Annotated in this window: 39 protein-coding genes, 1 tRNA gene and 1 pseudogene; 17 read left to right on the forward strand and 24 right to left on the reverse strand. The window is 43.4% G+C overall.

The window, feature by feature from the left end:
• Window positions 1-50: 50 nt before the first annotated feature.
• Window positions 51-407, forward strand: a complete 357-nt coding sequence (locus QWZ17_RS25145; protein ID WP_290308094.1) for a TM2 domain-containing protein — start codon at window positions 51-53, stop codon at window positions 405-407.
• A 213-nt stretch (window positions 408-620) separates the two neighbouring features.
• On the opposite strand, the gene QWZ17_RS25150 is transcribed toward QWZ17_RS25145, so the two are convergent.
• The 5 genes from QWZ17_RS25150 to rsmI all read right to left on the reverse strand — a co-directional run bounded on the left by QWZ17_RS25150 (window position 621) and on the right by rsmI (window position 7,234).
• Window positions 621-2,273: a M28 family metallopeptidase gene (locus tag QWZ17_RS25150; protein ID WP_290308095.1), complete on the reverse strand. Its 1,653-nt coding sequence runs from the start codon at window positions 2,271-2,273 to the stop codon at window positions 621-623.
• 143 nt (window positions 2,274-2,416) lie between these two features.
• Entirely contained in the window at window positions 2,417-3,739 is a 1,323-nt protein-coding gene (locus tag QWZ17_RS25155; RefSeq protein ID WP_290308096.1) for an APC family permease, read from the reverse strand.
• Window positions 3,740-4,303: 564 nt separating this feature from the next.
• Window positions 4,304-5,929 carry an apolipoprotein N-acyltransferase gene (gene lnt / locus QWZ17_RS25160; protein WP_290308097.1) on the reverse strand — a complete coding sequence of 542 codons (1,626 nt, stop codon included), beginning with the start codon at window positions 5,927-5,929 and terminating at the stop codon, window positions 4,304-4,306.
• Window positions 5,930-5,947: 18 nt separating this feature from the next.
• Window positions 5,948-6,496 (reverse strand): DUF1572 family protein, encoded by a 549-nt coding sequence (locus QWZ17_RS25165; protein ID WP_290308098.1) that lies wholly within the window; start codon window positions 6,494-6,496, stop codon window positions 5,948-5,950.
• Between the two features lie 6 nt (window positions 6,497-6,502).
• Window positions 6,503-7,234, reverse strand: coding sequence for a 16S rRNA (cytidine(1402)-2'-O)-methyltransferase (rsmI, locus tag QWZ17_RS25170; protein WP_290308099.1), 732 nt, complete (start codon window positions 7,232-7,234; stop codon window positions 6,503-6,505).
• Window positions 7,235-7,401: 167 nt separating this feature from the next.
• Between rsmI and serS the strand changes: the two genes are divergently transcribed.
• Complete coding sequence (serS, locus tag QWZ17_RS25175; protein ID WP_290308100.1) at window positions 7,402-8,673, forward strand: serine--tRNA ligase; 1,272 nt, start codon at window positions 7,402-7,404, stop codon at window positions 8,671-8,673.
• A 307-nt stretch (window positions 8,674-8,980) separates the two neighbouring features.
• On the opposite strand, the gene QWZ17_RS25180 is transcribed toward serS, so the two are convergent.
• Window positions 8,981-9,388, reverse strand: a complete 408-nt coding sequence (locus tag QWZ17_RS25180) for a hypothetical protein (RefSeq protein ID WP_290308101.1) — start codon at window positions 9,386-9,388, stop codon at window positions 8,981-8,983.
• Window positions 9,389-9,706: 318 nt separating this feature from the next.
• Here QWZ17_RS25180 and QWZ17_RS25185 point away from each other — a divergent pair, with 318 nt between their 5' ends.
• Window positions 9,707-12,385: a ThuA domain-containing protein gene (locus QWZ17_RS25185; protein WP_290308102.1), complete on the forward strand. Its 2,679-nt coding sequence runs from the start codon at window positions 9,707-9,709 to the stop codon at window positions 12,383-12,385.
• A gap of 221 nt (window positions 12,386-12,606) precedes the next feature.
• Complete coding sequence (locus QWZ17_RS25190; protein ID WP_290308103.1) at window positions 12,607-12,873, forward strand: hypothetical protein; 267 nt, start codon at window positions 12,607-12,609, stop codon at window positions 12,871-12,873.
• 137 nt (window positions 12,874-13,010) lie between these two features.
• Here the strand turns inward: QWZ17_RS25190 and QWZ17_RS25195 are convergent, their stop codons facing one another.
• Together QWZ17_RS25195 and gltX are read right to left on the reverse strand one after the other, a co-directional pair.
• Window positions 13,011-14,321, reverse strand: coding sequence for a Xaa-Pro dipeptidase (locus QWZ17_RS25195; protein ID WP_290308104.1), 1,311 nt, complete (start codon window positions 14,319-14,321; stop codon window positions 13,011-13,013).
• 112 nt (window positions 14,322-14,433) lie between these two features.
• On the reverse strand, window positions 14,434-15,966 hold the full coding sequence (gltX, locus tag QWZ17_RS25200; protein ID WP_290308105.1) for a glutamate--tRNA ligase: 1,533 nt from the start codon (window positions 15,964-15,966) through the stop codon (window positions 14,434-14,436).
• 285 nt (window positions 15,967-16,251) lie between these two features.
• Between gltX and QWZ17_RS25205 the strand changes: the two genes are divergently transcribed.
• Window positions 16,252-17,457, forward strand: a complete 1,206-nt coding sequence (locus QWZ17_RS25205; RefSeq protein ID WP_290308131.1) for a sensor histidine kinase — start codon at window positions 16,252-16,254, stop codon at window positions 17,455-17,457.
• Window positions 17,435-17,950: a DinB family protein gene (locus QWZ17_RS25210; protein ID WP_290308106.1), complete on the forward strand. Its 516-nt coding sequence runs from the start codon at window positions 17,435-17,437 to the stop codon at window positions 17,948-17,950. Before QWZ17_RS25205 ends, QWZ17_RS25210 begins: the two co-directional genes overlap by 23 nt.
• A 154-nt stretch (window positions 17,951-18,104) precedes the next feature.
• On the opposite strand, the gene QWZ17_RS25215 is transcribed toward QWZ17_RS25210, so the two are convergent.
• From QWZ17_RS25215 to QWZ17_RS25240, 6 genes are read right to left on the reverse strand one after another with little or no spacing between them, the layout of a single operon-like run.
• Window positions 18,105-18,959, reverse strand: a complete 855-nt coding sequence (locus QWZ17_RS25215) for an N-acetylglucosamine kinase (protein WP_290308107.1) — start codon at window positions 18,957-18,959, stop codon at window positions 18,105-18,107.
• Window positions 18,956-19,336: a response regulator gene (locus QWZ17_RS25220; protein ID WP_290308108.1), complete on the reverse strand. Its 381-nt coding sequence runs from the start codon at window positions 19,334-19,336 to the stop codon at window positions 18,956-18,958. Before QWZ17_RS25220 ends, QWZ17_RS25215 begins: the two co-directional genes overlap by 4 nt.
• 54 nt (window positions 19,337-19,390) lie before the next feature.
• The gene (locus QWZ17_RS25225) at window positions 19,391-20,710 is read right to left on the reverse strand and encodes a TolC family protein (protein ID WP_290308109.1); all 1,320 of its coding nucleotides are present in this window, start codon (window positions 20,708-20,710) and stop codon (window positions 19,391-19,393) included.
• A 5-nt stretch (window positions 20,711-20,715) separates the two neighbouring features.
• Window positions 20,716-23,844: an efflux RND transporter permease subunit gene (locus QWZ17_RS25230; protein WP_290308110.1), complete on the reverse strand. Its 3,129-nt coding sequence runs from the start codon at window positions 23,842-23,844 to the stop codon at window positions 20,716-20,718.
• Window positions 23,845-23,848: 4 nt separating this feature from the next.
• Complete coding sequence (locus QWZ17_RS25235; protein ID WP_290308111.1) at window positions 23,849-24,928, reverse strand: efflux RND transporter periplasmic adaptor subunit; 1,080 nt, start codon at window positions 24,926-24,928, stop codon at window positions 23,849-23,851.
• Window positions 24,929-24,941: 13 nt separating this feature from the next.
• Window positions 24,942-25,445 carry a MarR family winged helix-turn-helix transcriptional regulator gene (locus tag QWZ17_RS25240; RefSeq protein WP_290308112.1) on the reverse strand — a complete coding sequence of 168 codons (504 nt, stop codon included), beginning with the start codon at window positions 25,443-25,445 and terminating at the stop codon, window positions 24,942-24,944.
• A gap of 118 nt (window positions 25,446-25,563) precedes the next feature.
• Here QWZ17_RS25240 and QWZ17_RS25245 point away from each other — a divergent pair, with 118 nt between their 5' ends.
• Window positions 25,564-27,318, forward strand: a complete 1,755-nt coding sequence (locus QWZ17_RS25245) for a M61 family metallopeptidase (RefSeq protein WP_290308113.1) — start codon at window positions 25,564-25,566, stop codon at window positions 27,316-27,318.
• A 72-nt stretch (window positions 27,319-27,390) separates the two neighbouring features.
• Here QWZ17_RS25245 and QWZ17_RS25250 read toward each other — a convergent pair whose 3' ends face one another.
• From QWZ17_RS25250 to dusB, 4 genes are all read right to left on the reverse strand, one after another.
• Window positions 27,391-27,765, reverse strand: a complete 375-nt coding sequence (locus QWZ17_RS25250; RefSeq protein ID WP_290308114.1) for a DUF6249 domain-containing protein — start codon at window positions 27,763-27,765, stop codon at window positions 27,391-27,393.
• Window positions 27,766-27,936: 171 nt separating this feature from the next.
• A complete protein-coding gene (locus tag QWZ17_RS25255; protein WP_290308115.1) occupies window positions 27,937-28,758 on the reverse strand; it encodes an alpha/beta fold hydrolase in 822 nt (273 codons plus the stop codon).
• Between the two features lie 201 nt (window positions 28,759-28,959).
• Window positions 28,960-29,346: a Co2+/Mg2+ efflux facilitator ApaG/CorD gene (gene apaG / locus QWZ17_RS25260; RefSeq protein ID WP_290308116.1), complete on the reverse strand. Its 387-nt coding sequence runs from the start codon at window positions 29,344-29,346 to the stop codon at window positions 28,960-28,962.
• 47 nt (window positions 29,347-29,393) lie between these two features.
• Window positions 29,394-30,386 carry a tRNA dihydrouridine synthase DusB gene (gene dusB / locus QWZ17_RS25265; RefSeq protein WP_290308117.1) on the reverse strand — a complete coding sequence of 331 codons (993 nt, stop codon included), beginning with the start codon at window positions 30,384-30,386 and terminating at the stop codon, window positions 29,394-29,396.
• Between the two features lie 40 nt (window positions 30,387-30,426).
• Here dusB and QWZ17_RS25270 point away from each other — a divergent pair, with 40 nt between their 5' ends.
• From QWZ17_RS25270 to QWZ17_RS25285, 4 genes and pseudogenes are all read left to right on the forward strand, one after another.
• The gene (locus QWZ17_RS25270) at window positions 30,427-31,371 is read left to right on the forward strand and encodes a CPBP family intramembrane glutamic endopeptidase (RefSeq protein WP_290308118.1); all 945 of its coding nucleotides are present in this window, start codon (window positions 30,427-30,429) and stop codon (window positions 31,369-31,371) included.
• Window positions 31,371-31,583 (forward strand): putative signal transducing protein, encoded by a 213-nt coding sequence (locus QWZ17_RS25275; RefSeq protein WP_290308119.1) that lies wholly within the window; start codon window positions 31,371-31,373, stop codon window positions 31,581-31,583. The genes QWZ17_RS25270 and QWZ17_RS25275 overlap by 1 nt, the downstream gene beginning before the upstream one ends.
• On the forward strand, window positions 31,580-32,386 hold the full coding sequence (locus tag QWZ17_RS25280; RefSeq protein ID WP_290308120.1) for a phosphatidate cytidylyltransferase: 807 nt from the start codon (window positions 31,580-31,582) through the stop codon (window positions 32,384-32,386). Before QWZ17_RS25275 ends, QWZ17_RS25280 begins: the two co-directional genes overlap by 4 nt.
• Window positions 32,387-32,413: 27 nt before the next feature.
• A pseudogene (locus tag QWZ17_RS25285) lies at window positions 32,414-33,067 on the forward strand (phosphatidylserine decarboxylase family protein); the annotation flags it as partial.
• 406 nt (window positions 33,068-33,473) lie between these two features.
• Here QWZ17_RS25285 and QWZ17_RS25290 read toward each other — a convergent pair.
• The 4 genes from QWZ17_RS25290 to QWZ17_RS25305 all read right to left on the reverse strand — a co-directional run bounded on the left by QWZ17_RS25290 (window position 33,474) and on the right by QWZ17_RS25305 (window position 36,612).
• The gene (locus tag QWZ17_RS25290) at window positions 33,474-34,247 is read right to left on the reverse strand and encodes an MlaD family protein (RefSeq protein ID WP_290308121.1); all 774 of its coding nucleotides are present in this window, start codon (window positions 34,245-34,247) and stop codon (window positions 33,474-33,476) included.
• Complete coding sequence (locus QWZ17_RS25295) at window positions 34,244-35,035, reverse strand: ABC transporter ATP-binding protein (RefSeq protein WP_290308122.1); 792 nt, start codon at window positions 35,033-35,035, stop codon at window positions 34,244-34,246. Before QWZ17_RS25295 ends, QWZ17_RS25290 begins: the two co-directional genes overlap by 4 nt.
• A 1-nt stretch (window position 35,036) precedes the next feature.
• On the reverse strand, window positions 35,037-35,813 hold the full coding sequence (locus QWZ17_RS25300; RefSeq protein WP_290308123.1) for an MlaE family ABC transporter permease: 777 nt from the start codon (window positions 35,811-35,813) through the stop codon (window positions 35,037-35,039).
• Between the two features lie 88 nt (window positions 35,814-35,901).
• The gene (locus tag QWZ17_RS25305) at window positions 35,902-36,612 is read right to left on the reverse strand and encodes a pirin family protein (RefSeq protein WP_290308124.1); all 711 of its coding nucleotides are present in this window, start codon (window positions 36,610-36,612) and stop codon (window positions 35,902-35,904) included.
• Window positions 36,613-36,926: 314 nt separating this feature from the next.
• Between QWZ17_RS25305 and QWZ17_RS25310 the strand changes: the two genes are divergently transcribed.
• The 5 genes from QWZ17_RS25310 (at window position 36,927) to QWZ17_RS25330 (ending at window position 43,754) form a co-directional block, all read left to right on the forward strand.
• Window positions 36,927-37,583, forward strand: a complete 657-nt coding sequence (locus QWZ17_RS25310; RefSeq protein WP_290308125.1) for an NAD(P)H-binding protein — start codon at window positions 36,927-36,929, stop codon at window positions 37,581-37,583.
• The gene (locus QWZ17_RS25315) at window positions 37,580-39,448 is read left to right on the forward strand and encodes an ABC-F family ATP-binding cassette domain-containing protein (protein WP_290308126.1); all 1,869 of its coding nucleotides are present in this window, start codon (window positions 37,580-37,582) and stop codon (window positions 39,446-39,448) included. The genes QWZ17_RS25310 and QWZ17_RS25315 overlap by 4 nt, the downstream gene beginning before the upstream one ends.
• 1 nt (window position 39,449) lies before the next feature.
• Window positions 39,450-39,695, forward strand: coding sequence for a CBU_0592 family membrane protein (locus QWZ17_RS25320; protein WP_290308127.1), 246 nt, complete (start codon window positions 39,450-39,452; stop codon window positions 39,693-39,695).
• Window positions 39,696-40,129: 434 nt separating this feature from the next.
• The gene (gene mnmG, locus QWZ17_RS25325) at window positions 40,130-41,992 is read left to right on the forward strand and encodes a tRNA uridine-5-carboxymethylaminomethyl(34) synthesis enzyme MnmG (RefSeq protein ID WP_290308128.1); all 1,863 of its coding nucleotides are present in this window, start codon (window positions 40,130-40,132) and stop codon (window positions 41,990-41,992) included.
• A 115-nt stretch (window positions 41,993-42,107) separates the two neighbouring features.
• The gene (locus QWZ17_RS25330) at window positions 42,108-43,754 is read left to right on the forward strand and encodes an Ig-like domain-containing domain (RefSeq protein ID WP_290308129.1); all 1,647 of its coding nucleotides are present in this window, start codon (window positions 42,108-42,110) and stop codon (window positions 43,752-43,754) included.
• On the opposite strand, the gene QWZ17_RS25335 is transcribed toward QWZ17_RS25330, so the two are convergent.
• Window positions 43,744-44,256: a gamma carbonic anhydrase family protein gene (locus QWZ17_RS25335; protein WP_290308130.1), complete on the reverse strand. Its 513-nt coding sequence runs from the start codon at window positions 44,254-44,256 to the stop codon at window positions 43,744-43,746. The two genes, QWZ17_RS25330 and QWZ17_RS25335, sit on opposite strands and share 11 nt — an antisense overlap.
• A 63-nt stretch (window positions 44,257-44,319) precedes the next feature.
• On the opposite strand from QWZ17_RS25335, the gene QWZ17_RS25340 reads away from it, so the two are divergent.
• Window positions 44,320-44,392, forward strand: a tRNA-Gly gene (locus tag QWZ17_RS25340).
• A gap of 136 nt (window positions 44,393-44,528) precedes the next feature.
• On the opposite strand, the gene QWZ17_RS25345 is transcribed toward QWZ17_RS25340, so the two are convergent.
• Complete coding sequence (locus QWZ17_RS25345; protein WP_353959534.1) at window positions 44,529-44,840, reverse strand: GIY-YIG nuclease family protein; 312 nt, start codon at window positions 44,838-44,840, stop codon at window positions 44,529-44,531.
• Window positions 44,841-45,014 lie beyond the last annotated feature (174 nt).

Genomic DNA, 45,014 nt, shown 5'->3' on the forward strand with positions numbered 1-45,014 from the left:
TAATCATTGTTAAAGCATGCGGAGGTAATCCGGATATAGTATTCCGATGATTGATTTTTATTCAAGGTTTCGAACACTCAAGGATTACACCCGAAGAATTTGCCTTTTTACAACAGGCTACCGCTTCACTTGATGAAAATCAACAACGGTACTTTACCAGTGTTTACTATGGCAAACGCCGCAACCCGCAAGATTTAATGCTGGCCACACTGCTTGGCTTTGTAGGCGCGGCAGGTGTACAACGTTTCATGACAGATCAGATTGGGATGGGCTTATTATATTTTTTCACTGCCGGCTTTTGCTTTATCGGTACCATTATCGATTTGATCAACTACAAAGCCATCGCTAACGAATACAATCAAAAAATGGCTTTCGAAAGCTTCAACATGGCTAAAATGACCAACTAAGATCCCCCTACAGCGGGCACAGTTTCAACATATATATATAATGAAAAAATCCACCTTCTGTTACGGGGTGGATTTTTTTGTGGACTAAAGCAACCTTCCTTTCAAAAAGCAGAAACCAGACTTCCGAAGTTTTAAAAACTTCGGAAGTCTTTCGCCGGGCTATTGCGGAGGTTCTCTTGATTCTTGACTCTAATCTCTTGATTCTATTTGACTCTATTTCCCCATAGATTTGTCCCTAACGGCCTTAAACTCCGATCCTGGTTTCCAACCGGGGAAAGTGGTTTCGTTACTCAGCTTTGTGCCTATCTGGTACATGATGCCGGCAACCTGCATCATGCCGGTTACATCCATCCTATCGCTGTAGTTGTCTTGTTGCTGGTGGTAGCGGTTTTCGTTATAATCTTTTTGGCGCTTTTCACCAAAGTCGGCACCATTTGCTACACTGATACTGCCGTTGTTAATATCTAACGCGGGTACACCCAGTTTGGCAAAGTTAAAGTGATCGCTGCGGTAGTAACTGCCCGAGCCGGGTTTGCGGTCGCCTACTGTGGTTAAGCCTTCGGCTTTAGCAATCTCTTCTACATAGTCTTCCAGTTCATTTTGTCCTTTACCTGTAATGGCGATATCTTTGGTCGATCCGTAATCGCCAAGGGCATCCATATTTAAATCGGCTACGGTTTTGTTTAGCGGAAATATTGGGTGCGTTGCATAATACTCAGATCCTAACAGACCCTGCTCTTCGCCGGTAACCGCCAGGAAAACAACAGAGCGCTGCGGTTTTTCTTTAGATGCTTTAAAGGCTTTTGCCACGGCTATAATAGCTGCAACACCACTGGCATTGTCAACCGCGCCATTGTAAATGCTATCGCCTTTGGCATCTGGCTTGCCTACACCCAAGTGATCCCAATGGGCGGTGTAAAGAATAGTCTCTTCGGGCCTGGCGCTGCCTTTTATAATACCGATTACATTATGCGATGTGGAATATTTCAATTTAGTGGTAACCCCTAAGGAAATCTCCCTGTTTAACGGGATTGCTTTAAACCCTTTTTTGCGGGCTATGGAGCGGATATCGCCGGTTATGCCTGCATCGGCTAATAGTTTAGTTGCGGCGGCTTCTGTTATCCAGCCTTCAACCTTACAGCGCGACATGTGTTTATCTTTTTCGGTAAGATAAAGTTTGGCCCCGGTGAAGCTGTTTTGCACCACTTTCCAGCCGTAACTTGCCGGGTCTGTTTGGTGTACAATAATTACACCCGCGGCTCCCTGGCGAGCGGCTTCCTCATATTTATAAGTCCAGCGACCGTAATAGGTCATGGTATCTCCTTTGAAAAAAGCAGGATTGCCGTTTTTGTAGCCGGGATCATTAACCAGCACAATAACGGTTTTGCCTTTAACATCTAACCCGGCATAGTCGTTCCATCCGTATTCCGGCGCTACAACGCCATAACCGGCAAATACTAAAGGCGATTTTTTAAGTTCCACACCCAGCACTTCCTGTCTGGTAGAGGCCACAAAATCACTATCGGCAGTAAACGATATTGGCGTTTTCCCTCCGGTGATCTGCATGGTTGCCGATGGCTTGCTGGTAATTTCAACCATAGGCACATCCTGAAAATAGGTCCCATTGTTGCCTGGTTCAAGCCCTGCCTTTTTAAACTGTGATGAAATATAGGCGATGGCCTTATTCTCGCCCGCGGTAAAGGGCTTACGGCCCATCAGCGAATCGGCTGCCAATACGGCTATTTGTGATTTGATCTCGTCGGCGCTGATGGATTTATCAATTTGTTCGGTTTTGCTGTTTTGCTTACAGCCGGCCACAACGGCAATACCGGCAATCAGCAACAGAAAGTTTTGTTTTATAGTCATGAAGATGTGTTTGTTCAAATTTAAATAAAACACGGCGTTTTCTCTTACAGCCAGGCAATTAATTCCAACCGGTTGTTGTTTTTTCAGCTCTTTTTTCCTTTTAAACCGGCATACAAAACGGAGGGTATGTTGATGGCCGGATATTACTTTTTAAACTGCGGGCGATTAAGCCGGATGACCTGCCAAACCACTTCGGCACTCGCCAGGGCAACGATAGCAAAACCGGCGGCCTTCAATGCCTCGGGGGTTGATGACAGCGCACCGCCCAGGGCAACCGCGTAAACTAAGAATGGCAGGGCTATCACCATGCACAGGCCGGTAACATTCAGAGGGATTTTAAACGGCCGTGGTTTATCCGGTTCCCTGAGCCGCAGTTTTATCAGCGAAATATATTCTAACGAAAGGCCTGCGCCGTAAACGGTTACATCGATGATAAGCAGATCGGCAAAAGTCCAAAGCACCATGAAGCTTACCACAATGGAACAGATGATGATGGAAATATAAGGCGTTTTAAACCGGCGATGCAGGCGGTTAAGGCCGCGTGGCAATAAATTATCTTCGGCCATTACCTGCGGCACCCGCGATACCGATAGCAGCACCGCCGAGTAAATACCAAGCGAGCTGGCCATCCCTCCTATCGCGATGAGCACACCCAGCCAATGCCCGGCTATCCGCACACCTAACGAAGGCATGCCATCAGTACTAAAGGTATCATGATTAATACCCGATTGCTGCGCAACCCAGGTAATCAAAACGTATACTACCATCACCAGCAAAAAAGCGATGGCCATAGATATCATATACGAGCGGATTGGTTTTTCAACCTCCTCGGCATAAGTTGTTATATTATCCCAACCCAGGCAGTTCCACATCACGGTATACAAAGCCATCCCGAAAGATGGAAAAGTAATACCTTTTAATGAAGGTGCCGGGATTGACATTGGCCCCGCATGGTGATGCACCGCCAGCACAATCACAATAATAACCGGCGCCAGTACCACGGCACTCAAAAACAGCGATACTTTGCCTACTGGTACAATCCCCAATATATTCAGCCCAGCCGATGCCCAGATGATGATGAGGCAAACAGGAATTTTATAATCTGCTAAAACGGGGTAAAAAAAAGAAGCGTACATCACAAAGAGCACCGGGTAAATAGCCAGGTCCACAAAAGTGTACAGCCAGGTCCACCAGCCTTCGTAAAATCCCCAGCGTGTGCCTAAAGCGTATTTTACCCATTTGTAATAGCCGCCGGTTATGGGCATCATGCTGTTGAGTTCCAATACCGTAAAAATGGCAGGCACATCCCAAAACAACGGAGTGAGCATCAGGATAAGCAGCGCGCCATGGTCGCCGGCATAACTGAGCAACGGCTCCAAACCATACGGGCCACCGGATACGGTAAAGAAGATAACAGCAATAAGCTGTATAGGCCGTATCTTTTTTAAAGCAGCGGGTGATGGCATAGGGTATAAAAATATAATTTACGCCGGAAAAAATGGCGTTTATCGGCTTTTATTTAAGGCGGTTTTTCAAATTAACTTCCGTAAAAGCTCTTTCTAAACGGCAAAGTCATCATAAACACAAAACAATAAACCAATGACGAATAATCTCTTCCGTAAAGGGGAGCTTTAACTTCGATACGAATACGTTATTTTGAAAGTTTTACTAAGAGTATGTTTAAAATAAGAAAAACTGATTGTTATTGCCTTTGGTAGGATTCTCGATAGCTGAAGAACTGCGTTATGTGAACAAGGCGCAGACGACTCACCCCGACGAGGCTGCGCCCGTCTCCCCTCTCTCCGACTGCGTCGCATAGAGGGGCAAAAAGGCTTTGTTTTGTCTTCCCTACCCTCTTTGCGGCTTTAGCCGGAGAGAGGGTGGTCCAGCGAAGCGTAGACCGGGTGAGTCGTAGCCTGCGTGCAAGCTAATATGCTATGGGTGAAGTAACAACTAAGCAATAATGTTTTTTGACCATTACATCTTTCCAAAAAAATCAGTTTTAAAAGTGTCTAAGGAAAACTGCTTTTTCAGGCTGCAACCTTCCTCTTCCTCAACAACGGCCCTACTCCAATAAACAATATCAGTAAAACAGCAATAGCGCTGCCAGCCATCGGGATATAATCGCCATGGTGCACGTAGAAGGTAATATCAGAATTTAAGTTGATGTCTTGCTTAATTGCCGTTTTTGTCCACCATTTGGTTTGTTGTACCACATCGCCGCGTTGGTTGATGAAGGCCGAGATGCCGGTATTGGCACTTTGGGCTACCCACCTGCGGGTTTCAATAGCGCGCAGCTTGGCGTAATCCAGGTGCTGATCTTTGCCCGATGTGTTTTCCCACCAGCCATCATTGGTGATAATGGCTATAAACTGTGCTCCTTTTTTTACCGAGCGGGCTACATAGGCCCCATAGATAGATTCGTAGCAAATCACCGGATCAACCCCGATACCGCTTTGCGAGTAAAAAGCTTCGGCATCCGGCTGGATACCATACATGCCCGTAGCGCCGCCAAGATGCTCAAAAACCGGCTTTAAAAACGATAGCACATTACCAAACGGCAGCGACTCCGCCCCCGGCACCAGGCGCGATTTATGGTAAAACTGTGGCTTGCCGTCGTTTTCGATATTGATAGCGCTGCTAAAGTTATCAATAAACACACCGGGCTGCTCTGTCGGGCTCGCGGTTGCCGTCGCGCGGGTATTGTATAGCTTATAGGTTTCGCCGCCGGTGAGCAGGTTGCCATTTTTGTAATTTCGTAAAAAGTAGTGGGCTTGCTTATAGTACCGGTTGCTTTGTATCCTGTCTTCGTCCATATAGTCGGGAATAGCCGTCTCGGGCCATAAAAAGAACTCGGTATTGGGTTGGGCAATATCGCGCGACAGGTGGATCATGATATCTATCTGCAACGCTGTTGGGATAGTGCCCTCTTTCTCATATGGATCGATATTAGGTTGTACCGCTACAATATTTGAAGGATTGGGTTGTTCGGTATAGTTGTAATAGGTATATAAAGAAAAGCTTATTGGCAATATTACAGCCAGCACCAAACCGCTTATGAGCTTTAACCTTAACGCTTTTGCTTGTACCTCGCGCAATCCCACATAAATTAAAAATGCCAGGATGTTTACTATCCACACCCAAATGGTACCGCCATAAACGCCGGTGTACTCATACCACTGTATCCATTGGTGACTTACCGCGAAACCGTTACCCAACGTCATCCACGGAAAGTTTAAATCCCAGCTTTGGTGCAGGTACTCGTAACCAATCCAAAGGAAAACCAGGCCGGCCAAACTCCAGCCTCTGCCGGTTAATAACCTCAGCCTGTAATACAGCCAGCAAGCAGTAGCCATCAACAGCGGACCAAGCGAGTACGGAATAAGCGTAATTGGTATAGCCACCAAATTGCCAACCTGCTTAAGCGCGTTATAAACCCAATAAACTGAGCCTGTGTTCCAGATAAAAAAGCCGATGAAGGTGATGTTGAAAATTTGCCTGCCCTTTTTAGGCGTTGTGGATTGAATAATGTTTTCCATCGCCAGCAACATGGGTACAAAACCAATAAAAAGCAGGAAAGTAGTATAGGGCGTTGGCGGCCATGCTATCCACAATAATAAACCGGAGAGTATAGCTAAAGGAAGATTTTTTTTCATTAATGTGTTTTATCAAAACTATTTGAACGTGTCGCCGGGATTGGCAAATTTATCGGCATTGTACTGGTCAGAATTACCTTTAGGAATGGATAACGAATGCCATTTAGCGCCGGTTATCATTTTACCAATGTGCACAATTTGCCCAACATGGTATGGATAATGCGCCAACTGCCGGTTAATGGCGTCTTCAATGCGGTGCGGCTCGTTGCGGATGTAAATGGTTTTTTCCCAGTCGGCAGGCGTAATGGAATTGAGGGCGTTAAACAGGCATTCCCATCCGCTGTTCCAGGTATCCATCAGGTTTTCGCGGGTGCTTACTGTATCTTCAAATTCGGTATCGCGGTTTCTCCAGTTTTTTTCACCATCAGAGGTTAAAAAATCCGTCCAGCGGGAAAGCATATTGCCGGCCATGTGCCGTATGATGATAGCGATGCTGTTGCTCTCGTCATTAAAACGCCAAAACAGGTCGGCATCATTCAATTGCTCAAATGTTCTTTCGCCTAATTTGCGGTAATAGGCAAACTGCGTTATCGCGCTGTTAAGGTATGCTTCCAGGTATGCTTCCATGGCTGTTTAATCTTCTTCGTCGTCGGTATCTTTTTTGTACTTGTCTTTTGATGATTTTACTACAGGCTCGGCACCGGCAATACACATTACAAACTCGCCTTTCAGGGGGTGCGTTTCAAAGTATAATTTCACTTCGGTAACAGTGCCCCTTACGGTTTCTTCAAACATTTTAGTCAGCTCGCGCGATACAGATATCTGGCGGTCGGCACCAAAATAGGTGGCCATTTCTTCCAGCGTTTTCAATAAACGGTGCGGCGATTCGTATAGTATAATGGTGCGCTCCTCCGTCGCCAAAACCTTAAACCTTGTTTGGCGGCCTTTTTTCAATGGCAAAAAACCTTCAAAGCAAAACTTATCTGTAGGGAAACCAGAGTTAACCAGCGCCGGTACAAAAGCCGTAGCACCGGGCAAACACTCCACCGCGATGTTGAACTTTAAAGCCTCGCGCACCAGGAAAAAACCCGGATCTGATATTGCTGGTGTGCCCGCGTCAGATATCAAAGCGATGTTTTGCCCTTGCAGTAAAAACTTAATGATCTCGTTTGATGACTGGTGCTCATTGTGCTGATGATGCGCGAACACCTTTTGCTGAATGTCAAAATGTTTCAGCAATGGTGCCGACGTGCGTGTATCTTCAGCCAAAATCAAATCCACCTCCTTTAAAACACGAAGCGCCCTAAGCGTGATATCCTCTAAATTACCTATTGGTGTAGGAACTAAATATAATTTACCGGGCATATTAGTTTGCAGTTATCAGTTTGCAGTGGGCAGTTTGTTTGCGGTTATCAGATTGCAGTAAACATTTTGGCTTGCTTAAAAGCATACAAAACAAGCCATGGAAAAAAACTGCAAACCGCGCACTGCAAACCGCCAACTGATTATATCTTTGCCTAAAAAATAAAATAATGCTGCAAGTTAGTTATATCCGTGATAACAGGGAACAGGTTTTGGATCGTTTGGCTGTAAAAAATTTTAAACAGCCCGAATTGGTTGATGAAATAATTGCGTTGGATGATAAACGTCGCTCCACCCAAACCAGCATGGATAACGTATCGGCCGAGGCCAATGCAGCCGCCAAACAAATTGGCGAACTGATGCGCGCCGGTAAAAAAGCCGAGGCAGAAGAGATTAAAGCCAAAACCGGTGCCTGGAAAGAAGACATCAAAAAGTTTGGTGATTTGCTTGCCGCAACCGAAGAAGAACTTTACCAGAAAATAGTTTTATTACCTAACCTGCCCCATAGCTCGGTACCTAAAGGCTTAACGCCCGAAGAAAACGAGGTTGTTTTAGAAAACGGTGCAAAACCAGAATTACCGGCAAATGCATTGCCGCACTGGGAACTGGCCGCTAAATATAACCTGATAGATTTTGAATTAGGCGTTAAAATAACCGGCGCTGGTTTCCCAGTATACAAAAACAAAGGAGCCAAACTGCAACGCGCCCTCATCAATTACTTTATTGACGAGGCCGAAAAAGCAGGCTACAGCGAAGTAAGTGTGCCGCTGATGGTTAACAAAGATTCGGGTTTTGGTACAGGCCAACTGCCAGACAAAGAAGGTCAGATGTATTTTGTTACCGAGGATGAATTATATTTAATTCCTACCGCCGAGGTACCGGTTACCAATATATACCGCGATGTGATCTTGAAGGCAGATGAATTGCCGGTAAAAAATTGTGGTCATACACCTTGCTTCCGACGTGAAGCTGGCTCATACGGCGCGCACGTACGTGGCTTGAACCGCTTACACCAGTTTGATAAAGTAGAAATTGTACAGGTAGTACATCCCGATAAATCATACGAAACCCTGGAGCAAATGAGCGCCCATGTACAAGGCCTATTAAAAAACCTTGGCCTGCCCTACCGTGTATTGCGCCTTTGCGGCGGCGATATGGGTTTTGCATCAGCTTTAACCTATGATATGGAAACCTGGAGCGCGGCCCAGCAACGCTGGTTAGAGGTTTCATCAGTATCAAACTTTGAAACCTTTCAAAGCAATCGCCTTAAACTGCGTTTCCGCAATTCCGAAGGTAAAACCCAATTAGCGCATACCTTAAACGGCAGCGCGCTGGCTTTACCTCGCATTGTAGCCACTTTGTTAGAGAATAACCAAACGGAAAAAGGGATTAAAATACCGGAGGTTTTGGTGCCTTATACTAAGTTTGAGTGGATTGATTAGCCCCCCCCGGCCCCTAAAGGGGGAGTTTTTAAATTCCTCCTCTTTTATTATCGCTGGTTCAAAAACCCGGCGCACATTGAAAGAGGGAATGACGTAGATCGCGTGGCGCAGAAGACTCACCCGCCAGCCCGCCTTTGGCGGACGGCACCCTCTCTCCGGCTGCGCCGCATAGAGGGGTTTGAATAGCAGCAGACTGATATTTAATTGTATAATTCCCGGTAAAGCGTTCAAACCCCTCTTTCCGCGAAGCGAAGAGAGGGTGACAAGCGTAGCGATGTCGGGTGAGTCTTCTCCCGCGTTCTTAACCCTACGCCTTAGCCAACAATCCCATTACTGTAACATCAAAAGCATTGACAACCGCGGTTACCATGTTTTTGCCTTTCTCGGGTTGTTTAAAATCGTGAGGATAAAATATCTGGTCAACACCAAGCACTTTTAACAGGCTATCTACCTTGGTATGCTCCTTTTGCTTGTAGCAACAAATTTTAATTTTGTTGTAGGCGGTATTTGATTGAATGCGGCGTAAAATTTTTTCGATATCGGTGCTCAGGTGCTCGTAATGAAAAATCACGACATTGGGCTTTTGCTCGTGAATGGCAGGAAAAATATTGCCGGGAGCCGAAATATGCCTGAACTGTTTATTGTTCGGCAACAGCTCAACCGAAAAATTATCGGGTGCAACCAATAGTACATTTTTAGATCGTATACGGATCATCGCATTTAATTAAGGGGACTTAAAAGTAATTTATAAACCCCACTTTGTCAATAATTTATTACTTTTTATAATAAATTAATACCAAATACTCAATTTTGTTACATTGTTGATAGTGCCCATACCCTATATTTTCACAAAAGGAAATTATTTTAATTTCACCATTGGTTTCCTTACCCCAAACACCCATTATACGGCTTATATTCCAAAATGAAGATCTTGTAATATTTAAGATACTCCATTTACGCAATCGATTGAAAAGTATATATTTGGGCCCAAAATCATTGTGAACCAAACTGATAAAACCTTTTATTTAAACCTATGCGATTAAAACTTACGTTACTGCTCGCGCTTTGCGTGCTGGTATTCAACTTTGGCAAGATAGTCACGAAGCCCAAAGTGCTTGTTTTTACCAAAACCTCCGGCTTTCACCACGCCTCTATCCCGGTGGGTGCAGCAGCCATCATCAAACTTGGAGCCGAAAATAACTTCTCTGTAGATACCACATCTGATGCTGCGAAGATTACCGAAACCAACCTTTCAAAATATTCGGCAGTGGTGTTTTTAAGCACTACCGGCTATATGCTCAACAACTACCAACAGGCCGACCTGGAACGCTACATGCAGGCCGGCGGTAATTACGTTGGTGTACATGCTGCCGCCGATGCCGAGTACGACTGGCTTTGGTACGGCCGCTTAGTGGGTGCTTATTTTGATAGTCACCCGGCCCAACAGGAAGCCGTTTTAAAAGTGATTGATAAAAATCACCCTGCCACCCGTACTTTGCCCGATGAATGGAAAAGAAAGGATGAGTGGTACAACTTTAAAATGATTAGTCCGGATATCCATGTGCTGATCAATATTGATGAAAACAGCTACAAAGGCGGTACAAATGGCGCAAACCACCCGATGGCCTGGTACCATAACTTTGAAGGCGGCAGATCGTTTTATACCGAGCTGGGCCATACCGACGAATCATACAGCGATCCGGCTTATTTGAAACATTTGCTTGGCGGTATCCAGTATGCCATCGGCGATAACAGGAAATTGGATTATTCAAAATGTACTACACTAAGGGTTCCCGAAGAAAATCGCTTTAGCAAAACATCGTTGATCCAGGGTACTTTTTATGAGCCTACCGAAATGGCTGTATTACCAAACTTAGATATTTTGGTAACCCAGCGTCGTGGTGAAATTATGCTGTATAAAAACGACACCAAAAAAGTGAAACAGGTGGGCTTTTTAGATGCCTATTTTAAAACAGTACATACCAAAGGCGTTAATGCCGAAGAAGGTGTTTTAGGCTTGCAAATAGATCCCGATTTTAAAACCAATCATTACGTTTACATTTACTACAGCCCGGCAGATACATCGGTTAACCGCCTTTCGCGTTTTACCATGACCGGCGATACCATCGATAACAAAACCGAAAAAGTAGTTTTGCAATTGTACTCTCAGCGCGAGATCTGTTGTCACACCGGTGGTTCTATCGCCTTTGGGCCAGATCATATGTTGTATGTATCTACCGGGGATAACAGCACCCCGTTTGATGAAGGTAAAAACCTGCCACATGATACCCACGCCTTTGCGCCTTTGGATGATCGCCCGGGCTATATTAACCACGATTCCCGTCGCTCGGCCGGTAATACCAATGATTTGCGCGGAAAAATCCTGCGTATAAAAATGAAAGATGATGGTACATATACCATCCCGGCAGGTAACTTATTTAAACCAGGTACAGCAGGCACCAAGCCCGAAATTTATGTAATGGGCGATAGAAACCCATACCGTATTGCAGTTGATAAAAAGAACAGCTACCTGTACTGGGGCGAGGTTGGCCCCGATGCTAATAACGATAGCCTGGCTACCCGCGGGCCACGTGGTTACGATGAGTTTAACCAGGCCAAAGCAGCAGGCTTTTTTGGCTGGCCTTTGTTTATCGGCCCAAATATTCCGTACCATGCTTATAATTATGAAACAGGAGTATCCGGTCCAGCATTTGATCCGCTGCACCCCATCAACGATTCAAAAAACAATACCGGCTTAAGGGAGTTGCCACCGGCGCAAAAAGCGATGATCTGGTATCCTTATGGCGAATCGAAAGAGTTCCCGCAGGTGGGTTCAGGCGGCCGCACCGCAATGGCCGGACCAATCTACTATTCGGACCTGTTCCCTAAAGGCGTCCGCATGCCCGATTACTATAACAAAAAAGTATTCTTTTACGATTGGATTCGCGGTTGGATAAAAGTACTTACCCTGCAACCAAATGGCGACCTGGATAAAATGGAGCCATTTATGGCCGGCACTAAATTCAACTCGCCTATAGATATGGAAATGGGCCCTGATGGCCGTATTTATATATTGGAGTACGGCTCCGGTTGGTTCAGCAAAAACAAGGATGCCGGCCTGGCCCGTATTGATTACAATACCGGTAACCGCGCGCCCGAGGTAAAAAGCATAGCTGCCAATAACCTGTATGGCAAACTGCCGTTACCGGTAACCTTTACCGTTGCAGCAGCCGACCCAGAGAAAAACAAAATGACCTATACCTGGAATTTAGGTAACGGCGTTAAAAAAACAACCACAGTTCCCAAATTGCTTTATACCTATGTAAAAAAGGGGAATTACAACGTATCTGTTTCTGTAGCCGATGATGAAGGCGCCGCTACGCAAAGTAAAACCATCGCTGTTTTGGCCGGACAGGATTCGCCGGATATGAAACTGAAAATGGCCAATATCAAAGCCAATGCCGCGGGGCAGGCCTTGATGATGTCGCTTGATTGCAAGGCCTGCCATAAGGTAGCCGAAAAATCTGTTGGCCCGGCATTTACCGAGGTAGCTAAAAAATACCCTAACAACGCGGCATCAACCAGTCACCTTACTAAAAAAGTAATAACCGGTGGTCACGGTGTTTGGGGCGATGTGGATATGCCCGCCCACCCTAACCTAAAACCGGCAGAGCTTAAGCAGATCATCAATTGGATTTATTCGCTTAAATAATCGATTTTGAAGTGTATAACAAAAGGGCTTGTTGCGAATGCAACAAGCCCTTTTTGTTTTCTGTAGAGACGCAATATTTTGCGTCTCCCGCATGCAAATCCAATTTCCGTGCTTTTTACATTCGCCCTATCCGATGATAACCGGGCATCTATTTTATCGCATTTACCTTAAACTAATTTTGAGATAGAAAACTTTACCTTAGTACTCTATCTCAACATTATATGATATCTGATATCGAATTACGGGAAATTGAAATAAGGTGGCATACTACCCAACCGGGCCCATGGAAAGCTTTTATTGAAGGTCGAGATCATGAAGCCGGGTCTGATTTTATAATGACAGGCAATGACATAAACAGGGGAAACGACATTGAAATGAATGGTGCTACTATAGAAGATTATGACTTCATTGCAAATGCAAAACAAGATATTCCAAAGCTGCTAAACGAGATAAAAGAACTTCGTAAATTATTAAGCAACACTGCTTAAACCGTTAAGTTAATTCGCCGGCAACTTAAAAGCGGGCCACAAGGCAGAGCCTTGCGGCAGCTTGAGGCTTAAATATCCGCCCTGTACAGCGGGAGACGCAAAATATTGCGTCTCTACATCTGAATTTAGAACCACTGTTACTTGCGCAATTCATCCTTGTAAACCTCACCACCCTTCATCACAAACGGAACATTTTCTAAAGTAGTTATATCAGCCAATGGATCAGCCTTTACGGCGATCAGATCAGCGTACTTACCTGCCGTGATAGAGCCTACTTTGGCTTGCCAGCCCAACAGGTCGGCGGCGCTGGATGTTGCAGCCTGGATAGCCTGCATCGGTGTTAAACCAAATTTTACCATGTATTTAAACTGTTTGGCATTCCAGCCATGCGGGTAAACGCCGGCATCGGTACCGAAGGCGATTTTTACTCCTCCCTTTACCGCGCGTTCAAAACTCAACCGTTGGGTTTTGCCTACTAATTTTTCTTTGTTGATGATCTTATCCGGTGTGCCGTGTTTGGCGTAGTCGCTCAGGATATAGTCGTCGTTATAAATATCGGCTACCAGGTAGGTACCATGTTGTTTCATCAAGGCGATGGCTTCGTCATCTAAAAAGCTGCCATGTTCAATAGAGGCAACGCCGGCTTTAACCGCCATTTTTATGGCAAGGTTGCCATGGGCATGCGCGCAGGCTTTTAATCCCCATAAATGCGCTTCATCAACAATGGCATTCATTTCTTCCTGGGTATATTGCGGTGCTCCAACACTTTCTTCTTCTGATAACACCCCGGCGCTTGCGCCAAATTTGATAACACCTGCGCCGTATTTGATGTTATAACGCACCTGCTTGCGCACACCGTCAACGCCATTAGCTACGCCGCTCATTTCTTTCGGCCCTATCCAATCCAAATAAGGCGAAAAGCCATTCAAATCACCATGACTACCGGTACTGCCAATAAACAAGGTAGCACACAACATCCGCGGACCGGGTACATCACCGTTATTAATTGCATTACGCAAAGCGATATCAATAAACGCCGGCGCGCCAACATCCCGGCAGGCGGTAAAGCCCGCCATCAGCGTACGTTTAGCATAAACCGGCGCAACAATGGCTAAGTCTATCGGCGTTTTGCGAAAAATGTCATCGTAGTAGTTTTCGCCGGGCTGGCTGGTGAGGTGGGTGTGGCAATCAATTAAACCAGGCATTACGGTGGCATCGCTCAGGTCAATAACCTTTGCCCCGGCAGGGATGCTGATATTGCCACCTACGGCCTTAATGGTATCATGATCAACCACAATAACCTGGTTGGTTAATACCTTGCCCTTATCGGTATCAATAAACTTACCGGCTTTAATATATTTTACGCTATCGGCCTGCTGCGCAAAACCTGGCATAACGCAAAAAAGCATCAGAGCTACGCCGATGCTTTTAAAGTAATTTTTATTCATATGGTTTGGGATGAGTGTTTATCCCAATAATACGGAAAAAGCCTCACCTAAATCCTCTCCAAAGGAGAGGACTTTTCAAAAAAGTTGCTATACCAACCAAAAGCTCCCCCTTTTAGGGGGCCGGGGGGGCTATGAATTGTTCCACCGCCTTCTCCATCCTGCTAATCGTTTCGGCTTTACCCAACAGCGCCACAATATCAAACACATGCGGGCCGAATTTACCGCCCACTAACATTACACGCAACGGCAACATTACATCGCCAACTTTCAATCCTTTTGTTTCGGCAAGGGCTTTAAATTTTGCTTCCAGATCATGGGCTTCAATTGTGGTTTCGACGTTTAATAAAATGGCAAACTCTTTAAAGAAATCAGTTTTGGCATCCGTCCACTTTGGTTTTACGGCATTAAGATCATATTCTTTAGGTTGGTCAAAAAAGTAGCCCGCCTGCTGGTAAAAATCGGGCAGTACTACACAGCGGTCTTTAATGAGATTAATAACCGTTTCCAATTTAGCATCATCATTAACTACAATGCCTTTATCGGCCAAAATAGTGCTAACTGCCAACTTCAAACTGCTAACTGACGATCTTTTGATCCACTCGGCGCTAAACCATTTGGCTTTTTCAAAATCGAATTTAGCTCCGGCTTTGCTTACGCGTTCTAACGAGAATTTTTCAATCAGTTCATCCAACGTAAAAATTTCCTGTTCGGTACCATCGTTCCAGCCTAAGGTGGCTAACAGGTTAATGAAGGCTTCGGGTAAAAAGCCCAACTCGCGGAACCCTGGTGTTAACTCATCTGTTTTGGCATCATACCAGCTCATGGCATAAACCGGGAATCCCAGGCGGGCACCATCACGTTTACTTAGTTTGCCGTGCCCATCTGGTTTTAATATCAATGGCAAATGCGCCCATTGCGGCATATCGGTTTTCCAACCTAAATATTCCCAAAGCAGTAAATGAACCGGTGCCGATGGCAACCACTCTTCACCACGGAAAGCGTGGGTTATTTTCATTAAAAAATCATCAACCACTACAGCCAAATGATAGGTAGGCATACCATCGGCTTTTAATAATACCTTATCATCAACCTGGTTGGTTTCAAAACTTACATGGCCGCGAATCAAATCATTAAAACTCACCGTTTCATCGGCAGGCATTTTTATGCGGATCACGTGCGGGGTGTGCGCATCTAACAGGGCATCAACTTCATGCTGTGGTAATGCAATAGAATTACGCAAGCTTTCGCGATAAGCCAGGCCGTATTGAAAGTTAGGGATCTCTTTACGTTTAGCATCCAACTCTTCGGCGGTGTCAAAAGCGTAGTAAGCATGTCCCTGCATTACCAATTGCTCGGCATATTGGCGGTAGGCGGCTTTACGCTCGCTTTGACGATAAGGCGCATAAGGGCCGCCCACTTCCGGGCTTTCATCGGCTTTTAAGCCGCACCAGGCCAGGCAATCTAAAATATATTGTTCGGCACCTTCCACGTAGCGGGTTTGGTCGGTATCCTCAATTCTCAAAATAAAATCGCCATTATGCTTTTTGGCGAATAAATAGTTAAACAACACAGTACGCACCCCACCCAGGTGTAAACCACCTGTAGGACTTGGCGCAAAACGAACTCTTACTTTTTTATCGGTCATGATGAGGGCAAAGATACATTTTTTGGATGTGCAGATGTGCAGATTTCAGATGTGCAGATGAAGAATGATGTGCAGATGAAGAGTAATGCGCAGATATGCAGATTTCAAATGTGCAGATGCTTTTGAAAAGATACGATCAATAATATATATTAAAATGAGCCGAAAAACGTTTTTTCATCTACACATTTGCATATCTGAAATTAAAAAATCTGTTCCTTCATCTGCACATCTGAAATTTGCACATCTGAAATCTAAAAAAATCCCGTTATTTGAATCGTGGCCAGTTTGAACCCGTATCAGCGAAAAAAAAGGTGGAAGTATTTACTACTCGCGTTTGCAGTTGTAATTGCCAGCGGTAGTTTGTTTTACACCAATTATCTGGTGCATAACATTGCCAGGTCCGAACGTACCCGCGCTCAGGTTTGGGCCATGAGCATGCGGCAGATCCTCAACTCAGATGATAACGACTTTTTACAGTATACCCTTGCTGTTCGTGATAGTTTAACGGTGCCTGCTATTGTTGCTGATGCTAAAGGCGATATTAAAGGGGTACGCGGCTTGGATACTACCAAAAATTATATTGATCTGCCTTCGCCCGGTAAAAAATACGATCCCGCCTATTTTAAGGCAGAGCTGGAGTATATGAAAAGTCAGCACGAACCTATTAAATTGAAAATTTTAGGAGAGGAAACTTTTGTTTATTATAAAGACTCGGCCTTGTTACAGCAATTGCGTTTGTTCCCGTATGTGCAGCTTACCGTGATCGCTATATTTTTGCTGATGGCTTATACCGCGTTCAGCTCGTCACGCAAATCGGAGCAAGACCAGGTTTGGGTTGGTTTGGCTAAGGAGACAGCCCACCAATTGGGTACACCGATATCCTCCTTAATGGCCTGGATTGAGCTGATGAAAGAGAAGTTCAATGCCGAAGAAGATGTATTAGTTGCCGAAATGGAAAACGACGTAAAACGCCTTGAAATTGTGGCCGATCGTTTCTCCAAAATCGGATCTAAACCCGTATTGGAAGAGCATGGGGTATACGCCGTTGTAAAAGATTTTGTTGATTACTTTAAAGTACGGGTGAGTAAAAATATTGGTTTTGAGTTATCAGGAAACCCGCATTTAAAAGCCGGACTTAACATTCCGCTGTTTGATTGGGTGATAGAAAACCTGCTGAAAAACGCGGTAAACGCTATAGATGGTAAGGGAAGCATCAAAATAGAAATTGGCGGTAATAAAGTAAAAAACCAGGTTTTTATTGATGTAACCGATACAGGCAAAGGCATCCCACGTTCTAAGTTTGATACCGTTTTTCAGCCGGGCTATACTACCCGTAAACGCGGCTGGGGTTTAGGCCTTTCGCTTACCAAACGTATGATTGAGAATTACCACAACGGGCAGATTTTTGTGAAAGATTCTGAAGTTGGTAAGGGCACAACATTTAGAATTATATTAAAAAATACCCGCAATGATAAGCAAACCAAATACTGACGAATATTCACCATTTGCAGCCGGCTACGTGGCCCTGGTTCCTGATGAAAATGTAATTGAAAAATTAGAGGAGCTGATGACTTCAAGCTACCAGCTATTCAGCAGCCTTACCGAAGAACAGGGCGCTTACGCCTATGCGCCCGGCAAGTGGACGGTTAAACAATCCCTTGGCCATATGATTGATACCGAACGTACGTTTGCTTACCGCGCCATGGTATTTTCACGCAACCATACCGAACTACCCGGCTTTGATCAGGATGTGTACGTGGCTAATTCAGATTCAGATAGCCGTACGGTACAGGATTTAGCTTCGGAATTTAAAGCAGCAAGGGAATCAAACCTCTATCTGATAAAATCTTTTAGTCCGGAGCAACTGCTTCGCGAGGGCATTGCCAGCAATGCGCGCTTTACGGTTAGGGCTTTTGTTTATATGATGGCCGGGCACGAGTTGCACCATTTGAATTTATTCAGGGACAGGTATAGTATTGGGTGATAAACTTCTCTGTTTCCGCAAGGCTCTGCCTTGTGGTCAATATGCAAAAGAATACTCCTTGATAGATCTTCCCTGGCTTATCTAAACGCGGACCACAAGGCAGAGCCTTGCGGCAGCGACCGTTTTTCATCTGCACATCTGCACATCCAAAAATCTACCCTTCGTTCCTCTTTATAATAAACGCCATCAAATCATGAATGGGTTGTTTAATCACCTTGCCGGTTTTTACGCCCGCCTGGTGACAAAGCGAAGTAAGTTCTTCGGCAAAGAAATACGCTATGGAGCCTACAAAATGGCATTTGTACTTATGGTATTCGGGGTACGATTTAATGTTGGTTTCTATAAACTCGGTTAGCCCTCTTTCCATCAACTCCTGGCCGTATGGCGTAGTTTTAATCTCGCTCACAAATTTAGAGAAGGTGGCCAGATAGGTATTTCCGTTAGGCTTTTGGTATACGTTTTTAATAACAATATCCTTGTTAAGGCGATAGCTTTGCTCAAACCGATGATTAATATCCGCAGGCATACGGCCATACAAAAAATCGGTAATTAAGGTTTTGCCAAACCAGGTGCCTGCACCTTCATCACCCAAAACATAACCTAAGCCATGATGACCCTCATGAATATCTTCGCCATCAAAAAACGAAATGTTTGACCCTGTGCCCAGCACGCAACACAACCCTTTTTCATAACCGCAAGTGGCATAAGCACAACCCAAAAGGTCGCTATCAACAGAAATATAGGCCCTGGGAAAATAGGTGGTTATGGCGTTTGATACAATCTCGTGCCTGTCCGGACTGCTGCAGCCAGCGCCAAAAAAATAGATTTCCTCTACCCTATCGGCGCAGGCCAGCATTTCCGGTACCTGGTCCTGAATAATACGGGCTATTTCTTTTTCGTTTAAAAAATAAGGGTTTAAACCCGCTGTTTTGAATGAAACTGGTTCCTGTTGAGGAATGTGAAGCAACCAGTCTGTTTTTGAAGATCCGCTGTCGGCTACTAAAATCATGCACTAAGTTCCTCAAGGGCCTTTGTGGTTAAAGGCTTGTGGATAAACTGGGTAATATATTTATTGCTTGCCGATTGTTTCATATCAACCGGGTCAAGCGATGATGAAAGCATAAATATTTTAATGCCTCTTTTATCGATATCTAACTGATCATACTCCTGCAAAAACTCAAACCCGCTCATTGTAGGCATCCTGATATCCAGGAAAATCACATCAGGCTTTACTATACCAAAGCGTAACGAATCAATAGCCTCTGTTGGCGATTGGCGTACAATAATGGTTTCGGCAAAGTTACTGGCTTCCAAAACTTTGCGCGTCACAAAGTTATCGATGTAATTATCATCGATCAGCAGGCAGGTTTTGTAGCGAATTGACATCTTTTCAAAGATATACGTTTACAAACAAATAAAAAAACAATACTTTTTGGGTATTTACTGTATACTGATACTGTTGGTAATTTGTTTCAAAGTAATTTCGGCTTGTTTTGATTGATACTGCGCTGCAAAGAAAGTTGATTGTGCAGTAAGGTAGTTTCGTTGCGCTTCGCGAATCTCCAGCGGGGTAATGTTACCCAGCTTATATTTCTCCAATGAAATATCGAGGTTTTTTTTGGCGATGACTACATTGGCCTGCCCAAGTTTAATTAAATCCAGGCCCGAAACGTAGGCCGCAAAAAGAGTATTTACCTGTGTTTCTATATTAAGCTGGGTTTGTTTGGCCGTAATGTTGGCATTATCTATTTGTATTTTGGCGTTACGCTCTTTACGGGATTGATTAAAGCCATCAAAAATATTGATGGTAGCGGTTAGGCCATAGTTTAACCCATGCTGGTTTTGTGACAAGGTAAAACCGGCCGGCGTTTTATTATCGCTAAAGGTATAGCCGGTAGTTACACCTACCTGTGGATAGCGGGCTGCCCGCACTTGTTTCAAATTAATTTCGGCCAGCCGGCTGTTTAATTTAGCCGATAGTATGCCCGGGTTTTGCGACTGCGCATTGTTAATGATATCGCCCAGCATCAGTTTTTCATCAATTACAATAGTATCAGCAACAGAAAAATCGGTTTGAAGATCACGTACCAGGATTTGATTTAGTTGAATCTTCAGGGTTTTAAACAGCTGGTATTGTGTAACCAGGTTGGCCGTATCGGTATTTAAATTTACCTGCGCGTTCAGCACATCTAATTTAGATGCCCGGCCAACATGAAATTTATCATTGGCATAACGCAACTGCGTATGCGAAATATCGATAGCCCCTTTTAAAGCTTTGATCTGTTCGTTTTGGCTAATGAGGTCATAATAAGTATTGATAACATTAGCCACGGTATTTTGGATAGTATCCTGCAAGCGAAGCGCTCCCAATTGATCAAGTTGCTTTAACTTATCGTAATTAGCAAACATGCCAAAGCCATCAAAAATGGTCCAGTTTAAGGCTACACCATAGTTAATGCCTGTATTGGGCGCGTTATTGATGTTATTAACTGTACCATCGCTTCTGGTTTGTTTTGTAGTTAACCGGCTGTTTGTTGACGCGAAATTGCCGTTCACCTTTGGTAAAATACCGGCGCTGCCCAACGTAACGTTGTTGGCAGCAAGGGCTTTATTATTTTGCGATAGTTTAATGTTATAGTTGTTTTTAAGGGCAATCTCCACGGCTTCTTTCAGGGTAAGCATTGGAGCATCCTGCGCCATGGCCTGCCCGCCTAAAAAGGCACAACAAATAACCAGGAACGCTATTTTTTTAATGATCATATCGTTTACAGATTTTCAATCAGCTTTATTTCTTTTTTCTCTTCCGTGGTTTCTTCTTCTGGTTCATCGTCCGGATCGCGGCGGGTTTTTGATGCGAAAATCACGTACATAAGCGGAATGATGTACAGGGTTAACACCAACGAAAACAGCATCCCTCCCATAATTACAATACCCAATGAGGTACGGCTTTTTGCACCGGCCCCCAACGCGAACGCGATTGGTACCGAACCCAATACCACGGCCAAGCTGGTCATTAATATAGGGCGAAGACGGGCGGTGGCGGCTTCAATAGCGGCCTCGTATTTGGCCACGCCGTGTTCCATCCGTTGGTTGGCAAACTCCACAATCAAAATCCCGTTTTTGGTTACCAGCCCTACAAGCGTAATGATCCCTATCTCGCTAAAAATATTAAGCGTTTGGTTAAATAACCAAAGCGACAGGAACGCGCCAGATATAGCCAATGGCACGGTAAGCATTACAATAAAAGGGTCCATAAAGCTTTCAAACTGGGCGGCTAATACCAGGTATATCAGCAGCAGCGCAAAACCAAAGGCAAACAAAATGTTTGATGAACCTTCGGCGTAATCCCGTGATGGGCCGCTTAAGGCTGTACTAAACGTTTCGTCTAAAAGGCTTTTGGATATACGGTCCATTTCGGCAATGCCATCGCCAACAGTTTTACCGGGAGCAAGTCCGGCCTGTATAGTGGCCGATTTATAGCGGTTAAAGTGATAAATAGCCGGCGGTGTTGCACCCTCGGTGGTTTTTACCACGTTATCTAACTGCACCAGGTTACCCTTGGTGCTGCGCACATATACCGATTTCAAGTCAAGCGGCTGATCGCGGTTGGCCCTGTCAACCTGGGCAATTACCTGGTATTGTTTACCGTTGATCAAAAAGTAATCTAACCGGCCGGCGCTGTAATACAATTGCAGGGTTTGCGCAATGTCGTCAACAGATACACCTAAATCCCGTGCCCTATCCCTATCTGTAATTACCCTTAGTTCGGGCTTAGTAAATTTAAGGTTCACATCCGTTCCCTGGAAAACCGGGCTGCGCGATACCTCGGCAAAAAACTGCGGCAGCACTTTTCGTATCTTCTCAAAATCCTGGTTTTGTATTACATATTGTACCGGCAATGATGTACGCGCGCCGCTGCCGCCACCGCTTATGGTTTGTTCCTGTATTACAATGGCGCGGGCATCCGGCATTTTGCTTAGCTTTTTGTTCATCCAGTCGGCCAGTTGTTGCTGGGTGCGGGTACGTTCATCCGGCAGGGATAAACCAATCCTGCCGAAGCCCGAGTTTGCCGAACCACCACCGCCGAATGATGGCGAAACAATTTCCAGGTTAATGTTAGCTTCGGGTATGGAGTCCTCTACCAGCTTGGCAACCTTATCCATGTACTTGGTCATGTACTCGTAGGTAGCACCTTCAGATCCGGTTACGCTGTAGCGCAATAAACTACGGTCATCCAAAGGGGCGAGCTCTGAGGGGATAACTTTAACCAACACACCAATAATAAGCAATGAAACCACCAGGATCACAAATGATACCCAGCGCACTTTCATAAACTTAACAAGGGTTTCGGTATACGAGGTGGTCATGTTTACAAAAAACGGCTCGGTGCGTTCGTAAAACTTCGATTTTTTGTTTGATTTACGGATCAGCTTTACGTTCAGCATCGGCGTTAAGCTCAGCGATACAAATGCAGATATCAATACCGCGCCCGCGACGACGACCGCGAACTCGCGGAATAACCTGCCTGTAAAGCCCTGTAAAAACACAATGGGTAAAAACACTGCCGCCAATGTTACCGATGTAGATACTACCGCGAAAAATATCTCGGCAGATCCTTCAAAGGCCGCCTTGCGGATGGCCATACCGGCTTCTACCTTTTTGTAAATATTTTCTGTTACCACAATACCATCATCTACCACCAGGCCTGTTGCCAGTACAATACCCAGCAGGGTAAGGATGTTGATAGAGAAGCCGAAAATATACATGATAAAAAAGGCTCCTATTAAGGATACCGGGATATCTATCAGCGGGCGGAAGGCGATTAACCAATCGCGGAAAAACAGGTAGATGATAATTACCACCAGCACAAAAGAGATGATGAGCGTTTCCTGTACCTCGGTGATGGATTGGTTAATGAACCGGGTATTATCCAGGGCCACCTTCACCTTAATATCGGGCGGTAAATCTTTTTGAATTTGCTTTAAACGCGCGTAAAAATCTTTGGCAATTTGCACATAATTGGCACCCGGCTGCGGCACAATAGCCAGGCCCACCATGGGCACGCCCGATTCTTTAAATATGGTTTCCTCATTAGCCGACCCTAAAACGGCATAACCAATATCGCTCAGGTGAATAACCCGGTTGCTATCGGCCCGGATAATAAGGTTGTTAAAATCTTTTTCGGTTGATAGCTTGCCCAGCGCCCTGATGGTTACTTCGGTGTTATTACCTTCTATTTTACCGGCAGGCAGCTCCACGTTTTCTTTAGCCAGGGCTGCGCCAATATCGGTGGCGGTTAAGCCCAGGGCCGATAGTTTATTAGGATCTATCCATAAGCGCATAGCGTACTGGCGCTGGCCCTGTATGTTAATGGTACTTACGCCCGGTATAGTTTGCAAGCCTTCCTGCAAAACGTTTTCGGCATAATCATCTAACTGGGTAAGGTTGCGTTTATCGCTGCTTACGGTAAGGGTGATGATCTGGTCGGCACTGGCATCGGCTTTGGTAACAACCGGCGGCGCGTTAATATCCTGCGGTAACTGACGCTGGGCCTGGGCTACCTTATCGCGCACGTCGTTCGCGGCTGTTTCCAGGTCGGCATCCAGGTCAAACTCTACGGTAATATTGCTTGAGCCAACCGAACTGGTTGAGGAGATATTGCGGATACCCGGCACGCCGTTGATGGATTTCTCTAACGGTTCGGTAATCTGCGATTCAATTACATCGGCATTGGCACCCGAGTAACTGGTAGATACCGAAATAATAGGCGGATCGACCGATGGAAAATCCCGCACCCCTAAAAATTTATAGCCGATAATACCAAACACAACAATAACTACAGACATTACTGTTGCCAATACCGGCCTTTTTATACTAACTGAGGATAAACTCATGGTGTTACTTTATTACATTATTAATTTTCAAAGGCACCTTTGGGCGCATTTGGATTAAACCCGAAACCACCACGCTATCGCCAGGCTTTAAGCCATCTATTACCTGGATCTTGGTATCGGTACGCAGGTCGGTTTTTACCGGCCTTGTTTCGGCCACGCCGTTATGGGCAATGTATACAATGCTGCTTTTCAGATCGGGAATCACCGCTTCGGTTGGTAGCAATATGGTTTTCGGGATCTGATCCAACGTTAAATTAATTTTGGCAAAGCTGCCCGCGGTTAGCAAACCTTTGGGGTTTGGCGCTTTGGCCCGCACGGTAATGGTACGCGAGTTAACATCAATGGATGGTTCAATAGCGTAAACCGTACCGGTAAATCCCTCTCTTGAACTTTCGGTATTGAATTTAATTTTGCTGCCAACCCCCAATATGGTCAGGTATCTTTCCGGTACCGAAAATGTAATTTTAGCGGGATCGATGTTCACCAATTGCGCTATAGGCGATGCCGGCGACAGGTAACTGCCCGGACTCACATTACGCAAACCAATAGTGCCAGAAAAAGGCGCGCGGATTTCTGTACGCACAATCTGCGCTTTAATAACATCTGCGGCGGCTTTTAATGAGTTTAAAGAGGTAAGCGAGGTATCATACTCCTCCTGGCTTATGGCTTCTTTTTGCAGCAATACCCTGTTGCGGTACTCCACCTGTTTAGCCAACGTTACCTGGTATTGGTTTTGTTGTAATGATGCTTCTAAATCCTGGTTATAAACTTTAACCAGCAGCTGGCCTTTTTGCACTTTGCTACCTTCGGTAAAATAAATGCCGGTAATGTTACCCGCTGTTTGGCTTACCAGGCTTACCTTTTCATTGGCATCAATACTGCCGGTTACATCAATAGTATTGTTTACGGCGGTATCCTTCACAACCATAATGTTAACGTTTACGGGGCCGTTCTTCTTTTTGCCGCTTTTGCCTCCGGCCTGCGCAGCAGCGCTTTCTTTGGCGTTTTTGCTAAAAAACTTGTTGTAAACTAAATAGGCTACCAGCAAAGCAAGGGCCGTGTAAATAATGTATTTTGTTTTCATACTGTATCCGCAATCATTTTGCGATTTTTTGGATTGGGTTTGGTTGTAAGGGTTTTATGTTAAGCTGCATTTTTTGCAGCACGCTTTCAAAAATTTTCATTTCGCGGGCTGTAATACCTTTGGTGATATCGGTGTTGATGTGTTCAAAGGTTTCTACGATTTGCGGTACCGCTATTTTAGCCTTTTCGGTTACACGCAATAAATGTTCGCGCTTATCATTAGGGTTGCTATCGCGATAAACAAAGCCTTTAGCGCTTAATAAATTAATGATACTTACCATGGCCGATTTATCTTTATCCAGTATTTGCGCCAGCGCGTTTTGCGTAAGCTGCCCATCGTGGTAATAAATAAGCGATAGTATAAAATGATACCGTTTCACATCCAGGTGCTCGGTATGCTTTGCCAGTACGTTAAGGTATAATTTACCCAGCCGTATTAGCTTGCGTGATATAGGCTCTACTAATTGCATTTTAATATTGCCGCAAACATAGTTAGCCCACAAGATTATTAGTTGCATGTATCAACCATTTTACAAGTGCTTAAAAGCCAGTTATTCATAAAAACCATAAATTTTATAACTTGCGGGCATGAAACCAATTAAGCTGACCGCAACTGTATCATTAATTTTACTATTTATGAATTTATCTGCCGCGCAGGCGCAATCCTCCGCCAATATATCCTACAATGTTTCCTTTCCCGAAGCACAGGCCCATTATGCCGAGATTGAAATGCATGTTACCGGGCTAAAGCAAAACACGCTCGACCTAAAAATGCCCGTATGGACGCCAGGCTCATACCTGGTAAGGGAGTTTGCCAAAAATATTGAGGCTTTTAGCGCCAATATCAATGGCCAAACGGTAGCATCGCCCAAAATCAATAAAAATACCTGGCGCGTTAATACCAAAGGCAAAGCCGCGGTTACTATCAAATACCGGGTTTACGCCAACGAAAACTCGGTACGCACCAGCTATTTAGATGTATCGCACGCGTTTCTGTCAACATCGGGCATTTTTGTGTACCCGGCCAATATGTTGCATGCGCCATCAACTATTACTATTGTGCCCTATAAAAACTGGGATAAAGTATCAACCAGTTTGGAAATGGTTAACAATAACCCGTTTGTAAGGCACTCTCCTAATTTTGATATTTTGTTCGATTCGCCTATCGAAGTAGGTAACCAGGATATTTTTGGTTTTGACGTAAACGGCGTTAAATACGAGGTATGTATGTACGGCGGCGGCAATTATGATAAAGAGCGCCTTAAAAAAGATATGCATGCCATTATTGAACAGGAAGCTGCCGTATTTGGCGAAAACCCTAACAAACATTATACTTTTATAGTACACAATCATCTGCGTGGCGGCGGCGGTATTGAGCATTTAAGCTCTACCGTTTTAGGTGCTTCGCGCGATGCCTATGGATCAGAAAAAGGTTACCAAAGCTTTTTGGGTCTTGTCGCTCACGAGCATTTTCACCTGTGGAATGTAAAACGCTTAAGGCCGATAGTATTAGGTCCGTTTGATTATGATAACGAAAACTATACCACCAACCTTTGGATAGCCGAAGGCTTTACCGAATACTACCAGGAAATAGCAGTGCGCCGTACCAACCTGTATTCGCCGGAGAATTACCTTGATCAGATAGCCAACGAGTTTAACATACTGGAAAATCTGCCGGGTAAAAATGTACAAACCGTGGCCGAGAGCAGTTTTGATGCCTGGATTAAAGGCTATCGCCCTAACGAAAATTCAAACAACACTACCATATCATACTACACCAAAGGCGCTATTATTGGAATGATGCTTGACCTGGAGATCATCAACAACTCCAACCAAAAATACCATTTGGATGATGTGATGAAGTACATGTACAATACCTATTACAAAACCCAAAAGCGCGGTTATACCGATGCGGAGTTTAAAAAAGGGTTTGAAATGTTTGCAGGCAAAAAGCTGGATGATTTTTACAAAAAATATGTGAACGGCCTTGATCCCGTTGATTACAACAAATACCTGGGCTATGCCGGCTATAAAATTAATGATGAACTTGCCGATAATAATGACGCGGCCTTAGGTATTACCACAGGGACAACAGCGGCAAAAAAAATAATTGTAACCGGTGTAATCCGCGGTACAGCCGGCTATATTGACGGCATTAACGTTGGCGATGAAATAACCGCTATCGACGGCAATCCCGTTACCGACGCTGCCAACCTGATTGCCGGTAAAAAGCCTGGCGATAAAATTGAGGTCGCTGTAAGTCGCGACGGACAGGCCATCACCTTACCGGTAACCTTATTGAAAAGCAACCGGGTGAAGTATAAAATTGTATCCTTAGATAACCCAACACCGCAGCAATTAGCGGTAAGGAAAAAGTGGCTGAGTTTATAGTTTGAATATTAAATAAGAAAGGCCCGGGTTTTCCCGGGCCTTTCTTATTTAGATGTGCAGCGCAGTTGTTTTTTACTTTTCTAACCTTGCATCTTCCCTATCCAACACTTCCCTTTTCTCTATTTTGTATGACAGGAATAAGCCTGCGCCGCCGAAAATAGCAATCAACGAAAGGTATAAGAAGAAGATATCATCGTCCATATCCCTGAAAACGCCGTGGCTTAACACAAAGGCTAAAAACAAGCCTATGCCAGAGCCTATCAGTAACAACCCCCATTTTAAATTTTGGTATGGTGCCGATTGTGGTTTGTAGCTGCGTGGGTCCATGCCGCGTTCAATCATGGCCATCCTTTCGCGTTTGTATAAGTAAATGATGGCAAATATCATCATGAAAAAGCCAAGCGAAATCACAATGCCTGCCAATATGCCTAAGTTCCCGGTATTCATTTTATTTAAGTTTTAATAAGTTAATAAATTTCTCTTTTTACAATCACCCAACTGGTGTATTTGTAAACTCTGACAACGTTGTTTTAAAACAGGTTACAGGCAGATGAAAAAAATTAACATAAAAAAAGCCATCCCGGCAAAGGATGGCTTTTTAACTTATACAGATTGCGGTTATGCTTTAATAAAAGCCAATAAATCTTTATTAATGGTATCTGCTTCTGTAGCCGGCATGCCATGAGGGAAACCAGGGTAAGAGATTAGTGTGCCATGTTTCAATAATTTATATGCTTTGGCACCCGAAATCGGGAACGGAACAATCTGGTCGTCTTCGCCATGTAAAACTAAAACCGGAATATCTACGCTTTTCAAATCTTCGGTAAAATCTGTTTCAGAAAAAGCCTTGATACCATCATGGTGGGCTTTTACGCTGCCCATCATGCCCTGGCGCCACCAATTATCCTGTATGCCTTGCGATATTTTGGCTCCCTCACGGTTATAACCATAAAACGGAACGGTAAAATCTTTAAAGTACTGGGCCCGGTTAAATGCTGTACCCTGGCGTATCTCATCAAAAACCGACATTGGCACGCCATCGGGGTTGTTTTCGGTTTGTACCATCAATGGTGTAACGGCGCTAATCAATACTACTTTAGCTACCCGGCCTTTGCCAAGATTAGCGGCATAGTGTATGGCTTCGCCGCCACCTGTAGAATGCCCTATATGGATGGCGTCTTTCAAATCAAGCGCCTCGGTAAGCGCTGCAACGTCAGCCGCGTAGGTATCCATATCATGTCCTGTGTCAACCTGGCTCGACCGGCCGTGACCACGACGATCATGCGCTATTACACGGTAGCCTTGTTTAAGGAAAAACATCATCTGCGCGTCCCAGTCATCGCCAGATAATGGCCAGCCGTGGTGAAAAACCAATGGTTTACCTGTACCCCAGTCTTTGTAATAAATTTCGGTTCCGTCTTTTGTGGTGATAGTGCTCATGTTGTTTTGTTGTTTAAGTGATGTATTTTTTTGTTGATTCAAAGATGGGGCCATTTTAACCGGCCGCACTTGACGTAGATTAAGAAATGATAATTACATGATTAAAATGGGTGTTATCAACAATAAAGCCCGGATAATTACTTATCCAGGCTTTAAAGATTTTTATCTTAACTCTTGATTCTAATCTCTTGACTCTCCCACCTAATTCATCCTATATGGCGCAATAAGGTAAAATTCCGGGATCTGTACGTTAAAACTGGCGTTATCCAGCAGGCGGTTCATCTGGTATTCGCCTTTCATACTGCCCATATCTGTTTTAAGGTTACAGCCCGATACGTATTCATGAGCATGGCCCGGTTCAATAATGGGCTGCTGACCAACTACTCCTTCCCCCTCTACTTCGCGTTTGGCACCATTTGAATCAAAAATGTACCAGTGGCGGCTAATTAATTGTATAGCGTAGTTGCTCATGTTCTCAATATGTACTTTGTAAGCAAACATAAAGTGATCATTAGCCGGGTTTGAATATTCAGGCTGATATATGGTTTCGATGGAAACCTTAACACCTTCAGTTATAGTGGTAACCATGTTAATTTTGTGTCGTTAAATTCAAATATATAATTTCCGAACAAATATTACGCCATTTCGATGGCATATTTTTCATCTATTTCAGCCAGTATCTGGGTAACTTCTTCCAGGTTAGCCGCTGTTACCAGCCTCATCCTGTACTCTTTAAAATGGTCAACCCCTTTAAAGTAGTTTGAATAGTGCCTGCGCATTTCAAAAATGCCCGTTTTAGGCCCTTTCCACTCTACCGATTTTTGTAAATGGGTTGAACAGGCTGCAATTCGTTCGGTAATGGTTGGCTTATCCAAATGCTCGCCGGTAGCAAAAAAATGCTTGATCTCGCGGAAAATCCATGGGTAACCAATAGCAGCGCGACCAATCATCATACCATCTACGCCGTATTCCATCTTCCAGTTCGCGGCTTTTTCGGGCGAGTCGATGTCGCCATTACCGAAAATGGGGATTTTTATACGCGGGTTCTTTTTAATATCACGGATCAATGACCAATCGGCAACACCTTTGTACATCTGCGCCCGGGTACGGCCATGGATGGTTAAGGCTTTGATACCCACATCCTGCAGGCGCTCGGCCACTTCGTATACATTTTTGGTATTATCATCCCAGCCCAAACGGGTTTTTACAGTTACCGGCAGATGGGTGGCGTTAACAACCGCTTTGGTCATGGCTACCATTTTATCAATATCCTGTAATAAACTGGCACCGGCACCACGGCAGGCCACCTGTTTTACCGGGCATCCATAATTAATATCCATCAAATCGGGCCCGGCTAAAGAAGCAATCTCGGTAGCCTCTCGCATGTGCTCGATATCGCTGCCGAAGATCTGGATACCGATAGGACGCTCGTATTCAAAAATATCGAGCTTTTGACGACTTTTGGCCGCATTACGGATCAGGCCCTCGCTTGAGATAAATTCGGTGTACATCATATCCGCGCCGTTTTGCTTACACACGTAACGGAAGGGCGGATCGCTCACATCTTCCATCGGTGCCAGCAGCAGCGGGAACTCCCCTAAATCAATATTTCCTATTTGTACAGACATCCTTATCTTTATCGCTGCAAAAATACGATTTTTACCCCAAATGATACAACAACCCATCAAGGAGTATATACCTCAACGTGGTTATATTAGTCCGTTTATACAATTTTTGACATTGGTGGGAATAACTGGCGTCGGTTTAATTGTTTTTACCGCTATTGCAGCGGGTATAATACTGGCGCTCTTTGGCTTAAAAACGTTAATCAATACTTTTGGTTTTAATACGCAAGACCCTCATGTAGGGGTTGCCCTGTGGATATTACAAATAGTAAGCACCACTATGCCGCTGTTCATAGCTCCTGTTATTTTTGCCAGGTTCATTGTTCAGCAACCGCAGGAATACCTTAAGCCAACATTTAAATTTACGCCTGTTTTACTGGCAATCATATTCAGCATTATGGCATTTTCTATGCCAATAATGGAGGTGCTTAGCAATATCAACCAAAAACTGGTATTACCGCATGCCCTGAAAGGCCTTGAAGACTGGATGCGAAGCGCCGAACAGGCCGCGCAAAAAGCCACCGAGGCTATGCTGCATATGAACAACCTTTGGGATATGCTTTGGGCCGTTTTCGTAGTTGGTTTATTAACCGCCATTGCCGAGGAGTTTTTATTCCGCGGGGTAGTGCAAACCATCTTTTTAAAGTCGACAAAAAATAAGCACGCCGCTATCTGGATCACCGCTATCCTGTTCAGCGCGTTTCATATGGAGTTTTTTTCGTTTTTGCCAAGGGTTTTCCTGGGTGCCGTATTCGGCTATTTTGTTGCTTACAGCGGCAGCATCTGGACGGGTGTTTGGGCGCATTTTTTAAACAACAGCTCGGCAGTAGTAATTACCTATCTGTATCAGCATAAATCTACTAAGTTAGATCCCGATGATCAGCATGTATTTAATTTAGGGGCCTATGCTTTTAGCTTAATAATTGTTTTATTTTTGCTGTTTGTATATCGTAAAGTGGCTATGGATAAAAAGCTTGCATTGAATTGATGGAAAAAAACTGGGTCAAAATTTTTGCGTCATCCAATTTTTACCAATCAGAGATTGTTAAGCAGGTACTTACCGGCCATCATATTGATACCGTATTATTAAACAAACAAGATTCATCGCACCGGGCCTTCGGCGATATTGAAGTTTACATTCACCAGGAGGATTTTAGCAAGGCCATCGAAATCATGATCCTCAATCAACTCAGTTTATGAAATTACGCGCCATAACCGGCTTCTTTTTTATCATCGTAATGATTGGCTCTAATTTATTGGGCCCCTACGTTTTCAGCCTTTTTTACCTGGCGCTATCCTTATTTTGCCTCTTTGAATTTTATAAATTAGTGCGTGAAAGCGGCATTAAAACCAGTCGCGAAACCGGCATTATTAACGCCGGTTTGTTGTTCCTTTTTTTTGCAGCCAATTGTTATTTCCCGGCATGGTCGCTTATATTTTGTCTTCCGGTAACTTTCAGCGCCATTTTTATTCAGGAATTATATAAAAAAACACCTGCCCCATTCAGCAATATCGCTTTTACTTTTTTGGGGATGATATTCGCGGTTATCCCATTTATCTTTTTCCATGCTATGGCATTTATCCGGGGAAGCGAAAATTTTAACTTTCACGTACCGCTGGCATTTTTAATTATGCTGTGGAGCAATGATACCGGCGCTTACCTTGTAGGCAGCAAAATGGGTAAAACCAAGCTTTTTGAACGCCATTCGCCTAAAAAAACTTACGAAGGTTTAATTGGCGGTATCCTCATCAGCGCTGTAGCGGCTTTAATATTAAGCCATTTTTATGTGGAGTACACCTGGAAACAATGGGTAACCATAGCCATCCTTATTTCGTGCTTTGGTACCATGGGCGATTTGGTTGAATCGATGTTTAAACGCAGCATTAACGTGAAGGATAGTGGCGGCATTTTACCTGGCCATGGTGGCTTACTGGATAGGTTTGATGGCTTATTAATGGCTGCACCAATTGTTTATGCATACCTGTACTTCATTTCAAATTAGTAGTTTTGTAATAAATCACCTATAAATATGACTTTTCATAAAGAAGGCTATACCTCACTCGCGTTAACAGTACTGGTTATTTTTGTACTGAATGCATTGGTTCAATTTTATTTACCGCAGGCACATGTGCTTAAGTGGATCATTTACATTTTATCGGGCTTTTTATTCCTGGTGATCGTGCAGTTTTTCCGCAGCCCGTTTTTTGATATCACCACCAGCGAAACCACCGTGCTTTGCCCTGCAGATGGCAAAGTGGTTGTAATTGAAGAAGCCGATGAAACAGAGTTTTTGAAAGACAGGCGCATCCAGTTATCGGTATTCATGTCGCCGGTAAATGTGCACGTTAACCGTAACCCTATAGCGGGCGTGGTTAGCTATTTTAAATACCACAAAGGTAAATTCCTGGTAGCCTGGCATCCAAAATCATCTACCGAAAATGAGCGTACTACCATTTGCGTGCAAAACAGCGAAGGGGTATCAGTACTGTTCAGGCAAATTGCAGGCGCCTTGGCCCGTAGGATTGTATGGTATGTAAAAGAAGGCGATATTGTAGAGCAAGGCCAGCAATTTGGCTTTATTAAATTTGGATCGAGGGTTGATTTGTTTTTGCCTTTAGGTACAAAAATATTGGTAAATATAGGTGATGTGGTAAAGGGTGGTCGTACGATTTTAGCCGAATTGCCAAGCGCTTTATCTGAAGTAACAGCAAAACCAGCGGCTAAAGTAATGCCAGTTAATGACCCGGAACCTACTGTAATTGCCAACGAAGGCAGTCAGCAGGAATTACCTTTGGTGATAGATCATCCCGAGGTTGAAAAACCGGTTAAAAAGGCAGCGCCTGCAAGGAAACCGGCGGCTAAGCCTAAGAAAGAAGATAAAGAGTAAGTTTGTTTATATCTCCAAAAAACATTTGTCATCCTGAACGTAGTGAAGGATCTTCTTCATTAGAAAAGTAGGCGATTTACAGGGCGAAGAAGATCCTTCGTTCCTCAGGATGACAAAACTTTTACGCCGATTCTACCCACTTTTTATATAAAACGCAAAATGCCTTGATAAATCAAGGCATTTTGCGTTTTAAAGATATGCGCTAATTATTATCCTTGGGTTTATCCTGATCTTTCTGCAACTTCTCCTGGGCCTTTTTAATAGAATCCTGCTTAGCTTTAGCTGCTTTCTTTTTCTTGTTGAAAAACCCTTTTAGCAAAAAGTTTGATTGCGCGGCTTTTAAATCCTCATTTAAAGTACCTGTGGTGGCGTGTACATTTTTCATGGTGGTTTGGGCTTGGGCAACCGTACTTTCCAGGTTTTTTGAAAGCTTATCACTGTTTAGCAACCGGCCTATACTGCCTTTGCCGCTATTTACCTTATCTACAATTTCGGCAAGGCTGCCGGTCATTTTTTCGGCATTATCTGCTACACGGGTAAGTTTGTTTATAATACGGTCAACATCAACAGGGTTCACAGAAGCCAGCCGGCCACCATCAGCCACTTCCTGGTTGCTGGTGATGCCGCCCGGGGCCAAGACAACTAATTTATCGCCCATTAAGCCATCACTGCCTATGCTGAGTTTGGAGTCGGTTTTCACAAACTTTTTTACGGTGTTGTTAAGCGTTAAATCAACCCTTACGGAACTATCCGTTACAATATTAATGGCCTCTACCACTCCAACGTTGATACCTGCAAAACGCACGTTGTTGCCCACCTGTAAGCCACTTACATTTTTAAAGGTACCGTAAACGTTAAATGTTGAGCTAAACATATTTTTTTTGCTGCCGATAAAAAACACGGCCAATAGCAGCACAACCAGGCCAACGAAGGCGAACAACCCTATTTTTATTTTTTGAGATGAAGTAGTTTTCATGTGGTTTCGTTAAAAAATGACTTTACAAGTTCGTTATCAGACTTTTGGAGTTCTTTCCAGGAGCCTTCGGCTATATATTCTCCATCGTTCATTACTACAATACGGTCGGCCGTAATGCGGGCGCATTCCAAATCGTGGGTAATGATGATAGATGATGTTTTATATTTTTTCTGCATATGCAGGATCAGTTCGCTGATCTCGCGCGAGGTGACGGGATCTAAACCGGTTGTAGGCTCGTCATACAGCATAATTTCGGGCTTAACAATAAGCGTACGGGCCAGGCCTACCCTCTTACGCATCCCGCCCGATAGATCAGAAGGCATTTTATCTATCGCGTCAAGCAATCCTACGTTATCTAACACCTCTTCTACCTTTTTGTCTATCTCTGCCTGGTCTGATAATTTTAACACCCTGGTGAGCGGGAATTCGAGGTTCTCGCGCACAGTCATGCTATCATACAAGGCACCGCTTTGAAAAAGGAAGCCTATTTTAATCCGTAGTTGCTTAAGGTCCTCATCGTTCATTTGTGTAACATCTTCACCAAAAACCTGCAAATCGCCGTCGTCGGGTTTTAGCATGCCTACTACGCATTGTATGGTGACAGATTTACCCTGCCCCGATTTACCCAGCACCACCATATTTTCGCCACGCTTCAAATCAAAAGTGATATTTTTCAATACCTCTTTATCGCCAAAAGCTTTTTTAATGCCTTTAGCGTGTATAACAACCTCATCCTTAGCAGCAGGTGTTTTTTTCTTTGGTTCGATATTTTCCTTTGTTGCTGCCATGTTATTTATAAAATAAAAAACTGGTGATCTGAACAGCGATGGCATCAATCACAAAAATCCAAAGCGACGCGGTAACTACAGCAGAATTGGCCGCTATACCCACGCTTTCGGTACCTTTATTTGAATTATAGCCCTTATAGCAGCCCACAAAGCCAATCGCGAAGCCAAAAAATATAGTTTTGATAACAGCGGGAAGAAAGTCGGAAAAATCAAGGGAACCAATGCATTTCTGAAAGTATAACGTAAAGCTGATGCTATCGTTAATGTTAAGTGCCAGGAAGCCCCCTGTAAGGCCGATAACATCGCCAATTATAGATAATAGCGGCACCATTAAACTGGCGGCTATAATGCGCGTAACTACCAGGTATTGAATAGGATTTGCACCCGATACTTCCATGGCATCTATTTGCTCGGTAACCTTCATGCTGCCCAGTTCGGCACCAATACTGGAGGCTATTTTACCGGCACAGATGATAGCCGTAATAACCGGCCCCATTTCACGTACGAATGACACGGCCAGTGTTTTGGGCAGCATGCTTGCCGCGCCAAGGGAAACCAGGGATGGCCTTAACTGGAGGATGAGCACAAAGCCCATGATGAAGGAGGTAATGCCCACCAACATCAGGGACCTGTAGCCTATTTCATAACATTGCCGCACAAACTCCGACCATTCGAAGCCGCCGGCAAAAATATTTCTGAAAAACCTGCCGAAGAAAACGCATTGTTCGCCAATGCCTATCATCCACTTCCGCCAGCCGGTAATTGCCTGTTCTGCCATAGTTTACATTATAATTTGACATACAACAACGTATGGTCAAAATGTTTTGCAGTTCAAGAAAATTAACCTTTGGGGTCGGCTTGCAGGTTTATGACATTGGTACGTCAATAATCAGGTAACGGGAAAATTCTTCGGTTTCAATTGTAAATGAACTGGTATCATAAACACCCATCGCATCCCTTTTGTTTAATGTGGTACCGTTTATTTTAGCCGCACCATCTAACAGGAACACATAAGCGCCATTTCCGGGCGATTTTATGGTATAATTTAACGGTTTGCCAGCTTCAAAGCTGCCCATACTAAAAGTAGCATCCTGGTGCAACCAGAGGTTTCCTTCTGCCCTATCCGGCGATACCAACGTAGTTAAGCTATTTGTTACAAATTCGTTTTGAAAGCTTTTTTGATCGTAACGTGGTGTTACGTTCCTTTCTTTAGGAAAAAGCCAGATCTGTAATGTTTTAGCGATATCAGTTGCCGATGCATTATACTCGGAGTGATAAACCCCGGTACCAGCCGACATTACCTGCACATCGCCGGCATTAATCACGCCTTTGTTGCCCATATTATCCTGGTGTTCTAAACCACCTTCTAAAGGGATAGTCACAATTTCCATATTATCATGCGGATGCAGGCCAAAACCTTTGCCTCCGGCAATAATATCGTCATTAAGTACCCTTAAAGCACCAAAACTCATTAGTTCGGGGTTATAATATGGCCCAAAACTGAAAGAAAAATTAGCTTTTAACCAGCCTATATCATTTTTGCCCCTCTCGTTTTCGGGATAAAATATTGTTTTCATTGTTATATCTCCATTTATATGTTTAAACATACAATATATGTGCCAAGGTAGTTTTGCCAGGCCTTATATTTCCTGGTAACGAAGACTCACCCGCTCATCGCTACGCTGGGGCACCCTCTCTTCGGCTTTGCCGGAAAGAGGGGTTTGAAAATCCGATAACTTCAAATTATCCTATACTATCTATCGTTCAAACCCCTCTTTCCACCGCAGGTGAAGAGAGGGTGAGGGGCGTAGCCTCGTCGGGTGGGTCTTCTACGCCCAGTCAAAAAAGCATTCATTTAAATATGCTTATTTTTGCAAAAAATTAAGTATCAATGGCAAAAAAGGCTGTTATCGCTGGTTCAACCGGACTAATTGGCAGTAAATTGCTCCAGATTTTGCTGCATGAACCTTTTTACGACGAAGTTTTAATCCTGGTGAGGAAAAAAATTAACGTTGAGCATAAAAAATTAACGCAGCTGGTGGTCAATTTCGACCAGTTGGATAGCTATGCCCAATCGATAAATGGGCACGCGCTATTTTGCTGCCTGGGTACAACAAATGCCAAAACGCCTAATAAGGCCGTTTACCGGCATATTGATCATGATTATCCGGTACAACTGGCACAATTTGCTTTTAAAAACGGTATTGAGCAGTATCACTTGGTTTCGTCTATAGGGGCAAACGTAAATTCGTCTTTTTTTTATACCAAAACTAAAGGCGAAACGGAGGCGGATATTGAGCCGATAGGTTTACCTGTCTTACATATCTACCGTCCATCTATGTTAACCGGCAATAGGCGGGAAAAGCGGACGATGGAAAAAACTTTAATAGCGTTCTACAAATTTATAGATCCGCTATTATTTGGCAGCTGGAAAAAGTACCGAAGCATTAGTGACGAAACGGTAGCTACGGCCATGTACAAACAATCAACTAAAAACAATACGGGCACGTTTATATACGAGTCTGATCAAATAAAACAATTATCGTGAGTACTTATCTATCTGCCGAGAACCTTGGCCATCAATTTCATGACAACTGGTTGTTTAAAAATACAACCATAGGCATTAACCGCGGCCGCAGGGTTGCACTGGTTGGTGTTAACGGCGCGGGCAAATCAACCTTATTAAAAATTTTAGCCGGGCAAATAAAACCTACTGAAGGCAAGGTGGTTCAAAGCCGCGACCTTAATATGGGTTACCTGGAGCAGGACCCCAGCTTTAAGGATGCCGTTACCATCAGTGACTATATTTTTCATGCCGATGATGTGCAGCAGCAAATGATTCGTAAATACGAAGAATTACTGGAGAACGACCCCGACAATGCCAAGGCGCTTGAAAAGATCATGGAAGAGATGAGCGAGGTTGATGCCTGGGAGTATGAGTACAAAATAAAAACCATTTTGGGCAGGCTGGATATTCATCATCTTAATCAGCATATCAGCACGCTATCGGGAGGGCAAAAAAAACGTTTGGCTTTAGCTAAGCTTTTAATTGAAGACCCAGAGCTTTATATTTTAGATGAGCCTACCAACCACCTGGATATTGATACTATTGAATGGCTTGAAAAACTGTTGACCGAGGGATCAAAAACTATTTTGATGGTTACACACGACAGGTACTTTTTAGATAACGTTTGTAACGAAATATTAGAGATTGACCGCGGAAAGATGGTACCCTACAATGGTACCTACGCCTACTACCTTGAAAAGAAGGCAGAGCGTGATGCTGCCGATGAAGCAGCTTTTCAAAAAAACAGCAATTTACTGCGTAAGGAATTAGAGTGGATGCGCCGCCAGCCACAGGCCCGCGGTACCAAATCAAAGGCACGTATTGATGCTTATTATGATCTGGAAGAAAAAACCAAACAAGGTGGCGCCCGTGATAAGGTTGAACTGAGTGTTAAAACAGCACGCCAGGGCAACAAGATTATGGAGATGGAACATCTGTACAAAGGTTTCAATGGCCATACTTATATCAGCGATTTTAATTACATATTTAAAAAAGGCGATAGAATTGGTTTGGCGGGCAAGAATGGTACAGGCAAGTCAACCCTGCTTAACCTAATTACCGGCGCTTTACAGCCCGATAAAGGAACCGTTGTAAAAGGTGAAACTACAGTAATTGGTTATTTCCATCAATCGGGCATTACCTTTAAAGATGATGAGCGGGTTATTGATGTGGTAAAAAACGTTGCTGAATTTATCACCATGGCCGATGGTAAAATGATATCGGCCTCTGCCCTGCTTACGTTATTCCTGTTCCCTCCTGCCAAGCAGTATGGTTTCATATCAAAACTAAGTGGCGGCGAAAAGAAACGTTTACAGCTGATGAGCATCCTGATGAAGAACCCTAACTTCCTGATACTGGATGAGCCTACTAACGATTTGGATATTGATACGCTGAATGTATTGGAAGAGTTTTTAACCAACTATTCGGGCATATTAATGATGGTATCGCACGATAGGTATTTGTTAGATAAGCTAACCGACCAGCTATTTATTATGGAAGGAAACGGGCAGGTGCGTATTTACAATGGCAACTATTCATCATACCGTGTGGAGCTGGATGAAGCCAAACAACAAAATAAAAAAGGTAACGTCGCTCCCACTCCTACCCCTGCACCAGTAGTTAAAAAAAGTAAACTAAGCTTTAAAGAAGCTAAAGAACTGGAGACTATTGAGGCTGAAATTATCGAAATAGAAAACCAGATAAAGGCTAAAAACGAAGAGTTAAACAAGGTAGGTATTGAGCTTGCAAAGCTGAATGAAACCGTAGCGCAAATAACAGAATTAACCAAAAAACTGGATGCTAAAAGTACCCGTTGGATGGAATTAACAGAACTAAGCGAAGCATAAAATGAAGCTATCTGATATCATTGCATCTATAGGTGTCATCATCCTTCTGATTGCTTTTGTACTTAATTTAACAAATAAATTATCGGCCAAAAGCAGGGTATATATGCTATTGAATTTAATAGGTGCAGGCACATGTTGCTATGCATCATATATGGTAAGCTTCTACCCTTTTGTAGTTTTAGAAGGCGTTTGGGGTACTGTAGCATTGGTGTCATTATTACGGGTTCCACGTGGAACATCAGTATAAAGCATTTAATTTTGCAACCTCTTATAGCTAAATACTGATACTACATGCTGCATTTTAATATAAACACAGCGGAGATAAGTAAAGCGCTTTAACTTATAATAGCCAAAAACAAAAGTATGTTCCACGTGGAACATACAAGTAAATAAAGAATAAAACACTCCTATTTAAATTAATCAGATAGGATAATACCAATCGGCAAACAGGGTATTTATCACCAGTGGCAAGCAACGTTCCACGTGGAACATATACCGAGCCCTATGTATAAATAACCTTTATTTAAGTTGATTTCAAACGTTCAATGCAGATATAAAAACAAGGTTATGTTACCAGTATTCCAAGTGAAATACGAGGTTAAAACAGGTAAACAAACCTTGCTATTTGAATTGATTTAATACAATAATTTTACTGTTCCACGTGGAACATGGAGGTATAAAATGTTTAGGAAATACAATGTAATTGTAGTTGGCGCAGGCCATGCAGGCTGTGAAGCTGCTGCTGCCGCTGCTAACCTTGGATCGTCTGTTTTGCTCATCACCATGAACATGGGGGTAATTGCACAGATGAGTTGTAACCCCGCAATGGGCGGCGTTGCGAAGGGACAAATAGTGCGCGAGATTGACGCTATGGGAGGATATTCCGGTATTATTACAGATAAAACTTCTATCCAATTCAGGATGCTAAATCAGTCAAAAGGACCCGCCATGTGGAGCCCAAGAGCGCAAAGCGACCGGATGAGATTTGCCGAAGAATGGCGTTTAGCATTGGAAAGGACACCCAATGTAGATTTCTGGCAAGACACTGTTTCGTCCCTTTTAGTTAAAGGAAATACCGTTGCAGGTGTACGTACATCCCTGGGCGTAGAGATAGAAGCTGATGCAGTTGTGCTTACTAATGGCACCTTTTTAAATGGCATCATTCATATAGGCGAGAAGAAATTTGGCGGCGGCCGGGCAGGTGAAAAGTCGGCTACAGGAATTACCGAACAACTAAGTGAATTAGGCTTTGAAGCCGGTAGAATGAAGACCGGCACTCCTCCCCGTATTGACGGCAGAAGCCTTAATTACGCCCTGATGGAAGAACAATGGGGCGATGAAGAACGTGGCAGATTTTCTTATACCGATGTAGAACAGATCAAAGAACAGCGCTGTTGCTGGATAACCTATACCAATACCAATGTACACGAAACATTAAAAGAAGGCTTCGAAAAGTCGCCTATGTTTACTGGCAGAATTAAAGGTTTAGGTCCGCGTTATTGTCCTTCTATTGAAGATAAGATTAACCGTTTTGCCGAGCGGGATCGTCACCAAATCTTCGTAGAACCGGAAGGATTAAACACAGTAGAGATCTATGTAAATGGTTTCTCCACCTCCCTACCCGAGGATGTACAATACAAAGCGTTGACCCAAATTCCCGGATTTGAGACAGCTAAAATGTTCCGCCCGGGGTATGCAATCGAGTATGATTACTTCCCACCTACCCAACTTGGCTTAACTTTAGAAACCAAACTGATCAGCAATCTTTATTTCGCAGGTCAAATAAATGGTACCACCGGATACGAAGAGGCAGCCTCACAAGGCTTCATTGCAGGCATCAACGCGCATCAAAAAATCAATGATAAACATGAGCTGATATTGAAAAGATCAGAGTCGTACATAGGTGTATTGATTGATGACCTGGTAACAAAAGGTACTGAAGAGCCATACCGTATGTTCACGTCAAGGGCCGAACACCGCCTGTTATTAAGGCAGGACAATGCGGATATCCGCCTATCCCCTATGGGTCATGAATTAGGATTGATTAGCGATGAGCGTTTAGAAAAGGTAAATCAGAAGATTAAAAACTCTGATGATATTGTAGCTTACACCCGCGGCAAGTCTATCGATCCGGCAGGAGTAAATGAATTGTTAGAAGAGTTGGGCACTTCGGCCATAAACCAGGCTTCTAAATTATTCAACTTATTGAGCCGTCCGCAGGTGGGTTTTAACGATCTTAAAAAAGCCGATGTTGGTTTAAATGAATTGCTATCGGCCTATGATAAAGAAACAATTGAACAGGCTGAAATAAAAATCAAATATGAGAGTTACTTTATAAAAGAAATGGAGATTGTTGACCGGATGAAAAAAATGGAAGACCGCGCCATCAATCCAGATTTCGATTATCAAACTTTAGTATCATTATCAAAAGAAGCCCGTGAAAAATTAGCGCGTATAAAACCGCGCACTTTAGGCCAGGCTTCCCGAATTTCGGGCGTTTCGCCGTCGGATATCTCGGTTTTGATGATTCATGTGTCCAGATAATACTTAAAGTACTGATAATTAATAATTTATAAAATATCTTTTTAAATCAATTATTTTGAGTTTTTAATATTATCGGTCGTCAAAATATAAAAGTCGCTTATATCGCCTAAAAACTATGTTAAACAAAAAACGGGTTAATTTTTACACTTTTTTCTTTGGGATTTTCGTCATTTTACTCATTTCTGGCTGCGCTGCGCAACAACAGCCCCAGGGAGGTCCGCGAGACGTTACTCCCCCGGTTTTGGTGAAAGCCTTACCGGCCAACAAAACAAGAAATTTTGTAGGCAAAGAAATTAACCTGCAATTTGACGAGTTTATAAAATTAAGCAACGCCTACCAGGAAATTACCATGAGCCCGGCAATGGAAAAACAACCGGAGTACACGGCCAATAAAAAGAACCTCCGCATCCAGCTAAAAGATACCCTTCAAAAAAATACAACTTATGTGATCAATTTTGGAAAGGCCATCCAGGATGTGAATGAAAGTAACGTGATGAAAAATTTTACTTACGTTTTTTCAACCGGGCCACACATCGATTCGTTGAGCATTTCTGGTTCTGTTACCAATACCCTAACCCAGGAAAAAGAGAAGGATATTACGGTAATGCTTTTTCCGTTAAAACAAGACTCCCTCCTGTTTGGCAAAAAGAAACCTGCCATTTTTACCACAACAGATTCATCGGGCAATTTTAGTCTGAATAATTTACATGAAGATCAATACCGCATCTACGCGCTGAAGGAAGCGAGCCCCAATAAAATTTTCGATAACGATAATGAATTGATCGCTTTCCTTAAAAAGCCCATCAATCTAAAAACAGATACCTCAAATATTAAATTGAACCTGTTTAAGCAAAACCCGGAGAAATTCAGGTTTTCGGAAAAACGATTTGATATAGACGGCAAGATGTTGTTTGTATTCAACAAGGCTTTATTGCACCCTTCGCTAAAAGTTATTTACCCGGATGATATAAACGATCAGAAATATGTAGAGTTCAGTAAAACGAAGGATACGGCGTCTGTATTTGTTAAGAATATGACCTTTGATTCGATAAGGGTAGCGGTTTATGATAACGGCAAACCAGTTGATACCACTTATCTGAAAAAACAAAAGAAAGAAACCTTTTCCAGAATCTTCCAGTTCAAATACAACGTATCAAACGATAAGCTTAAGCCAGGAACCGATCTTAAAATTTATAGTAATTTACCTATAGAAAATATCGATGCCTCACAGATCACTTTGAAAGAGGATTCTATAGGCTTAGGCTCATCTGACTATACGCTGCAAAAAGATACTGGCGGCGTTAAAAGTTTAACCTTAAAATATCGCTGGCGACAAAACAGCAAATACGAGCTTGTATTTGCCGACGGTGCATTCACCGATATTTACGGCGACAAAAATAAATACGCCCCAAAAAGGTTTACTGTTGATAAACCCGAAAATTACAGCTCATTAACTTTAAAGGTTACTGTGCCCGATACTTCAAAAGCTTATGTAGTTGAATTATTAAACGAACAGAAAGTAGTATTACAAAGTGATCCTATCACCAGAAATAAATCCATCACTTATAAAGGTATTTTGACCGGCAAATACATGGTACGCGTGATATACGACGAAAACCGCAACGGCAAATGGGATAGCGGTAATGTGCATTTAAAGAAACAGCCCGAAAACATCTGGATTAACGAAAAACAGATAGTATTACGCCCCAATTGGGAGGCCGAGGAGCCTATTGCAGTGCCTAAGGAGCCTATTACTCCTTAAACCAACCCGAATACATGATATAATTATTCGGAAGCTTCTTAAGCAATGCTATTTGCTCGTCGGTTAATGCTTTTATCTTTTTAGCCGGCGAACCTGCATATAGAAAACCGCTTTCGCAAATAGTTTTTTCCAATACCACAGATCCTGCGCCAATGATTACAAATTCATTGATAACGGCATCATCCATTACAATGGCGCCCATACCTATTAATACATGATCGTGCACGGTACAGCCGTGCACAATAGCGTTATGCCCTATAGACACGTTGCTACCAATATTGGTAGGCGCCTTTAAGTAAGTAGCGTGGATGCAGGCATTATCCTGTATATTGGTGTTATCCCCTATTTTAATATAATGCACATCGCCACGGATAACGGCATTAAACCAAACCGAGCAGTTATTACCCATTACCACATCGCCAACAATAGTAGCATTAGGTGCTATGAAACAATCATTACCCCAGCTGGGGCTTTTATCTTTAACAGGTAATATAACCGGCATATGTTTTTTAATTAGTCAATTAGTGACTGAGTAATTTTTTCTTTATGTTTGACTGCAACTTAAGCGGAAATAGCTCAGTTGGTAGAGCATCAGTTTCCCAAACTGAAGGCCGCGGGTTCGAATCCCGTTTTCCGCTCAATTTTTCCGAAAATTTATTTTTACACACGTCATTGCGAGGTACGAAGCAATCCCCAACTGTACAGAGTAAACTTACCAGTCGATCTTCCGCTCGGGGATTGCTTCGTACCTCGCAATGACGTTTTTGTAAGTGATTATTCTTTAATCAATTCTTCGTACAAATCTATCCACTTAGAATTAAAAGCATCAATCAACTTAATTTTGCTATTTCTGCTCCCACCTTTTAACAACTTTTCGGCTGCGATAGCTTCTTCAATGTGCGCATACGATTCATAGTAAACCAATTTATTGCAATTATACCTCGCGGTAAAACTTAGCGGATAAGTTTTATTTTTATGATCCCATATCCTACCTATAATATCAGACGTAACACCAATATATAATACAGAATGTGTTTGATTAGTTAAAATGTAGACGCAACCGCCTCTTCCCATATTAAATAACATTATTATTAAACTAGCCGTTCTTATACAAACTTTAATAGACAAAGCTTCGTTACATATTCTCTCTGTAAAGTAGGGGATTGCTTCGTCGTACCTCCTCGTATTATAGGTCTACGACATATCCAAATTTTATTTAAAAGAATCATTTTTTATGCGATTCTTCTATAGTTCTCCACA

This window comes from Mucilaginibacter flavus, assembly GCF_030409315.1.
Classification (GTDB): Bacteria; Bacteroidota; Bacteroidia; order Sphingobacteriales; family Sphingobacteriaceae; genus Mucilaginibacter; species Mucilaginibacter flavus.

What these genes read in the sequence shown, in the direction of transcription:
- QWZ17_RS25150 (WP_290308095.1), bottom strand. Translation starts at nt 2,273, where the DNA reads ATGACTATAAAACAAAACTTTCTGTTGCTGATTGCCGGTATTGCCGTT.
- QWZ17_RS25155 (WP_290308096.1), bottom strand. Translation starts at nt 3,739, where the DNA reads ATGCCATCACCCGCTGCTTTAAAAAAGATACGGCCTATACAGCTTATT.
- lnt (WP_290308097.1), bottom strand. Translation starts at nt 5,929, where the DNA reads ATGAAAAAAAATCTTCCTTTAGCTATACTCTCCGGTTTATTATTGTGG.
- QWZ17_RS25165 (WP_290308098.1), bottom strand. Translation starts at nt 6,496, where the DNA reads ATGGAAGCATACCTGGAAGCATACCTTAACAGCGCGATAACGCAGTTT.
- rsmI (WP_290308099.1), bottom strand. Translation starts at nt 7,234, where the DNA reads ATGCCCGGTAAATTATATTTAGTTCCTACACCAATAGGTAATTTAGAG.
- serS (WP_290308100.1), top strand. Translation starts at nt 7,402, where the DNA reads ATGCTGCAAGTTAGTTATATCCGTGATAACAGGGAACAGGTTTTGGAT.
- QWZ17_RS25180 (WP_290308101.1), bottom strand. Translation starts at nt 9,388, where the DNA reads ATGATCCGTATACGATCTAAAAATGTACTATTGGTTGCACCCGATAAT.
- QWZ17_RS25185 (WP_290308102.1), top strand. Translation starts at nt 9,707, where the DNA reads ATGCGATTAAAACTTACGTTACTGCTCGCGCTTTGCGTGCTGGTATTC.
- QWZ17_RS25190 (WP_290308103.1), top strand. Translation starts at nt 12,607, where the DNA reads ATGATATCTGATATCGAATTACGGGAAATTGAAATAAGGTGGCATACT.
- QWZ17_RS25195 (WP_290308104.1), bottom strand. Translation starts at nt 14,321, where the DNA reads ATGAATAAAAATTACTTTAAAAGCATCGGCGTAGCTCTGATGCTTTTT.
- gltX (WP_290308105.1), bottom strand. Translation starts at nt 15,966, where the DNA reads ATGACCGATAAAAAAGTAAGAGTTCGTTTTGCGCCAAGTCCTACAGGT.
- QWZ17_RS25210 (WP_290308106.1), top strand. Translation starts at nt 17,435, where the DNA reads ATGATAAGCAAACCAAATACTGACGAATATTCACCATTTGCAGCCGGC.
- QWZ17_RS25215 (WP_290308107.1), bottom strand. Translation starts at nt 18,959, where the DNA reads ATGATTTTAGTAGCCGACAGCGGATCTTCAAAAACAGACTGGTTGCTT.
- QWZ17_RS25220 (WP_290308108.1), bottom strand. Translation starts at nt 19,336, where the DNA reads ATGTCAATTCGCTACAAAACCTGCCTGCTGATCGATGATAATTACATC.
- QWZ17_RS25225 (WP_290308109.1), bottom strand. Translation starts at nt 20,710, where the DNA reads ATGATCATTAAAAAAATAGCGTTCCTGGTTATTTGTTGTGCCTTTTTA.
- QWZ17_RS25230 (WP_290308110.1), bottom strand. Translation starts at nt 23,844, where the DNA reads ATGAGTTTATCCTCAGTTAGTATAAAAAGGCCGGTATTGGCAACAGTA.
- QWZ17_RS25235 (WP_290308111.1), bottom strand. Translation starts at nt 24,928, where the DNA reads ATGAAAACAAAATACATTATTTACACGGCCCTTGCTTTGCTGGTAGCC.
- QWZ17_RS25240 (WP_290308112.1), bottom strand. Translation starts at nt 25,445, where the DNA reads ATGCAACTAATAATCTTGTGGGCTAACTATGTTTGCGGCAATATTAAA.
- QWZ17_RS25245 (WP_290308113.1), top strand. Translation starts at nt 25,564, where the DNA reads ATGAATTTATCTGCCGCGCAGGCGCAATCCTCCGCCAATATATCCTAC.
- QWZ17_RS25250 (WP_290308114.1), bottom strand. Translation starts at nt 27,765, where the DNA reads ATGAATACCGGGAACTTAGGCATATTGGCAGGCATTGTGATTTCGCTT.
- QWZ17_RS25255 (WP_290308115.1), bottom strand. Translation starts at nt 28,758, where the DNA reads ATGAGCACTATCACCACAAAAGACGGAACCGAAATTTATTACAAAGAC.
- apaG (WP_290308116.1), bottom strand. Translation starts at nt 29,346, where the DNA reads ATGGTTACCACTATAACTGAAGGTGTTAAGGTTTCCATCGAAACCATA.
- dusB (WP_290308117.1), bottom strand. Translation starts at nt 30,386, where the DNA reads ATGTCTGTACAAATAGGAAATATTGATTTAGGGGAGTTCCCGCTGCTG.
- QWZ17_RS25270 (WP_290308118.1), top strand. Translation starts at nt 30,427, where the DNA reads ATGATACAACAACCCATCAAGGAGTATATACCTCAACGTGGTTATATT.
- QWZ17_RS25275 (WP_290308119.1), top strand. Translation starts at nt 31,371, where the DNA reads ATGGAAAAAAACTGGGTCAAAATTTTTGCGTCATCCAATTTTTACCAA.
- QWZ17_RS25280 (WP_290308120.1), top strand. Translation starts at nt 31,580, where the DNA reads ATGAAATTACGCGCCATAACCGGCTTCTTTTTTATCATCGTAATGATT.
- QWZ17_RS25290 (WP_290308121.1), bottom strand. Translation starts at nt 34,247, where the DNA reads ATGAAAACTACTTCATCTCAAAAAATAAAAATAGGGTTGTTCGCCTTC.
- QWZ17_RS25295 (WP_290308122.1), bottom strand. Translation starts at nt 35,035, where the DNA reads ATGGCAGCAACAAAGGAAAATATCGAACCAAAGAAAAAAACACCTGCT.
- QWZ17_RS25300 (WP_290308123.1), bottom strand. Translation starts at nt 35,813, where the DNA reads ATGGCAGAACAGGCAATTACCGGCTGGCGGAAGTGGATGATAGGCATT.
- QWZ17_RS25305 (WP_290308124.1), bottom strand. Translation starts at nt 36,612, where the DNA reads ATGAAAACAATATTTTATCCCGAAAACGAGAGGGGCAAAAATGATATA.
- QWZ17_RS25310 (WP_290308125.1), top strand. Translation starts at nt 36,927, where the DNA reads ATGGCAAAAAAGGCTGTTATCGCTGGTTCAACCGGACTAATTGGCAGT.
- QWZ17_RS25320 (WP_290308127.1), top strand. Translation starts at nt 39,450, where the DNA reads ATGAAGCTATCTGATATCATTGCATCTATAGGTGTCATCATCCTTCTG.
- mnmG (WP_290308128.1), top strand. Translation starts at nt 40,130, where the DNA reads ATGTTTAGGAAATACAATGTAATTGTAGTTGGCGCAGGCCATGCAGGC.
- QWZ17_RS25330 (WP_290308129.1), top strand. Translation starts at nt 42,108, where the DNA reads ATGTTAAACAAAAAACGGGTTAATTTTTACACTTTTTTCTTTGGGATT.
- QWZ17_RS25335 (WP_290308130.1), bottom strand. Translation starts at nt 44,256, where the DNA reads ATGCCGGTTATATTACCTGTTAAAGATAAAAGCCCCAGCTGGGGTAAT.
- QWZ17_RS25345 (WP_353959534.1), bottom strand. Translation starts at nt 44,840, where the DNA reads ATGTTATTTAATATGGGAAGAGGCGGTTGCGTCTACATTTTAACTAAT.